Raw genomic sequence first — 46,171 nt, 5'->3', positions numbered from 1 at the left:
TCGCCACCGCCGCTGTTGGAGCGGCTGATCAAGGACGCACAGAAGATCCACAAGCAACGACCGATCTTACAAGAGACGCTCGCTACCGCTACGCAACCGAGGTGTGAGTCTTAACTAAAGACGAATGGTTTCAGGAGTGATCTACGTTTGAACGTCATCGATTCAATGAGAATCACTGGACAGCGGTCAACGTTGACGTGAACATGTATACGTCAACGCTGATTCATTCTGACGGCTAGTCTCCAGTGATGACGACAACAACAGACTTGCACTGGAAACGGATACTTGCAGGCGGGATCGCCCCGCATGCAATCTCGATTACCTTACTCATCGTCGTAATTATCGGCTACACGTTCCTGGTTTCGTTCGCCACAGGCGGCGAGCCGGATCCGGGATCAATGCAGCAGTTCAATACGGTCTCGGGAACCCAGCTTTTCCCCATTGTGACGATCCTCCTCACTGTACCTACTGCAGCGTGGGTCGTCAAGCGTGTCGACTCCCAGACAGCTGTACTCCATGGCCTTGCGGTAGGCATCCTTGCTGGACTCCTCGGACTCGGTTTCGGCGCGCTTGATCTCTTGATGGTGGCTCGCTTCGGGGCGACGGTCCTTGCGGGCGTCCTCGGGGCGAAGCTGGCTCCGGCTTTCTTTAGTGAGTAGGCCGGGCATCCACTCGGCAACATGTTCAGCTGAAGGCTGATAGTGCTATTCGGTCGCTATCCTGTATGAACTCGAAAAGCAAGACCGAATCAAAGCCCCGTCGACCCGCACCAAATCAAACCACAAGGCACAGATCATCGGCTGTGGCGTCGCCGGTCCGGTCGTGGCTCTCTACTTACAGCGGATCGGCATCAAGCCGATAATCTACGAGAGTCACCCCGAGCCACGGGACGACGAGGGTTTTTTCCTCAATCTCGCCGCGAACGGCACCACGGTTCTCGAACCGCTCGGCCTTCGGGAGGCGGTCCTCGAAGCGGGCCACCGCTCGAATCAGCTCGTGTTCCAGAACCACGCGAAAAAACAGCTCGCCGAAAATCCACAGGAGACCGTTCTTATCAAGCGAGGCCTTCTCACCAAGGTTCTCCGAGAAGCCGCCATCGACCACGGAATCACCGTCCAGTTCGGAAAGCGGCTGGTAGACATCGAGATCGCACACGACGAGATGCCAATAGCGCACTTCGACGACGGCACCGAGGTCCATAGCGATTTCCTCGTCGGCTGTGACGGGATACGCTCACAGACTCGTCGCTCGATTCTGCCGAACGCTCCCGACCCTGTGTATACCGGAATCATTGACTCCGGGGGGTTCACGCGAACCGACGCCATTCCGCCTTCCGAGGGCGTCATGCGGATGACCTTCGGCGTGAACGGTTTCTTCGGTTACCAGAAGGTCCCGACTGGCGAGATCTACTGGTTCGAGAACCACGAACGACAGACCGAACCAGGACATGAGGAGCTACAGAGGATCTCGACAGCCGAATGGAAAGCAAGACTCCTCGAACGCCACCGTCGGGATCACGACGAGAGTACCGAGATCATTGAGTCCACAGACGGCGAGATCGGAAAATGGCCGATCTACGACCTGCCATCGCTTCCGACGTGGCACCGAGGGCTGGTTTGTCTCATCGGGGATGCTGCTCACGCGACCTCGCCGCACGTGGGTCAGGGTGCCTCGCTGGCGATGGAGGACGCCATCGTCCTTGCAAAGTGCCTACGCGATGTCGACGAGGTCCCCGATGCGTTTGCGACCTTCGAGGCACTGCGACGCGAGCGTGTCGACGACATCGTCGAACTGTCACGGGAGACGGGCACTCAGAAGGCACCTTCAAACATATTCACGAGGAAGCTGCGTGATCTCGTGCTTCCGTTCTTTCTCAAACGTGGTGTCGACCGCTTCGAACAGATATATTCGTATCGCGTCGACTGGACTGAGCCGATTGGGTCAGTTGACTCGGTCGACCAACGAGCAGGGTGAATATGTTTACCTCCATGCTCATTGTCTCTTCTCTCAAAGGGAATGTATGCCACGTGTACGTCTCAAAGTCGGGCCGATGCCGGATATGGCTGCGATCGCCAACGAATTTCCGAATACGGTGATCCGTTTTCTCTCGAACTATCCCTCTGATGACGGTGTTACGAGCGTCTTGGAGATCCAGACGGAGAATCCTGATCGGTTCGTCGAAGAGACTGCCGACTGGTTTTCGGGTGCCTCGACCGTGCTTCACCAGGATGACGAGACGGTCGTCGTCATGCTTGAGGGCCAGCCACCGAACGGCTATTTTGTCTCCGAGGATATCGAATACCACCCTACTGCCCCCGTTGTGGCTCGCGATGGCTACCTCTTTATCGAGTTCGTGATGCCCGAATCGAAGCTCGCAACGCTTTGGGAATCGCTCGATCAGCGTAACGTCGACTATCAGATCCTTTCGATCACCGACGGCTACGACGTACTCGACTCGCTTACTGGTCGACAGAGAGAAATCCTTGCTGTCGCTGTCGAACGTGGGTATTACGACAGTCCACGCGGCTGTTCGCTGACCGACATCGCCGAAGGGTTCGATGTGAACAAATCAGCGGTCAGTGGTGTCTTACACAGAGCAGAGGGTGAAATCATCAAAAATGCTATCGGAGACCCTCGGGATTCTACGGAAAATCGCTAACACTGTACTGGGTCGTGGGTAAACCCTGTGTCGACCATTCGTCTCAGTAGCCTGGAGTTTCATTCTGTATTTGCGCTCGTTGCGCAATCGGAAATGGATAATCGGAGACCATGAACAGGATTCAATCCTAATTGAACTAATCCTAAGATACACTTTTTTGATGTCTAAATTAGCTAACGAATGTCACAACGTGAACGTCCAACATCAGTTCAGAATGCTTTCTCACTAGCGGAGAACCTTCCCGAACGAACTCAACAGAAGTTTCCACGAGCGTCTCCTCCCCGTAGAGGTGGCGTGTGAGCCCGCTGGCGGGCACACGGCCACGCTGGCTCGCGCTAGCCCGTGAAGAGGCCCGCGGACTGCTGACCGCAAAGGGGCCCTGGATTCTCGCCGGACTCCTCGTCGTGTGGGGCTACCGGCCGACCTACGTCGGCTGGCAGGGGCTCGGCCCGAACCAGACCGTTGGCTTCGTCCAGACCGTCGGCTCGTTTCTCCTCCCGCTGGGTGTACTTCTGTTGAGTTATCGGTCGGTCGTCGGTGAACGGACCTCGGGGAGTCTGAAGTTCGTCCTCGGCCTACCGCTGACCCGGAGCGACATCCTCGTCGGAAAAGTTCTGGGGCGGAGTGCTGGCCTCGCAGTCCCGGTTTCGGCCGCCGCGGTTGTCCTCGGGATAGTCGGCTTCGTCCGGTTCGGGATCTTCTCGCCGCTACTGTTCTGTGGTGTCCTACTAGCGACGCTGTTGTACGTCGTGACGCTCGTCTCGATCGCGACAGCCGTCTCCGCAGTCACGACAAACACCGTGCGGGCGGCTGGTGCCGTCTTTGGCGGCGTCTATCTCTTTTTCACAGTCTTCTGGACTCGGTTCGCTGAACTGATCTATACGTTCCTCGGTGGCCCGTCGACAGGCTCGTTCAGCGCGCCTGCCGACGGGCTGTTTTTCGCACTGCTTCGACTCTCGCCAGGGCGGGCCTACCGCGTCCTGACAAACTGGTTGCTCGGCGTCGGGAACTCCGGGGCGCCCTACGATGCCGTTATCACGAAACTCGAAACCCCGACGAGCATCACTATCTATACCGTCGAGAGCGCCTTCGGTGGACAGACACCGCCAGCCTATCTTCACGAGATTTCGGGGCTGGTCGTCCTTTTGGTTTGGCTGGTTGTGCCGCTCGGCATAGCTCGCTACCAGTTCCAGCGAGGTGATCTGGTATGACCAATCCAGCCATCGAAACCAATGGCCTGACCAAGCAGTACGGCGAGCTAACTGCCCTCGATGCCCTTAATCTAACCGTCGACCGGGGGGAGGTCTACGGCTTCCTCGGTCCAAATGGGGCCGGGAAGTCGACGACCATCGGTCTGCTGATGAACTACAACAAACCCACGAGTGGAACCGCACGCGTACTCGGGTTAGATCCGTGGACAGACGTAGTCGACTGCCACCAGCAGGTCGGCATCCTCCCCGACCGGTTCGATACCTATGACGACCGCTCGGCCCGGCGTCACATCCAACTCGTTGCCGATACCAAACGGGCTGACGACGATCCCGTTGGGCTACTTGAACGGGTCGGTCTGGGCGACGCCGTCGACCGGCCAGCGAGAGAGTTCTCACAAGGGATGGAACAGCGGCTCGCACTCGCGATGAGCCTTGTCGGCGATCCGGAGCTGTTGATTCTCGACGAGCCGTTCACCGGACTCGATCCCCACGGCGTGGCGCTGGTCCGGGACGTCGTCGAATCGGAGTCCGAACGCGGGACGACGGTCTTCTTTTTGAGTCACGTCCTCGGACAGGTCGAACTGGTCTGTGACCGGGTCGGCATCCTTCACCACGGCCAGCTCGTCGACGAGGGGACGCTGTCGGCGTTCCGCGAGCGACTCGATCTCGCAGCCGACGCCACCGTCGAGGACGTCTTCGTCCACCTGACCGATGGGGCAGTCGACAGAGAGGAGACACCACGATGAAGCGACGTCACTATCTGGGAGTCACGACGGCAACGCTGGGTGGTCTCGCTGGGTGTCTGGGCGATCCCGAGTACTCGATCGAGTCGGTGTCGCCGACCGAGACGGCGGGGGCGCTGGCCTTTGAAGTGGCGGCGGTCGACACCGCGATTACGGTCGACAGCCCTGGATCGCTGGATCTGACGCTCCGAAACGACGGCGAGGAGGCTGTCGAACTCAGAACGCCCGGTGTCTGGCCGTTCGGGATGGTCGCGCTGGTTCCAACCGACGGCAGCGAGTTCAGGACGCTCCTGCTTACCGATGGCTACGCCGAGACCGACCGCATCGAGGTGACCGCAAACAGTGCCCATCAGGACAACACCCCTATCGTTCGGGCACTGGCTGCCAGCGAGTCCGTTACGGAGCGATACGTCGTCGACGGCAAGCGCTTGCAGGGCGACGGGACGTACGTACTCGACGGCTACTTCGAGGACGGCCTGTGTTCCTACCGTACCGGTGACAGCGAGTGGTCCGAATTCCGCTCCCGGGTTTCGGTGACCGTCTCGGAGCGGGCGCTGCTGCCCTGATTGTCAAACGTCGAAACCGCGACCGACTCGCCGTCCGTTTCGGTTCTCGGACTCGTATATTCCTCTCGACCATTTTTATTACGTTCACACAATACAACAGAACGAAATGGATGATGCTGCTCGTTTTGGTACGGCTCTCACTCGTCGACGCACGCTCCATGCGGCCGGGGCAACAGCGTTTGCGACGCTTGCTGGCTGTCTGACCAATGATCGATCCGGCTCTCGATCAGCAGTCCAGGAGTACAGCCTCGATATCAATCGTATCGAACGCACTCCTGTCGAGTACGCACTCTACGAACCCGACGATAATCCCCTGTTCGGAGACCCCGCAGAAACCGCGCTTGCGAACGTTCTCCCGGACGGTCGACACACGACATATGGCTATCAACCGGTGCCGAACGACGGCTACATCAAGTACAAGGAGTCGTATTACCAGCTCAAATACGTCGTCACTGGTCGACAGCAGATGGAGCGCCAATTGGTCCGTGTTGATACCGTTCCACAAGAGCAGGTGTCTGACGACGCGATTCTGGTCGAGACACTCGAACGGCCAAGTGCTCGGATCATCAAACTACTGCACTCGTATACACAGAGTGGTGGGGGATCAAGCACTGCAGAGTTACTTCGGGACGATGGGTATGTGTTGCGGCGGCCGAGCGAACGCGAGAGCCGACTCGCAAGCGGTGAGTTAGATGGTCAGGTCATCACGATGACCGACAGCGGAGCCTGGGCCTATCGTGTCGACGTCACTACCGAACAACTCACGGAAACGGCCCATACCGCCTTCGCTGTCGAGGTCGCAGGCTCCCAAAGCGAGTTCCGCGAGGTCGTCTTCGGCTCTCGGATTGACGCTGAACTCGATCCGGACGAGCTGACTGCAGATGCCCGAGAGATCCTCGAAGGGGCGATTGCTGGCGAGCCTTACACGGAGGAGGTGCCATTAACTGCTTCGTTCGAGACACTGCTTGAGGCTCTCGGACTCAGTGCTGTCGACACGGCAGCGAACAGGAAGCTACTGTGGTATGACGACGAACTGTATCGCTATGACTTGTACATCAACACCATGTAGGTGCAGTCTGTGAGGCTACAGCAGATAGTTGTCTCGTACAACAGTTTCTGAAGCTATGAACAGGCGACCCGTCCGTAAACCACAATATCCCAACGTGGGAATCCTCTCCCTTCAGGGCGGGGAGGATGTCAAGGAGTATTCGCTGGCTGTGTATTCATCTGTTGCGCTGGTCACTCATCATCGGCTAACTGTGAGTAGGTCGATACGGTCCTCGGACTGGGACAGTATGCGGAGTCTGAAAATCGATTTCGGTTTTTATCACCCGTCGTCCGGTAGGTGTCGGTGATGGTTACTCGAACCAACAGATCGATTCTTGGAATCGGTATGGCAGTCCTGCTGCTTGTGACGGCGGGGTGTATGGGGCTTGCAACCGGCGATCCCGACCCCGAAAAGATCGCTTCGGAGATCGAAACCCGACACGAGAACATCGATTCGGTAGAGGGCGTACAGGTATCTGAGACGGAATTGGACGGCAAAACCGTCCGCACCACGACCGAAGTCGTCGAAATCCCCGGCGAGGTCTCGAAACGCGTCGTGACCGACTCGGACAGCGAGCGGATGGGAACCGAAGGGTTTGCCACAATAACGAAAGATGGTGTTACACGGACGTACAACCCCGATAAAAACACCGTCACCAAGTTCGAACACGACTCCGAGATCGGCGGCGGCCTCGCTGGGAGTGCGGTAGATGGCGACCAAATCGAACGTATCCTCAACGACAGCAACGTCTCCTACGAGGGGACGGATACGGTTGCGGATCGGGACGTCCACGTAATCCGGATCGACAGCGAGGACGGCCAACCGACTTCGACGGTCACGGCCTACGTCGACCAGGAGTACTGGTATCCGCTCCGGACCGAAACGACGTTCGAATCGTCAGACGGTGAGACAACGACCACCGTCTCCTACTTCGAGAGCGTCGAGTTCAACGGCGACGTGCGTGCAGATGACGTGACACTTGACGTTCCCGAGGATGCGACCGTCGAGGAGTTCGAGGGTCCCGACACCCACCAGTTCGACTCGGCAGCCGCAGTCAAGGAAGCCGCCCCGTTCACTATCGGTGATCCCGACCTCGGCGAGACTTACCAGTTCGAACGCGGGAGCTCGATCACCATGGACGGCCACGTGAGCTACACCCTTACCTACGAGTCGACCGATGCCACGATCCGCTACACCGTCAGCAATCAGAGCGACTACGAGTTGGACGGCGAGCGGATCGATCTGAACGGTACCGAGGGGTATCTCAACGAGTACGGAGAGTCGACGACCGTGCTGTGGGAACAAAACGAGCTCCGGCAGACGATCGGCGGCGATGCCGACCGAGAGATAATCATCGACGCGGCGACCGCTGTGGTCGACGAGTAGCGGACGCTGTCGCCGTCCACGCCCCATTTTTATACCTCCGAAACCAGTTTTCCGAGGCTGAAACTGACGGAGGGGCTTATGGATGTATGTGTCGGAAGGCCGGTATGAGCTTTCGACTCGGATCCGTAGTTACGGACGGATTGCGACTGACGTTTTCCCGCAACGGCGCGGTCTTTGTCGTTCTCACCTGTGTCGCCCAACTGCTGAGCCTCCTGCTCGTCGGTGCGGCGGTAACTCGGCACATCCCGGTGGCAGTCGGCGGGATCGAACCGGTCGAAGGCGTCCCCCTTGCCGGGTCGCTGCCGGCGGTGGCGACGGCCGTCGCAGTCGGGCTGACAACCCTGTTTTCGGCCGTCGTCACAATGCCGATCACGATTATCATGATTCGGACGTTCGTCGACGGGGTGACCGACCGGATACCGGCGGACCACCTGTTTGGACACCTCGGGCGAGCGACCACCCGCGGCATCGCCGTCAGCCTCGTCTCGGGGCTCGCGATCGTGGCGGCGATCATCGGCCCTCTGGCGGCCGAGATCGGCTTCATCATAGTGGTACACGACCTGCTCGGCTCCGGGTGGCTCGGAATTGCCGTGATAGTGGGATCCGGTCTCGTGGCCCTCGGCGTCACGATCGCTGCGACGGTGGTCGTGTGGCTCCATCTACTGTTCGTTCTCCACGAGGTGAGCGTCCGCGGTCGGACCGTCGTCGGCGCGCTCCGCGGCAGTTGGGCGGTCGTCCGTGGCCACCGAGTGCGGGTCGGCGTGCTGGGGGTGTTGCTTGTCGGCCTCCAGCAGACGGTCAGTTCGATCGCAACGCCGAGCCGGCCATTCGATCCGACCGCCGAGGTGACCGCCAGCGCGCTTCCCCAACTGCTCGCGCTGCCGATCGGCGTCGCCGCCGCGGCCTGTATGAGCGTGCTCTCGGCGGCGATCCTCGCGCAGGCCTACGCCGAACTCGTCGACGCCAGCGACGGCCGGAACACTGGGAGCGGTGACGCCACCGGTGGGACTGCCGCCCGCGAGGCTACCGAGACGGCCGACAGGTCGACCGGCACCGACGCCGAACCAGCGCCGTGACCGCCGGCAGTGCGCCATGTGCTGTCGTTTTCACGATGTGAAAACCGCAGTGGGGGTATACGATGCCACGGGAGCGTGAGTCAGTCGTGAGTGAGGAGCTCCCGGTCGAGGAACTGCTGTCGTTTCTCGACGACGAGTACGCCCGGCGGATCCTCATCGAGACGGCGACCGAACCGATGTCGGCAAACGAGCTCGCGGAGGCCTGCGATGCGTCCCTCCCGACGGTCTACCGACGCATCGACCGGCTCACCGAGTACGATCTCATCACCGAACACACCAACCTCGACGACGATGGACACCACTACGGCACGTATGCGGCCACGCTACGCGGAGTCGAAATCGAACTCACCGACGGGGGGCTCAACGTCGACGTCTCCCGGGAACCGAGCGACGCGGCCGACCGCTTCACTGAACTCTGGGAGGACCTCTAAGCATGCTCGGGCGTGAAACGACCCTCTATCTGGTGTTGCTGGCGTCGACGCTGCTAGCGCTGGCGCTAGGGCTGACCATCGTCTTTCAGGCCTACCGGGGCTACCGGCGCAACGACAGCACGCGAATGCTGTATCTGGCCGTCGGCCTCGGATTCGTCACCATCGCCCCGTTCGGCCTCTCGCTGGGGTTCGCGCTGCTGACCCCTTTTGTCCCCAACGCCACCGGGCTACGAGTGTCGGTGCTGCCACTGCTCCGTCGGCTGTTGGAGATCACCGGGCTCGGCCTGATCCTCTACTCGCTGTACAGCCCCCGGCTTGGTGGCTCCGTTTGAACTCCTCTCCCCCGGACGGGGCTCCCGGACCCTCCGGGCGTCGACTGGTTCGCTGGACAGAGACGTACTGACCATGGATGGGTTGGTCGTGGTGGAGGCGGTCGAGGAGAAGCGAGCGAACGTTCTGGTGTAGATCGTCAGCGTTGCGCTGGACATCCGAACAGAGTGTATAGAGATTGACCAGGTCAGAAGTTTCCATCGTCGGAGGTCGGTCGGCACATACCGTTCGAGCGCATCGATCAAGAGCAACGAATCCGAGTACAGTGAGAGATCAGGTTCCTCGCGAGTCGTTTCTTGCTCTTGGCTTTCGACAGTGAGTGGGGCGTCGACAAGCGAGGAAGGAGTCGGAGTATCGGTGTTCCTCAGCACGCCCTCGAGTTGGTCGATCTCGAAGCGTGGATGTACAGAGAGGGTACTTCGAGCGCATTGCTAACATTGTGTCAAGTATTATGTATTGAACGTCGAATATCCAAATATGTCCCTCGCAAGCAGCCGAACAGACGAGATCGAACGCTGGACCGGGAGACTTCTGGGGATCGCTGGTGTAGTACTCCTAGTTGAGTTTGCCAACGGAGTCTACAGAGAATTTCTGGGCGAGATCCCGTTTTCGTGGCTGCTCAGCTCGATTCCGTTCGGTATCGGGTTCGTCTTGATACCATTCGTGTTGTTCAGGTCCTACCAGTCTCTCGTCGACCGCACCCCGACGGCAGCTATCGTCGGCAGTAGTCTCGTGGCAGTACTTCCAGTCGGAGCCATCATCTTGGTAGCATGGGCCGTCTTGGCTCTCACCATTGATTTTGTCCCCGAAGTGAGCATGCTGCCGATTACAGTCAGTACGGTCTTTTTCGGGCTATTGGCCGTATTCGCCGTTGGCATTGCGATGTTCGGATTCACGTTCCTCAGGCACGAACAAACCCGGTTGCTGGGCGGGTCGCTGCTGATTTTTGCGGCGGGGTGGGCTCTCCCGTTGGCCGTCGCAAAACTTTCAGGAGTATATCCAGGATGGCTCGCGGATCTGCTCGTCGTTTCAGTGGCAACGAGTATGATAACGATCGGCTACTGCTTCCCACCGCTTAAACGCGAAAGTGGTTGGTGAAATCAATCGAGTCACAAAACGGTGAACCGCTTCGGGGCCAAGCACCGCGACTTCTGTCTTCCCGCAGTCTAATATAGAGTTCGTGGGGGCGAAGGAACCAAGGGACCGGAGCAACTGTTGACGGATCTATTCGCTAGTCGTGACGATCTCGTCGACGATATCTTCGTCCTGGATGGCCAGGTCGTTCGGGTTCTCGCTCGGCGAGTTCTGTGTCCGGCAGCCGCTCTGATGACTCCCGACTCGGGGGTTCGTACTGCTCCCACCTCTGGGACTTCTGGACGTCATATCGGCAGGCAATCGAGCAGTAGTCTGCGCGTAGTGACGGCGTCAATTGCCCGCACTTAGGACAGTGGCCGTTCGGGTGACCACACGCTCGTCGGTTAGCGAGATCGAATGGTCCCATCATAGACCACCCTCGAAGACAGGGAGCTGGTGTATTGCGCCGACACCGTGGCCGCGGCGGGTGAGTTCCGAGCGGATCTTGCCCAGTCGGTGACGTTTGCAAAGCCGAGCAGCTGTCGACCAATCTTGACTTCACGGAGAAGGTGAGCGTGGTGTTCGGTCCAAACGTCGTAGACGAGCGTGCCGCCGTCGACGTGGTCGTTTTCTCGGAGCATTAGCACTCCAACTCCCGAATCGGCCCCACACGAATGGAATTTGGCTCCTCAACCGCCTCCTGGATGCCTTGCGTTGTCCCGACTGTTTCACGCGACAGTCGATTGATGAGCGCGCTACGCACACGTCGACGACTGAGCAGCGTGTTGTGGCTGCCCAGTCGGTCGTCAGAATACCGCTTTTGGAACCGCTCGCCCGTATCGTCAACGGCGAAAAATCGTGTTCGCTTCTCGCCCCAGATCTCCGATGAAACGTATTCGGCAGCCACTAGTTCGTGGGTGAGCTCGACGAAGGAAGTAATCGAGATCGCGCTCCGATCGTTGGGCAGTCAGTTCGGGATCAGCCCACGGTAGATCGGTCGTATAATCGGTCTGGTTCGGATTCAGTTAATACTGCTGTGGGTTGTATTCAGTCGACATAGTTTGTAGAAGGCGGTTTTGTGCGTCCTCACCCCTCTGGGGTCGATAAAATGCGGAGTCGTAACGAGCACAAACACGGATAGCTCCATATATCGACCGAAGCGTTTGTATACAATGCAAACATAGTAAACACTATGGGGACGATTTCCGCACGAGTGCCAGATGAGTTAGAGACGGAACTCGAGACCTATCTCGAAGACGAGAATCTTGATCGAAGTACAGCAGTTCGGAAACTGCTTTCAGAGAGTCTCAAAGATTGGCGTCGACAACAGGCGCTCGAACAGCTTTCAGAGGGAACGGTGACATTCAGCAAGGCGGCCGAGCTCGCAGAGATGTCTGTCTGGGATTTTGCTCAGCTGGCCGAAGACCACGATATCACGTGGGTAGATGACGAGCATCTCGACGAGGACCTAGAGGCACTCTGAATGTGGGTATTCGATGTAACGCCACTCATCTATCTCGCGAAAGTCGACCAACTCACACTGATCTCACACCTCGACGAGCCGTGTGTCATTCCAGATCGGGTCTATACCGAAGTAGTCGACACAGGCATCGAACAAGGCTATCCGGATGCTCGGCGTATCGAACAAAGCGTCGAAGATGACATGCTCAGCGTGATTTCAGTAGACGACGATGAGTTCTTTTCACGAATTCAACGAAATCCCAAGCTAAGTGATGCTGATGTCGCTGTGTTGGCCTGTGCAGACACACACGACGGTGTGGCCGTGATGGACGAGACATATGGACGCGACATCGCATCGACCGAGGAAATCACGACACGAGGCACTGCGTACCTTGTGCTGTATCTTGCGAGCCAGAACGTCATCAGTGTTGAGAAAGCACGAACAGTGATCGATGCAATGGTAGAGGAGGGCTGGTACTGTTCACCCAACATGTACGCGAAAATCGTACAGAAAATTGATTTGTTTTCAGAGTGATTCGAAGGTTTGTTTGATAGCAAGGTTAGCAACTCGGTCCCAGTCGTCTATCACACATCGGCCTCAGTCGGTGTGGTTCACCAACTTGGATAACGGCCTTCGCAATCACAAGGCTGCGACGTGTCGACTGCCACGGTCCAACGTCACCCGGGTCGAGTTCGATAACGAGATTCTTGGGACTCTCAACATTGCAGAGATCTCGTGCGAACTTGGCGTCTCCGATCAATCAGATTCACCTGGGCTTTACTTAGAATATCAGTGAACTAACCCCTGAACGAGAGAACCGAGATATTCGCACGCATGTCTGCAACCTCCCTGGGAGGTGGTAAGTGTCGGGTACTGAATACAATCCATCTGCCGGGCACCATGCCTTGGGAGGGAAGATTAGCGCTCAGTCAGTGCAGGTACACGAACAGTAGGCCTAATACCGAGAGTACAGAGGCACAAGATGTGCTTGTAGACACAAGTCTCGCGGGCACCGTCTTATTGGGAATTCCCATATTGGGTGTTTACGGAGTTCTGCCCGGAGTAGCCGGTGGGGTCATCGCGACTGTGATAGGGGTGGCCGCGACGATCCGCGGAGTCGAAAACGTGAGAGACTGGTGGAGATTATCGACCACCGACTCAGTGCCACTTCGTGAGTCTGTTGCGACTGATGGGTTAGTTCGGGTCCACGGGACCGTTCGCCCGCCTCGGTCAGACGACACCCTCGTATCACCGATACGGGGAGAAGAGTGCGTAGCATACGAGTACAATATCTACCACCAAGTGCAGGGGACTGGGGACCCTACTATCGACGCTGGCATCGAATACAGTCCGTTCATCGTCTCTGACGAGACGGCGGAGATATATGTCAATCCTACGGAGGAGAATCTCTCACTGGAACACGAGACGGAGACAGTCATCGGTGAAGAGCTGCTGGAACAGGTCGACGAAGCGAGACTTGATTTGGAGCCGTCGACGAACACAGACTCCAGCCTGTTCAAGAACCGCATCGAACTAGTAGAGGGAACACTCAGTGTCGGCCAAAAAGTAAGCATCGTCGGGGAAGCACGCACAGCGCCAGAGAAAGGAGCCGGAGGTGCAGATGGAGTCATGACACCGGCAGAGGGGCATCTGATAGTGGCGAACGATGAACCGGAAAGTGCTGCGTTGAGAACGGGTGCTCGGGGACTCTTCCTGCTGGTTCTCGGGCTGGGACTCGATATATTCGGCATAGGCGCTCTCGTGGCCAATGCCGGTAGTTTGGTGGAGATGTTACAGCTTGCCGGTAGAGTTTGATGTTTTCTGTTCTTCGTGCTAAATCCATCCCCTGTATTTACCCAGTTAGGTCGAAATATCTCAATTACGGAGATTCCGACAGAGCCTCTTGACACACATTAACCTGAGTCTCCTCTTCTCATCATTCGTCGTGAACAGGTTCGAATACTGGCTCATCTATCTCCCCCATACCGGGGTACTGGTCGAGTCTTCAATCGGCTCTAGTTTTCGATCTGGGAAGCGAGTGGCTAGAATCCCCCGCTATTCATCAAATCGGAGACTACAACGTGATTTGAACACAGCTACAACATTATATATTCATTAGTTGATCACATCTACCATGGTACCACCATGCTAACCGTTAAGAAAGAATTGTACCCTATAACCTTCTTTGTCCTACAAAAATACGCCTAGTTTAGATGTCAGAGAACCACCTCAAAACGAAGTTTCTGACAGGTATCGCCGTGGTAATCCCACTCGCTGTGTCAGCGTGGGTAATGTTGTCACTATTTAATTTCGTTGGAGGAATACTCTCACCGATCAGTGAAATACTGTCTGAGAATGGCGTTGAATCGGGAAATATCGTGGTTATTATTCAGATATTGAGTGTGGTGCTCATTGCGATTGTGGTGTTGATTATCGGCACGATAGCACAGCAGCAGGTCGGCGAGAATATCATCAAAACGGTAGATAACTATGTGACACAGATTCCGGGCATTGGATCGGTTTATCAAACTACGCGGCAGATGAGCGATCTGGTGTTGGATCCTAGTGAGGATGGTGCACAGTTTCGAGAGGTGAAACTGGTTGAGTTTCCAGCTGAAAACGCATACACGCTGGCGTTTCTAACGTCTGAATCCCCACCTGAAAGCGTCACAACGGCCGCAAACCGTATTATAGGAGATGATTCGGCAGCGTATCAAACTGTGTTTCTACCGATGGCTCCCAATCCGGTAATGGGTGGGCATCTAACCCATGTCCCTGTCAGCAGGATCGAAGATGTCGATATGACTGTTGAACAGGCAGTTCAGTACATCCTCACGACCGGAATCGTGAATACGGATGCATCGGCAGAAAGTATGTGAGAGTGCGAACTCTTGATATGCTGAAGCCTCTCGTTCTGTTGAAGTTCCCTTCAAAATACTCGCGTTCTATTCAGTACTCGCCGTTGTAACAGCCATCAATTGACATCCTCCTGCGCCTGAAGACGCGGGAATCCCACGGCACCGCACCGCTGAGTTGGGATATTAGGGTTCGCGGTTCACGATCTGTTCTTGTGGGGTGAAACAGCCCTCACTACGGTCGAACAGGTGAACCGCTGGCTGTGCCAACCAGCCGTTATCCCTATCGCCGCCATCCGTGGCGAGACTCGGGAGTACCTTTTGCCGAATGTTCTCCGCACCGTTCACGTCGGCGTTCGCCACCGTATCGCACTCCTCACACACGTACAATCCACGTTCAACACGCTGGTTCTTGTCTGTATGGCTGCACGCCGAACACGATTTCGACGTGTCACGTTCCGACACCAGCTCAACGTCGATACCTTCGGCTTCTGCTTTGTAGTCGAGTAGCGTTGTGAATCGGTCGAACGCCCACCCGTGCAAGTCAAGATTGCCCTGGTCGCCCCAGTTGCGTGGTTCGCCGTTCTCGTCGTCTTCTCGGATGCCACCGAGGTCGCCAACGACAAGAGTACCAACACCTCGTTCGACACACTCCTCCACGATTGCGTTCGAGAGGGCGTGCAAGAAGTGCGTCCGACGACCCGTTCGCTTACGGTCAAGGCGAGTGGCTTCACGAGACGAGGAATCGTTGCACTTGGCTTTCTTCTTCGTGAAGTAGTATTCGTCCTCTTTGAGTGCGCCACCGGGATACAACACCGACTCACCGCCGAACGAGACGGCGGCAAAGTTACAAATCCCGAGGTCAACACCGGCCACCTCGTCGCCCGGCGGTTCCGGGTCGATGGTGATGCGACAGACGAATTGAAGCCGCCACTCGTCGCGTTTGTAGACGGCGCGAACCTGTTGAATGTCCCACTCGATCAGGTCAACATCCGGGCGAGTCTGGTACTCGCACAGGATGAAGTCCGAACGGTGTTCTTTGAGGTTGCGGCCTTTCGAGAGGCGAACACGGGTGAACTGTGCATCGTGCTTGAAGCCAGCCGCTTTGAATGACACAGTTGAACGTGGATGGGCGTCTCCGTTTTTGCGGTAGCCGGGCGGTCGGGCACGGTCGTCTCCGTTCCGACGCTTGCCGAACCAGCCGTTGAACGCTTCAGCGAGTTCTTCGAGAACGCGCTGACTGGATTGAGAATGTAAGTCCGTGTAGCGTTCATGACTTTTGAGTTCGGCTTTGAGTTCCCCGTCATCGGGGATCTCACCCGTTTCATCCCACTGTTCTTGTGCGTAGTAGCGACCGATGTTCCAGAGTTTTGAGGCGGCCCATCCGAGTTGGTCAAGGTCGTCACGAACCTGTTGCTGGTTCGTGATGGTGGCCTCGAAGGTTCGGACGGTTCGGCTCATTTCTGGCTCCATAACTGGTTATGAATGTCGTTTTATTAATAGTGTCGGTTGGCATGGAATATCCAGACTTGCCATTGACGGTGGATTGTGTGGGGATTGTCGGATTCATCCTGACCCTAAAGGGTCAGGTATTCTCCTCGTTTTGTATAAAAGAATCAGAACTAGTTGATTGTGATCTCCCTCCATCGAACAATCCAACCCAACTTGATTTTCGAAAATCAGTGAACGATACACGCCTTGTGTTCAGCAGTCGATTCCTACCACATCTCAGAGAGGTTGCAGACGTACAAGACTCACCCTCTAAGTAAAGCCGTTTCTCTCAGCGGAACCTTCTTAACCAACAACAAACGCCTTCCAACGACTTTGTAGGTTAAGCCGCGTCGTCCCTATTTTAGAACCAAGAGAGTACATTTCGTCTGCTCTGTTCCTACAAACTCGACTGGAACATCCAGGAGTCTATCGAGAAGCGGCTGCTATCGGGCTTTTCGCCGACTCGGTCGCTGAAGATTTAGCAGACCTCTGGCGAGGCCACTGGACAAAGACGTACTACCAAGGTGACATCCTCCCGGCGTGAAACTGGTGGTGAACATTTTTCAGCTAATAACCAGATCCGTAGGGTGATGCGACGTCCGCCCTCTCGTCGTCAGTTTCTTGCTGGAACAGGTGCTGCCTGTGCGGCCGCGCTTGCTGGGTCCCCCACAGCAGCCACCAGTGAGACCCCATTTGCGACAACGAACGAACAACTCGAATCTGATATCGAACAGCTCGTCGACGAGTTAGTAGAAACGAGTTTGGCCGAATACGATATTCCCGGTGCCAGCGTCGCCGTCGTCTCGGACGGCTCGCGATCCGTCACAAAAGGATATGGCGTTGCTGATCAGGATACTGAATCTCCAGTTGACCCGGATGAAACGCCGTTTCGGATCGGCTCTGTGTCCAAACCGGTCGTCGCAACCGCGTTGATGGAACTTGTCGAACGGGGCGAGATCGACCCCGAGGCCGATGTCAACCACTATCTCGATGTGCCAATAGATGACTATGGGAACGACCCAGTCACACTAACGGACCTCGTTACACATCGCGGTGGATTCGAGGCGACGAACCGTGGCATGTGGATCCCAGATGAAAATGATCTCCGATCGCTGGAATCGTATCTCCAGGATGATCCACAGCAACGTGTTCGAACGCCGGGACGGATCGGGTCATACTCCAATTTCGGCTACGCGCTTGCAGGACAGGTCCTGGCTGCACACGCCGAGAAACCGTTCTACCGGGCGGTCGATGAGTACCTCTTAGAGCCGGCCGGTATGGCCCAAAGCAGTTTCAGACAGCCCCTCCCAAGTTCACTCGCAAAAGCCCATGCAACCGGCCATGGGTCGACAGGCACGTATCGAAATGGCGAGTTCCCTCTTCTCGGATTGCGACCGGCAGGAGCCATGTCGGCTACGGCCAGCGATATGGGGCGCTTTCTCGAACTGCAGCTGAACGATGGTGTCCTAGACGGAGAGCAGATCCTCGAACAGGGAACGGTCGCCGCAATGCAAGACCAGTGGGAAACACACCATGACCGCCTCTCTGGAATGGCATTCGGGCTGGTCGAGAAGTTCCGCGGCGACGTCCGAACGCTCTGGCACGACGGGGGGACGCTCTCGTTTTATAGCTACCTCGTGCTCGTTCCGGAGTATGACTTCGGCCTATTCGTTTCGTTTAATGCTCCTGGTGGAAGTGCCGCAGCAACTGACGTGGTAGACGGGATCCTCGACGAACTACTCCCGAATCCCGAGGCGGAATCACTCACACCTGACGGAGCCCCAGCCCGTGCCGACGAGATCACGGGGACATATCGATCACTACGGCGATCGGAGACGTGGCACGACCGAGTCACCTCGACGCTGAATGCGCCCACCGTCGATGTGCGCATCGAGGATGACGGGACGCTTATCACTGAACAGGGTACCACGACTGATCGATGGGTCGAAATCGAACCACTCGTATTCGAACGAACCGACGGACGCCGACGGATCGCCTTCGGCGAGGAGAACAGTGAGATACAATATCTGTTCCGTGGCGGCAGTCCGACAGCGTTTGGTCGAGTTGAGGGGCTCGATCAACTCATCATTCACGGAGTGCTGGCAGTAATGGCCGTTCTGGGAACGGCATCAGCTATCATCGGTTGGCCGGCAGCTGGACTGTATCGGCAAATTCGGAGAGACACCGAAGGTGCGATACCGGGTTGGCAGACCGCCGTTGCACACGACATCGTTAGAGCGAAACTCCTTGCTGTCGGCTCAATTGGTGTTCTGTTCGCTTCGTTGGTCGTAATAATCGCGCACTTTCTCGTAACACCGCTCATGGTACTGTCTGATCCTCCGGCTACGTTCCAAGTGCTGTTCGTTGGAATGATTCTCAGTGCTGTGGGGACCATCGTGACTGCCGGAATCGCTGGATACAGCTGGATAAGCGAGGACTGGAACCTGCATGAGCGGATCCATTACACGGTCGTCACCGCGTCACTGATAGGGATCTGCTGGCTCCTCGGGTATTGGAATCTCTTGGTTCCTCCGGGGGTGGTTTAATCCACCAGACGGAACGCTGGCGTACTGGCGCTGATCAGATCCATTCTGCCGACCATTGTTTCGGCCAACTGTCGGCCTATTGCTGAAATTACACAAGCCACCAGTAGGATGAAGATCTCAGATGCGACTTTGACGTTAATCCGCGGCGAGCAGGAATTCAAAGAGATATACGATAGTTTGACCAGTAGCTAACTCAGATTAGTATGTCTGTGGAGGCTGTTCGAGGATCTCGAATATCTCCTTTGCGCGATATTCCTTGTTCCTCCCCTTCCCTGTGACTTCTTCGAGAATCCCGTCTTCCTCAAGGGCAGTGATTGCACGGTAGGCAGTCGACTGCTCAACATCGAGTGACATCCTCCTCGCCGTGAACGGCGAGGCTTCCCGACCGCAGTTGGGATATTTATGGTTTGCAGCTGCTCGCCTGTTGAGCGAACGTCCCCTGTCCACAGTTAGGGTCGTGTTCTCCACGACGGAACAGGTTGACTACTGGACGTGCCACACGCCCGCTACTCCTATCCTCGGATGACCGAGGACTCAGAGTTACCTTTTCTGCTTGGTCTAACCGACGCCGAATGTTCTCCGCACCATTTGAGTCGGCGTTCATTACGGCCTCACACCCACGACAGACGTACAAGCCGCGCTCAACGCGGTTGGCGTCTCGCTTCTGCCCACAACACGAACACGTCTTCGATGTGTTTCGTTCGCTCACTACAACCACGGCAATACCTTCGGCTTTCGCCTTGTGGGTGAGCAAGTTTGTGAATCGGTCAAACGCCCACCCGTGTAAGCCTTCGTTGCCACGGTCGCCCCAGTTCCGGGCTTCGCCAGTCTCGTCGTCTTCACGGATACCTTCGAGGTTGCCGACAGCAATTGTTCCGACACCTCGTTCAACACATTCGGATACGATGTGTTTCGTGACGGCGTGCAAGTAGTGCGACCGACGCTCAGAACGTTTCCTGCGGAGTCTGAGTGCTTTGTTCGACCGAGATGAGTTGCACTTCGCTATCTCCTTGGCGAAGTACCGTTCGTCGGTCTTGAGAGCATTCCCCGGATACAACTCGTGGTCGCCCGTGGAATACGAGACGGCGGCGAAGTTCGAGATACCGAGGTCAACACCGGCAGTTTCGTCGCCGGGAGACTCGGCCTCAATCTCGTGCTTGCAGACGATATGAAGTTCCCATTCGTCTCCGTTCCAGACTGCTTTCACTTGGCGAACGTTCTCAATGGTCACATCTGGCCGAGTTCCGATTTCGCAGAGGATGAAATCGGACCAGTGTTCTTTCAGGTTGCGGCCTTTCGAGAGGCGAATCCGATTGTTCTTGCTATCGTGTTTAAACCCGTCTTCTTTGAACGTGACAGTCGACCGTGGGTGGTCGTCACCGTTCTTTCGATACTTCGGTGGGTTTGCGCGGTCGTCCCCGTTTCGGCGTTTGGCATACCAACCATGGAACGCTTCAGCGAGTTCTTCAATGACTCGCTGACTCGATTGAGAATTAAGATCGGCGTAGCGGTCGTGGTTCTTCAAGTATGCCTTGAGCGGGCCATCCTCGGGGATTGTCCCTGTTTCACTCCAGATGCGGTCACACGTCCAGCGTGCGATATTCCAGAGCTTTGAGGCGGCAAGCCCAAGCGAGTCCAAGTCACCCTTGACCTGTTGCTGGTTCCGTATGGATGCAACATAGGTCCGAGTAACTTGAATCGCCATACATAGAGTATGTAGACAAACCTACTTAATGGTGTGTTTTGGCGTTGAATATCCGGCCTGCTATCGACGGTGGACTGTGGAGGGATTGTCGGATTCACGCCCGTCGTGAACGACGGGATTCTCTCCTTGAATAAGATAGATTCTCACAGTCTGGGTCGTGAGATAGGGCTGTTCGAAGAGGCTGCAGACGAGTTTGTGTTTGGTATACGAGATGCCGCCATAGTCTTCTTCGTACTGTCGTCGAAACTCATCAAGTGCGAGCGTTCTATTGACGGATTCTTCGGCTTGTTGGGCAATCCCACGGATGAAAAACGAGAGCCACGACTCCCACTGTCCGTCGGATCGAACGCTATCCATTCGAACTACGTACTCGGATTTGTTTCGGTTGAAATACTCACTGAGATAGAGGTTCGGATGCTGAAGGTAGCCCGCATCGTACAACTGGAGTGTGATGAGCAGTCGACCGAGTCGACCAGTTCCATCCCCGTATGGATGGATAGTCTCGAACTGATAGTGGAACAGGGCAATATCAACAAGTGGATGGTAGCTTCCCCCAGTTCGATAATAGGTTATCAGAGCCTCCATGAGACCCTCGACAGCTCCTGGAACAGGTGGGAGAAAATCCCCGAGGTGATTTGTGATATTCTGGCTCTGTTGAAATCCACAGAGAGTTACATTTTTCGTCCTATAATTCCACGAGATGAAGGCCCTCCCGAAGTCACAGATTCTCCGTTTTACTGAGAAAGCGATCCATCTGGCACGCCGAGCGGTCTCTCGATATTCCTCGAAGTTCTCCAAACACCGCTATACACTTCCGCAGCGCGTTGTTCTGCTGTGTCTCAAAGTGCGAAAGAACACGACCTATCGTGGCCTGCTCGACGAATTAACTGGAATTAGGCGCTAAGTCCCCTTCCTCAAGGAGCAACGCAGGGAGCGAGGCGACTGAGTAGCGCAGTAGGGAGGGGATACAGCGCCGCACAGTTTTCATACACGTTCGACGCTCGATCCACAGGCCACCATTACCCTTATGTCTATACAAAGTCTATACTATGTCGATGAATAAGTTTGAAATCAAAGGCGAAGAAGTCCTCGACGGAACCGCAAAACCGTCGGGGAATAGCGCCCACGTCATCGTCCCCAAACGCTGGCGCGGAGCCGATGTGAAAGTTGTCCGCGTCTCCGAACCCAACTCAGACGAGTAGGCTATGCACTACAACTACAAGTATCGACTCGACCCGCCAGAAGACATCGCTGAGACGCTTCTGCACCACGTCAATATTTGTAGGCAACTGTACAACCACATCCTCTACTTGGTCAACGAGGCAGACGACATTCCCGCCCGCTATGAGGTTCAGGGGCAGCTCCCCGACCTCAAAACGTGGTGGGACGACCTCGGTGACGTTCACTCGAAAGTATTGCAGATGGTCGTCAAGCGCGTCTACGACAACCTCTCCACGCTCAAAGCACAGAAGGAGAACGGACGCGCCGTGGGAATGCTCAAATGGAAACCGCCCCGCGAGTACCGATCTGTCACCTACAACCAGTCCGGCTTCGAACTCAAGAATACGAGTGGTCGGCCTGTCCTGTGGTTGAGCAAAATCGGTGAGATTCCGATTCACCTCCACCGAGATATTCCCGAGAAAGCGACCGTCAAACAGGTCACGATCAAGCGAGAACCGACGGGCGAGTGGTATGCCACGTTCGGCATTGACATGGACGAATCCACGCCCGAGAAACCTGAGAACCCCGAGCGGTGCATCGGTATCGACGTGGGGATCCTCAAGTACGCACACGACACCGATGGGTACGCCATCGAGAGTCCCGACTTCAGCGACGAACGCGAACGACTCGAACGCGCACAACGCGACCTCTCACGGAAGGAACACGGGTCGAACAACTGGGAGAAACAGCGCCGAGTTGTGGCCGAACGACACGCCGACCTCAAGCGAAAGCGACGAGACTTTCTCCACAAGTTGTCGAATCACTACGCCTGCGAGTACGACCTTGTAGCGGTCGAGGACTTGGACGCGAAGGGACTGATCGAACTGCCGGGCAACTCTCGGTACCGAGCGGGAGCGGCGTGGGGGGCGTTCCTGCGGATGCTCGAATACAAGTGTGAGCGCGAAGGAGCGTACTTTGTCGCGGTGAATCCAAGAGGGACGACCAAGGAGTGCGCGTCTTGCGGTGTCAAGATCGATAAACCGTTGTGGGTGCGCGAACACTCCTGTCCCGCCTGCGGGTTTGAGGCGGATAGGGACGCAAACGCGGCGTGGAATATTCTTTCTCGTGGTCTTGAAAAAGTAGGAGTGGTTCACTCCGAATCAACGCCTGTGGAGACTACACTCCCTGTGGATACCTCGGTATCTGCAAAGCGCGTCGTGGAAACAGGAAGCCCCACCCTCAAGCGCGAGGGCGTCAGCCCGAGCGGTAGGGTGGGGTAGTTCACTTGATGCAGACGCGATTGGCTATCTCATACGCTATCCGGTCGCAGAACGGAGATCGACAGGTTCTCAACCCCAAGTCCATCGCGCATCAAGCACATAGCGGTACAACCCACTGACGAAGATCGCAATCGCGTTGGCGATCAGATACATACTGTTGGCCCACTCGACGAGTCCGAACAAGACGGCCAACTGAATAGGAATCGCTGTCCCGCGGACGAGATTCGTTTTTACCATGCCAACCAGATACGCGGCGAGACCGGTGTTTTGACTCGCCTGAAACGTCCACGCGTTGTTGAGAACGTACGAGAGAATGATCGTGAGTTCGATGGCGATCACTGCCCCAAGGAGATAGTTCAGTCCAACCGAGTCGACGAACAGCCAGAGCAACACAGTCTGGACCCCTGCGGTGAACACACCCACTGCAACGAACCGGCGGAGCCGACGGGCGAGCGGTCCCTCCACGAGCAGTCGAAGGTATCTCTGGACCACCATCAGAATACCACCTCTCGGCTACTGAACCTTCGAGTAACGGCATCAACTGGTGATGGTCGACGTTCCACTGGGAATCCGTTTCGGTCGAGAAGGCTTATTACTTACTAACTAATTAGTTACTGTATGGGCCAGTCGAACACACACAAGCGGCCGTGGCTCGCTGCGCTGTTATCGGCAATCGCAATGGGGCTCGGACAGCTGTATCTCCGTCGCTGGCGGCGGGCCATCGGATGGCTCATCGTTCTGCTTGGTGTCAACGTCATATTCGTCGATCAGACAGCCGTGACTGGGGCTCAAAACGGGGAACTCATGGCAATACTCTCGCTACTTCCGGTTCCGATCGTCGGAGCCCTCTGTGTGCTTGATGCGTATGTGCTCGCCCATGCCACGAACACCGTCAGAGAGCACTCGGCTCCAGTGACGACGGAACACCCGCCGTGTCCCAACTGTGGAAAAGAACTCGACCCGGAGCTCACGTTCTGTCACTGGTGTACCACCGAAATAGAATGGGGCCGAGAGACGGAGTTTGACCAGAGCCCTGAAAAACAAGGCTCACCGTAACGATACTCAGCTATCTGTCGATTCCTCGACCGCGCGGATGGTCGAGATGTACTCGTCAGCCATCCGTCTGGCGGTTGGAAACGCCTCCGTATCGTCGAGCACGACCGCTCGGGTACGCGCACCGTCGATGATGGTCATGAGTGTTCGTGCGGCATGAGTGGCGTCGACGTCGCCGAACACGCCTTCGTCGATGCCGTGGTTGATTACTGCTTTGAGTGTGTAACGGACATACTCGTCGTGCTGCTGAAACCGCTCACGGAACGACTGCTTGTAGGGTGCTTGGGCCCCCATCTCCAGCATCGAGACGACAAGATCCGGATACTCATTAGGTTTGACCAGCAGCTTATCGAGTAGTAACTCTAGTCGTGCCTCGGGATCTGTCGTCTCAATATCCTTGATCGTCGCAACGAACCGATCGAGTAAATAGTCGAGATAAGCCGCCAGCAGGTCCTCTTTGGTGTCGTAGTGGTAGTGAATTGCGGCCGTTGACTTCCCGTACTCGGCGGCGATCCGTTTGATCGTGAGGTCGGCGTACCCGTGTTCGCAAAGCGCACGGTAGGTCGCATGCATGATCTCTTCGTTGTGATCCGAGGCGGTGCGTTCCGGCAGATCAGCCATTATATGACTGTTCAGTGGCGCTCGGATAACAGTTATGACCGGGCCAACCTACCGACTTGAGCGATACAGTAGGTACCGATACACGATTTCCCAACATTTTTGACTAATTAGTTAGTAAGTAGTCGTGCATAACAGTATGGATGAAACGCCACCAACCGAGATTTTGGATGCGACCCATCGGTCGCTCTGTACCCACGGGTATGCGAATCTCACACTCGAAAAAATCGCCGCCGAGACCGAGACCAGCAAATCCCTCATCTACTACCACTATGAGACGAAACAGGAGCTGTTTTCGGCGTTTCTCGATTACCTCTTCGACCAGTATACCACCCGGCTATCGAACGTAGACGGTCAGACACCGCCTCACGAACTCGATATCCTGCTTAAAACCGTCCTCTCTCCAGATGACAGTGAAACCAGTCTTCAGCGGGCGCTCATTGAACTTACCATCCAATCCCAACACGACGACCACATACAGTCCAAACTTACCGACTTCGAGACGGCTCTCGTCGACAGACTCCAGGAGATCATCGAGGCTGGTGTCGAATCGGGTGTGTTCGACCCCGAGATGGAGCCGGATGTCACCGCGGAGTTCCTCGCGACGGCGATCATGGGCGCTCATACGCGCCAGACTGCGAGCGATTGCTCGGCTGACCAACTCTATGGCACGCTGGTCGACTACATCGAGAGCCACCTTGTGGTCGCTGAGGCGGTGGAGGCCTGATGGGCCTCCGTAGTCGACTGGCCGCACTGTTCAAAGGCCGCGAAGAGTTCGATCTTACCTCCGGTGGCATCGCCAAACCGTTGTTTTTCCTCTCGATGCCGATCGTTGTCACGAATCTCTTTCAGACGGCCTACAACCTCGCCGATACGTTCTGGCTCGGCCAGTACAGCACCGACGCCCTTGCGGCGATCAGCTTCGCGTTCCCGATGGTCTTCCTGCTTATTTCACTGGGGATGGGAATCTCGGTCGCCGGGAGCGTATTGGTCGCACAGTATATCGGTGCGGACGAGGAACGCAAAGCCGAGTACGCCGCCTCCCAGACGATGACGTTTGCTGTGCTTGCATCTGTCCTCTTGGGCGGTGTCGGCTACTTCTTCGTCGAGGATTTCCTCTCGGTGATGGGGGCGTCTGCAGATGTCCTACCGCTGGCCTCGAGCTACATGGAAGTCGTCGCGCTCGGCTTGATGTTCATGTTCGGTTTCGCCGTGTTCATCGCGCTGATGCGCGGGTACGGAGACACGATCACGCCGATGCTGGTAATGTTCGGGTCGGTTGTGTTGAATATCGTCATCGACCCGTTTCTCATCTTCGGCTGGTGGGTATTCCCCGAGATGGGCATCCAGGGCGCTGCAGTCGCAACCGTCTTCTCCCGGGGGCTCGCGCTCGTGGTCGGCCTCGCCATTATGTTCCGTGGCCACCGTGGCGTTGAAATCCACCTTCGCGACATGATCCCGGATTTCTCCTACCTGCGTCGCCTTGCTCGTATTGGCCTCCCCGCTTCTATCGAAGGGACCGGACGTGCGCTCTCGATGAACCTCCTGTTGTTCATCGTCGCGACGTTCTCCGATCCGGTCGTCGCGGCCTACGGGATCGGAACACGCGTCTTCTCGGTCGTCTTCCTGCCCGCTATCGCGGTTGCTCGCGGGGTCGAGACGATGACCGGCCAGAACATCGGCGCCAGCAAACCCGACCGGGCCGAACAGGCAGCTACTCTCGCAGCGAAAGTCCTGTTCGGTATCCTGACGCTTGCTGGAATCATCGTGTTCGTGTTCCCCGAACCGATCGTCTCAGTGTTTGTCGGCGCAGACCAAGCCGACGCTGCGCAGGTGGTCGAAGCCGGTACCCAGTTCCTTCGATACGTCGCACTCACCTTCGGGTTTATCGGCATTATGCGCGCCTACACCGGGAGCTTCCGCGGTGCTGGCAAGACGCTTACTGCCGCTGCAATTTCGGTGCTGACACTCGGCGTCATCCGCTTCCCCATTGCGTGGGTCGCTTCCGGCCCGCTTGCAGAGACCGGCATCTGGCTGTCGTTTGCCATCTCGAACGTTATCGGTGCCATAATCGCCTACGCGTGGTTCCAGCGTGGCACATGGCGTAACGCTGACCTCACCGAATCGAACGTGGACATCGAGGACCCTGCGGTCGACATGCCCGCAACTGACGACTAACAGCTCATGGCTCGAGTAACACCCATCGCAGAACGCCACACCGGAATCGACCGCTACCTCGAAACCGGAGTGAAACGTGCCGCCGACCGTTCATTGGTCCGAGAGACCTCAACCGTAGATAGACGTCCAGACCGGTGGGGCAGCTGGCAGGCGGCACTCTCAGAGAATTCGATCACGGAGACATCGGTCTCGCTCATTTTGGTCAGGACAACGGATTTTTAACTTATAAAGATGATATCTGAATATACATGAAGGTCTTTTCTTCGCGTGAGGATCGGTGGCGCGCGATCTTAATATCCATCCTGGGTGTAGCTGGCCTGGCCGCCCTCTATCTAGCTGTTCGTCGGTTTGCTCCATTCGTGTTTGATGTCTCTACACTTCGAGCATGGATCGGGCAATTTGGTGTTTTCGCACCGCTCGTTTTTATTCTGATTCAGGCCGTCCAAGTCGTTGTCGCCCCAATTCCGGGGCAAGTTGTCGCGCTTGCCTCAGGCTATCTTTTCGGATCAGTCCTTGGGACCGTTTACAGTCTCACTGGGGTCCTCATCGGGAGTGCGGTCGCGTTTAGTCTTGCAAAGCGCTACGGACGAACGTTTGTTGAAGGAATACTCCACGATGACGTACTATCGAGATTTGATGGGTTTGTTAAACGAGTTGGGCTTCCAGGACTGCTCACGTTTGTACTCATTCCTGGTCTTCCGGATGACGTAATCTGCTTTCTTGCCGGACTTACGACCTGGCGTCTCCGGACGTTCCTCGTCGTCATTTGTATTGGGCGTCTCCCAGCATACGTTCTCACAGTCTTTGCGGGCGGGGAATTCGCGGACGGCCAACTAACGAGTGGACTACTGCTTGTGGGCGTAGTTGTCGCGCTCTCACTGATTGGCTACCGTAATCAAGATGCTATCCAGGATCTGGTTCAACAATTCGAAGCACGCCGTCCATTCTGAGATTCTCAAATACTCTCATGACACCGACGGGATGGAGATCGGTCGTTTACCTCTCCGACGAGCGTGAACCCTTGGAGCGGGAGCAACGGAACCTCTTGGGGAAGCAACATGGATCAAACGACTACGAGACGCAATGCGTCGACTCAGATAGTGTCACACAGACCTCCAACGAAAGCGCTACAACTTCGTGTACAAACTCTCGAACCACCTTATTCATCCAGCCCTGAACGGCCATCTACCCACTGGTAGAGGCGACCGCTGCCAACCGGCTGTACTCCTCATTCGAGAGCGAAATGGAGGAGGCAGCGACGTTCTCTTTGAGATGTTCTAAGCTTGCAGTGCCTGGGATCGGCAGCGTCACATACCTCTTGGATAGCCTCAATTCTAGAGACCGACCCAGCAGCGATCGAAAAGTAGGGAATGAAGCCGATGCCGTACTCCTCACAGGCTTGGATGACATCCTCGTGGTCGCGGTTTACTAGGTTTGAGTAGTGAACAGCATCCGTTGTGATCGACAGTCACTTTTTCCAGTCGACCTCATCGTCATCAAGGTCCAGTTCATCGTCATTTGAATCCTCCACCATATCCATCATATCTCCCATGACGGCTTCCATGTCCGGTTGGTCTTGTTGGGCTGATGGGTCCTGCATCATGCCACCCATCGGCCCGAACATATTATTTTGCATCTCCTGGAGTTTCCGCTTCACGAACCAGATACTGCCACCGATACCAACGACAGCACCGATGACGATGCCGATTCCGAGAGACAGCGGATCAATCATTAGCTACCTCCATCTGTTTTGAGCATACATCTTGGATGGCCGGTTCTCGTAGACAATCCTCGTGTCCAGTATGCAAATTTCGCCATAGGATTTGTCAACGACTGAGGCTGAAGTCGCTTGCGTCTGTACATCACAAAGGTCGGCTCTGGCGACCGGGTCGAGGCTATCGGTTCTGGGAGAAGCCAAAGAGTTCCGCCTATCGCAGGAGGTTGAAACGACGTCACAGTTCGAAGGGTATGCGTATGTTCCCGTTGGAGTATGGCCACGGCAATTTGCTGGGCGTCGATTCGCATTTCTGATGCTTTGTGGTTGCAACGATCGGCCGACAGTACCGTGTCTTCGTTCTCAACCGCGATCCGGGACGACGACAATCCTACTCGTTCGAAGTGCAAACCCACTACTCACAGTAGTAGTTCGTGGCTACCGGTCAGTTAGTCGTCGTAGGCAGTCTCTACTGCGTGCTGACGCACAGTAGTCGACGTGTACTGAAAGCCACCCCTGTGCGTCTCGACTGTATGGTCAGTACCGAATTCCTTGAATCAAAGCTTGATGGGTTAGCAGATACGCCTACCGCCACCGATCTTGGGTACGAAGACAGCGAGCTTTGTACAGCACTCAGTACGCAGGGATTTGTAGAGTTCAGGCCTGACGAGTCGGCCGAGTCGGCCGAGTCGGCCGAGACATGGCTTCGAAGTGACACCGAGAGCTTCATTTTTAGTCTTGAGGAGTGGCGCTGACGTTTGCTGTCTCTGGCCAGCCAACAAGTTCGTCAGGGAGTTGAAGAGGACCGATCTGTCGAAGTGTCCAATGCAACTGTGTGAGCCTGTCAGATTGGGCCATCGAGAGCGTGTCACCTTCGTCGCTGGCAACGGTGCCGCAAACGTCGCGGCGAGTGACGGCACCGATATCGAGATTGAACTCAATTGTCTCTTGAGTATACGATCCAGAGTGTAGGATCTCAATGTACAAAGCCGAGTATTCTCAGCCGTCTAGTGCTGCCAACCGGCTGTACTCCTCGTTCGAGAGCGAGATTGAGGAGGCAGCGACGTTCTCTTTGAGATGTTCTAAGCTTGCAGTGCCTGGGATTGGCAGCGTCACATCCGAGTGTTCGAGCAGCCACGCGAGCGCAATCTGGGAAACTGTGGCCTCATGTGCATCAGCAACCTCCTGGATGGCGTCGATGTCCGAGATCGACCCGGCAGCAATCGGGAAATACGGGATGAAGCCGATACCGTACTCCTCACAAGCTTGAAGGACGTCCTCGTGGTCGCGGTTCAACACATTGTACTCGTTTTGGACCGTCGCGATCTCGACGTGATCCCTGGCCGTTTCGAGCTGGTCGACGCTGACGTTCGAGAGCCCAATGTGATCGATGAACCCCTCGTCTTTGAGTTCGGCGAACGCAGTGATACTGTCTTCGAACGGTGTGTCCGGATCGGGGCTGTGGAGCTGGTAGAGATCGATCGAGTCCACACCAAGACGGTCACGGCTGACAAGCACCTGATTGCGGATGTGGTCGGGATCGGCGTGGCTGAGCCACTCGCCGTCGCTGTTTCGGAGCAGTCCGGCCTTCGTGGCGATCGTCACCTCGTCGGTATCGATCGCTTCACGGAGCAGGCGTTCGCTGACGCCCGGGCCGTAGGAGTCTGCGGTGTCGATGAAGTCGATGCCGAGGTCGACGGCCTCCTGGACGACGTCTTTGGCATCTTGTTCATCCTCGGGTGGACCGATAATCTCCTCGCCACAGAGGCGCATCGCGCCGAACCCCAGTCGGGTCACTGTTAATTCTCCATCGAGATCGAACGTGCTGCTGTCGTTTGTGGGTGCCATAGAACAGTTCGGGTCCGGAGACGAATTAAATGTCTGGTGGTCGGTGTACTGGATTTCGTTACCAATGCCAACGGATGTCTTTCGAAAGGCCGTCTGACGCTGGGAAACAACATCCAAAACCAACACCGCTACTCTATACTACCAATCCGACAGTGGATATGAGACGATCGACGTCAGGGGGTCTCACGGTAGTAACGTATGTTTAGCGGTCAGTTGGTCGTAGTAGCCGGTCGATGGGGCAGTTTACTTGCTACCGACCTTCGTCGTTACCCGGAACGTTTCGGGCGGAGCGAGGATACCTGCAACGGTCCCCATCGAATGAACGACCGTCACCACTGGGGCAAGCGGCAGGGCCAATGCCCAGTACCCGTAGTCACCGCCGTAGTAGACGACACCCAAGAGGAACCAGGCGAGCGTACACAGCACCAGCCATCGACGCCGCGAAGAACAGCCCGCCGTAGGCGACCGTCACGCTCAATAGCGACAGCGGGACGACGATCAGGGTGAAGATCGGCGAGAGCGCCCAGGCGGCGTTACGGACTCGGGTGAGGACCTCGTACCGAAATGGAAGTATCTCCGAGGCTTGGAGGTTTCCGGCGGCCCACCGGCGGCATTGCTGGGTGATCTCGTACAGCGAGGGCGGAGCCTCGTTACGGCAGACTGCGTCCGCCAGCCCGAAGATCACGTCGTGCTCTTGGAACGCTGCCCAAACGAGCGCGGTATCCTCGACCAGAGGCTCTTGCGGTCCCAGGTCGTCGCATCTTCAATCTCAGATCGGACCGCAATGCCGCCACCCCAGGCGAACAGTGGGATCGACAGTCGCGCGAACGCGCGCTGTTCTAACTGGCCACCCATCCGATCGATGTCTGCTAGAAAACTCAGATTCGATCCTGTCCGCCGAGGCTTCTCGCGGAGCTGGACGATGTCGGCATCCGGCAGGCCCTTGAAGGACTCGACGATGCTGTCCTCGTCGAGATAAAGCACGAACTCCTTGTGGCAGTCCAGCGTTCGCCGGGCCCACTCCTGTGCACGCCCCTTTCTGACGGCTCGACAGTCGAAGTCGTCGGGCACGACATGGACCGACGCTCCAGTCACGTCAATGGACGATTCGGCGATTGCGTGGACGTCATCGAGACTTTCAGGCAGGGAGTCGACCATCTCCTGGGCCACCGCAGCAGCGTCGGTGGGTGGGAGTCATTGGTCACCCTCTGTCTCTGGATCGAGTGCGAGCAGTCCAAACGGTCCTGAGGCAAAGATCCGTCCGGCTGCGACTACTGGAGAAGCGTACTCAACAGCATGGACTTCAGAAAACACCCACCGCGTTCGATCACCGCTGAGTATGCCATCGGTGCTCCGCCGAAACGCACGGACATCACCCGAGACCACGAGTACACTCTCGTCTGTAACAACAGGCGCAGCTGTCCCCTCACTCGGGAGGTGTGCTTGCCACTTCGTCTCTCCAGTGTCTGCTGTAAGACAATGGAGATCACTCGAAATTACATATATTTCGTCATCACTGGTGGCTGCTGCCGCACGACTATGGAGGTCTCGTCGCCACCGAACGTCCCCAGACAGTGTTATCCCAACGATCTCTTGCCACCCGGTCTGGATGATACCGCCGTCGTCGACTGTGGGTGCCGCATAGGGAGTGTCGACCGAGATACGAAACTGTTCGTCGCCACTCTCGCGGTCGAGTTTCACGATCGCATTGTGATCTGGGATATAGACGCCATCCCCGTCGACTGCGGGGACGATCTGTGTCGCTGTTGAATCACCAAGATTGTACTCATCATAGACGAGCGGATCAAGCGGCTGTCGCCAGCGTTTGGTTCCATCGGCGGCCAGTCTGAGACAGGCTGAGTCACTCCTGACGAAGATATCGCCGTCGACAATAGTCGCACCGTATGTTTTCTCAGTGCCGACCTGATATGTATCGAGCAGTTCTCCCTCTGAAAGCGAAAACACACTCAACGTGGCACGTTGTGAGACATCGTCAGCCGATCCGGTAATCTGAGTGGGGACATAGAGCCGTCGACGATCCGGATCGAGACAAGGCACACCGGAGATTTCGTGTTCTAACTGGTGGTCCCATTGTTGGTTACCTGCTGTATCGAGTGCAACGATTTCTCGGTCGGTAGTGAAGTAGACGATACCGTCGTGTACTACTGGTGGGGTGTAGGTCCATCCAGCCGATGTGAGTACCTCGTAGCGCTGTGGTTTGGGTGTGCCGCCTGAGACGAGATTCGTGTTTCGAGGACCGTTCCCGAATGAGTGCCAATTGCCGGTATGCAGTGGGGTCGTCGACCCGTTCTGACCGATTGAACTACAACCAGCTAGTGTGCTAGCCATTGTACTGCCGGCGAGAGCAAGGAGTCGTCGACGATCAAGACGACTCGTCGATGACTCAGGAAGAAGTCCGTTAGCATCGGTTGACGATGAGTGCTGAGGCGGCTGGTCAGCAGGAGTCACAATTTGGGTTGCACTACCTGTCGTAAGTATATGGTGTTAGGTGAAATAAAACTTGCACCCACTTATTTCTCCACCCATCTATTCCGACATATAACACTACAGAACGTGAAAAGGTGGAAGTCGCCCTCATCATCGAATAGCGTCGCAACTGGATGCCATGCCGACGGGTCGATAGTCTTTCCACAGGTAGCGCACTCTGTCGGATCAACTACCTCCTGGTCGGGGTTCTCCGAGGCCATCTTCAGACATTGATCCATTCGGTCCCCAGTTGCGAGTGATTCATTATCCGGTGTTCCGAATCACCTTAATCGAGTGACTCCGAAACGTCAGTCGCGGTATCTATCGTACTAGGCGGGCTTACCGTATCCGGTTCCTCAGGTTGAGTAGAAACGTCGACTGAGCCATCTGCGTTAACGATGACTTGACAACCCGCCATTGAGAACTGGACGTGTCCACCACACTGACTGGGCGTGCTTTTATTGTTTTCAAAGATGCTATTGAGACAATCTGGGTCGACGCAGTAGTAGAGTGGTTCCAACTCAAGCGGATCTGTCCCTGTGACGTCGGCAACCCGGTTGATGACGCGCTTACTGACAGTGTCCTCTTCATCTGTATCGAACGGTAGTGTCATTGAAATCCCTCACTCTCTGTAGCAGCCGTTTCGGGTTAGTGCTTTTCAGTATCCACCTGCGTCGCGAAAGACCAACGCCGTATACTGATACACTTACCGTGAGCCAACGTCTCCAAACAGCATTGAGAACAGGCTCTCTTCACTGGACCGGATGTGTCGGCTTACTGTTGGTTGAGAGACGTCCAGCATGTCAGCAATATCGCGCGCGGAGTTCGCACGAGGTTGTTCGAAAAATCCGGCGAAAAATGCGGTTCTGAGTACCTCCTCTTGGCGTTGAGTCAGTCGATCGAGATACGCCTGTTCGAATTCCTCAGTCGTCCGTACCGGGTCAGCGATCTCACGACGAGCGACGAGCTCAACGTCACCAAATCGGTTTTCGAACAGCTCGACAAATTCACGCACCGATGCAGTTTTCGAAATCCGAATCGTCACTCGCCCTTCGCCAGGAGTACCTCGGAGCGTTGTTGGCACAGCCCCTCGGTCAAGGAGACTCCGAATAAATGTACCCGACGGAAGCGGTATTTCAACGATTGTTTCCCCATCCTGCTCTCGGATAAGGGTTATATCATCAACTATCGGCTGTTCTGCAATAAAATCCTGAATCGTTTCGAATGGAACATTTTCGAAGGTCCCAAACGCACTGACATCGTTCCCGTGTCGCGTGGCGATATTTTCGAGTGAGAACTTCCCGTTGTACTCGCTCAGAAACGCCATTAAGGGGTTTTCCGAATCCTGAATCACGAACTCTAACTCAACGGACTCCTCAGAGACAAGTGCATTATATCGCTCCCTTGAATTAAGAGCGAATCCGATCATCTCACCCAATTCAGACAATACGGCTTCCTCCATATCGCTGAAAACCTCAGGTTCATTCGTATACAGGTTGAGAAGTCCGTATACGGTGTCATTGTAGACGACTGGGACGGCAATACTTGCTCGATACCCACGTTGCATCGCTTCCTGCCGCCAGGGTTCGAACGGGGGGTCCGACTGCAGGTTATTCTGAATCTGCGGTTCGTGTGTCCGTATCGCACGTCCAGCCGGTCCCTGCCCGGTTTCACTCATATCAGCAGTAACTGTTACCGTCTCGAGATAGCCTTCTTCGACGCCCGCCCAAGCCACAGGAACAATCTCGTCGGTGGCAAAATCACGCTCACCGAACCAGACGAAGCGATACGGCTCACTCTCGGCTAATCGATCACAGACGAACTGCTTGATCTCGTCACTTGATTCCGCGTCCATCAAGGATCGAGTGATATCCCGTATTTCTTGGTTCACCCGCTGAAGACGTTGTAGTTGCTCGTTTTTCGATTCCAGTTCGGATTTCTGGTCCCTCAATGAGAGCTCACGGTCAAGGCGATCGAATGCCGACGCTACGTTTTGTACAAGAATCTTTGCAAGAGAGATCACCGATTCGTCGAAACTGTTCGGCTCGGTCGCCCCGCTAATGAGAACACCGTGCCCGCCAATTGGTAAAATAAGGACGCTTGAAAATGGCGTATGGGTCGCTTCGACATCCGTTGCCTGTTCGAGATTCGAATACACGCGTGGTTCATTCTCAACGAAAGCCTGCCACGGAAGACCACGTTCTGACTCAAATAATGGATCCTCTCCAACGAGTTCGTCTACACGAGACATACGCGCACAGGGTTCCAGTGCCCCTGTCTCGGCGTCATATAACTCAATGGTTGTAATAGAATGGCTGAGAATGTCGTGGGCGGCAGCCACAGCTTGGTTACACCCCTCCTGAAACGATTCAGTGTCAGAAAGATCTTGGCCGAGTTCATTCAGCCGCGCGAGTTGGTCGGCTCGGCGTTTCTGCGCTGTAATGTCTTGAAACGCGAAGACTGTTGAGGCGATGTAGTCTTTCTCCTGTTCAAGGGGCGTCCCGTTGACAGAGAGCCAACGCAGATCTCCATTAGGAAACTCAATCTGAATCTCACGCGCCACGTCTTCGCCCGTTCGGAGTATATATCCATACGGGAGTTCCGACTCGTGAAGTGGTTCACCCTCACTATCCAGTATATGAAAAGCAAGTTCTTCATACGGAGGATATGCCCCATTCTCGTCTTCCTCTATCCGTAAAATCGCCTCTGCTTGCTCATTCACATAGACGAACTCGCCATCCGCGTTAATCACGACAATCCCGATGGGCGTTGTCTCTAAGATATTTGTAACAAGATTTCGTTCTTGGCGGAGTGAGTCTTGGGCTTGTTGGCGAGAGAGAACGAGCCCGAGATTCGCGGCGACCGTGCGCGTTACCTCAGCCATCTGCTTGTCGACAGACCGCTCTTCAGGTGTGAAAAAGACCATCACAGCGTTCACAACACCATCGACCAACACTGGCACCGCAAGTGCTGCTTTGAGGTCAGCTGCTTTTGCTGCTTCTGAGCGCTCGAACACGGATTGCTCAACCGTCGAGACGTCGGGGATCCACTCATACTCACCAGTCTCCCAAACCCTCCCGATAAGACCTTCACCCGGCTCAAATACCGTTTCAGAGGATTCCTCCCGAAACACCTCAAGTGACGTTTCGTCTTCTCCCCACGCGGTTTTCCATTCGATGAGATCCACGTCTTCTGTCGGTAGCCACGCTTCCCCATACACCCAACGCATCGATTTACCGATGAGTTCCAGACTGTGTGTCAGTCCCTGATAGAATGTCTCCGTTTCCAGAATCCGTTCTCTTGTTGTATACAAGAGTTCACGTCCGGCTTCGAGTGTCTTTCTTTCAGAGATATCCCGTAAAACCCCAGTAAAGTAGCGTTCTCCGTTGAGTGTGAACTCACTGAACGAGATCTGAAGAGGTACTTCGTAACCATCCTTGTGCTGGCCTGGCAATTCGATATGGTTCCAATCAACGTGCCGTTCTCCGGTTTCCAGGTATCTGTCCACGGCCTCTAGATGCCGGTCTGCGAGGTGACTAGGCATGAGTTCCGTGAGTGATCTCCCCCGTAATTCTTCGGGCGTATAGCCAAAAATCTCTTCAATTGATGGGTTAGCGTACTGGATGCGGCTATGTGAGTTAATAGTTATGAAAGCGTCTGGCGTTGTCTCTGCGAGTGCCTGGAGGTGGGCAGCTGCGTTGGGGTACTTAGGATTCATTTTGTGGATAGTGGAGGCTTAAACACCGATCACAAAGCTCAGAGGGCAGAAATTAGCCTACTGTCACCTGCATATCGACACTGGAACTCAGGGTTTTGGACTTGATATGATTCGCAGCCTAGTAAGGGGAAGGCCTAATTACGTAGGTGTTATAGCGATCGAGTTCCAACACCGACAAACCAACCAATCACTAAGTTTGATTAGATCCAAGCTCTCCCTAGTAGATTTTCATTTTTTTAGCCAGAAACTGAATAATCAGAATATCGGCTGCCTCCGCGGGAAAACCCTAGGGGGCAAATTCGACAAGCGATAATCTATGCTCGTGGCCAAGCAGGAGGCCTACGCGATCACTGGGTCGAACTCGGATACGTTAGCTGGGCATACGAGGACGTATTGGCTACTTTCAGCAGACCGAATACAACGAACGTGGCCCCTCAAAGTATCACGGAACTGGCGGGCCGTGGAACGTGATCAACCAACAATCGCCCAACGGAATTCAGCGAGGCATACATTGAAGCGGGACGGGCAGTCGGATTGCTACACAACGAGGCTTTCAACGCCGTCAATGGTATCGGACGTCGTGGTGGTCTCAGTTGTCTCGTGTTGGGTTCTTCGGGTGTCGCAGGCTCGTCGACGGGACTGCCAGTACACCAGTGAAGGCGACCAACAGGACGACGCCAACGAGGGCCACCAAATCGGGTTCGTCGCATACGTGGGTATCGGAAGTCGACGGGATCAATCAGTCGGTTGAGTCGACGATGAAACTAAGATATTAACCAACACGGGAGAGGTCTACCACCAGTTGTTGGTTAACACAATCCCGGAAAATGCGGCGATTCAAGGGGTTTTCTCACACTCACATTCCAACAGCGAGCCAACCAAACAGGTTGGAAAGGGTCTCGTAGGGGATCGTCTTCGTCTCGCTGTCAGCCGGTACACTGCTAGTGCTAGAAGCTATTGTTTCAAAGGAGTGGTGGTGGGTCGACGGTGACAACGCCGTTAGCCGGTCTGCTCGACACGCCAGGTGGTCGCACCCGTGTACGACCAGCGTTCGATCGACAGGTCGTCGACCGAGTCCTGGAGCTTGATGATCAGCGCGCCGATCTCCTTCGACGAGAGGCTGACATCCTCGGCGATGAACTTGCTTTTGAAATACAGCTCACCATCTTCGACACGGGAACGAAGATAGTCCGCAAGCCGCTCATCTTTCGGTTTGGAATCGCTGGTCGAGGCGTCAGGCTGTGTTGAGGCACTCATTGGTTGGTATGGGTGTGGTTGTGTCCGACGAACAGTGCGATCAGATGCAGTGCGATCAGGGCGATAACGATCAAGCCAGTCTGTGAGCCCAAGTCACCCGAGAGGAGTGGCAGGTAGACCAGCGGCAGGAGGATTGCTGCCCAGAAACTCATGCCTCGGACGGTTGCTTTGAGCGCGATCGTTCCCTGCTGTGCGACATCTGCAGCCCAGTTCGTCACTGCGCTCGTGTTCTGTTCGTGATTTGACGTAGCGTTCGACATCAGGTGGTCACCGTCTGATTTGCATCAACAAGCCGTATCTCAATATAATACGACGAGCATTAGGACATATTCAGACTCTTCAGGCATGAAATGAGTCCCCTCTTGATATTTTATGAAGTCTTTAGCTACCCTTAGATGCTTTATAATCTGCTTTCAATTGATTTCTACAACGTGGGAATAATATGGCTGGAAATCTGAATTTGTGGGTAGGATCACCAATATGCGGCCATTCCTCTGGCCCATAGCCGCACTGACCACACTCGCGCGCACTCGCTGCTCAGTGGAACAGGGGTCGATTGCCAATTAAATACTGTCGATCGATCAGGCCCCGGGAGCCGGTCAGAAGTAGACAATTTCGTCATGTGTGCAGAGATGTACCGACACTATCGAATTAACAAGGTGGCCTACCACCGGTGATGGACGTACTCGCGCACAAACTTCTCATAGACTGCTTCGACTGCCTCGTGGGCGTCGGCACCAAGCGGGTCGACATCGGAGACTCCGGCATTCGCACCGATATCCCGGGCGTCATCGATCCTGGAATAACCGTCGAGACGGCCTCGTGATCGAGAATCCATCGGAGCAAGAGCTGTGCCAACGAAAGGTCTGCCGGGACGTACTCGGTCAGTGCGTCGACAGCATCGAGACCGATCTCGCGTCCGAGAGACACTCAAAACAGCAATTGAGACAGATACCCTTTGCAGCGAGGAGTTCCGGGTGAGAGATGGCGAGTTGATGAGGTGGGTGGAAGCCTACGGAGAAGTCCAGCTCGACGAAAACGGGATGCCAACACAGATGATCGGTATCGCCAGAGACATCACCGAAACCAAGGAGCAAGCCCGCCGTTATGAGGCGATTTTTAATCAGATCTATCAGTTTACGGGGCTGCTTGAGCCGGATGGAACGCTTATCGAAGCGAACGATACCGCCTTAGAGTTCGGTGGGATCAGCCGAGAGGACGTCCTCGGCAAGAAGGTCTGGAATGCACACTGGTTCCGAATCCCGGACGAAACCCAACAGCAGACGAAAGCAGACGTACAATGGGCAGCCAAAGGCGAATTTGTACGTCGTGAACTAGAAGTACAGGGTGCAAACAGTACCAGTATTATCGATTTCTCGATCCGACCGATCACAGACGAGGACGATACCGTCGTTCTACTGATCCCTGAGGGTCAAGATATCACCCACCGTAAAGAACGAGAGCAACAGATCAAAGGACTTAATCACGCGATTGAAGACCTATTAGCCGCAGACACGAAGCAAGAGGTCGCCGAGATCGGAGTCGGCGCAGCTCGAACGATTCTCGGCTTGAAGGCCAACGCAATTCACCTCTTTGATGACGAATCTGATGCACTCGTTCCAGTTGCGAAGACCCCTGCCGTCGACGAGCTCGTTGGTGACCTCCCGACCTTTGTCGACAATGACAGCATCGTGTGGCGCGTCTTCACCAAGGGGACCGCAACAGCGATCGATGATCTTCGAGATGATCCTGAGGTCTACAATCAGGAGACACCGATCCTGAGCGAACTGCATTTACCGCTCGGGGAGTATGGTATACTGATCGCTGGCTCCACGACACCATCGGAGTTCGACGACCAAGACGTGGTTGTGGGGGAACTACTTGCTGCACATATCGTTTTGGTACTCGACGAACTCACACACGACCAACAGTTACGCGAACGAGAAGAAGAGTTACGACAGCAAAACGAGCGTCTCAACCAATTTGCCAGCATGGTTTCGCATGATCTTCGAAGCCCGCTCTCGATTGCTCTGGGTTACCTTGAGCAGTATCAGGAAACAGGTGCTGAATCGAACCTCGAAACAGTCGACGAAGCGCTCGTTCGAATGCAGGAACTGCTGGCGGATTTAACCGGACTCGCTCGACACGATGTACCGAACGAGATCGATACCCACGTTTTTCTCAACGATGTTTCCCAAGCGGCATGGAAGATGGTCACGACCCGCTCTGCGAGTTTATCGGTAGTAGATTACACTGTCGCTGCTGATCGAAGCCAACTGCAAGCTTTGCTTGAGAACCTGTTTCGAAACGCAGTGAACCACGGCGGGGAAGACGTTTCGGTGAGAGCTGGCCCACTTAAAAACGGGTTTTACGTCGAGGATACAAGTGATGAGATTCTTCCAACAGACCGTGAGAATATGTTCGATCATGGCTATACAACAGGCGACGATGGGAGTGGTATCGGACTCACAGTAGTAAGCCAAATCGCGGAGGCACACAACTGGAGTATCACTATCACAGAAAATACGGAAGGTGGTGTACGGTTTGAATTCTACGAGCCGAATTGAAATTCATAGCAGTTCAATACAATATATAATACAAAACGAGTTGAGAGGATCGATGTCCCCACATTGTCTTCTCTAGTTCACACTGTAGCGAAATACTTCGCCAAACTTGGCGTCGTCATCTTCGTCACGACGAAGCTTTGGGACAGGACACGGGCTACGAAGCCCCGTTAGATGCGTTCGAACGGTCACTGGACCGGTTGGGGCTTGACTACATAGACCAGTATCTGATCCACCAGCCGTTCGGGGATGTCCACGGCTCGTAGCAGGCTATGGAGGACCTTTACGAGGAAGGTACGGTCAGGGCGATCGGGGTCAGCAACTTCGAATGCTACTGTCTGATCTGGGTCTTTACCAAACACCACAGGTATGTTGACTGGTTCATAGATTACGATCTGCTCGTGTAGCTTGAAGAGTTGAGAAAGCCTATTGTGATCTTCCTCAGGAGTTGAGTGAGTTTGTTGTTGTAAATTACGAACCATAGTATCTCATTGTTACCTGTGAAAATAGCAGCACAATATCTATCTGAGACATATCTTGACCAAGTGGTCTATGACTTGTTTAGAGGTCCCAGAACAGTTCGCCACCTATCTCAAACGACGGAGCACCGGCGAGGTTTTGGAGTGACTCGACCGCTTTCTCACGGTGGACACCATAGATATCCATTACTTCAGGGGTGGCCACAGGACCATGCTCACTAACGAAGTCTTCCAAGTCCTGGGGTTCCTGCTCATCTATACCTTGGAACGTGAACTGCGTACTAAAGTCGGTATACCGGATACGTCCAGTCCACAACGCCACATCCCGAGGCATGTCATTGCGGCCGGGTTCCCAACGGACGCTCTCACCCCACGGATTGACGCGACCGGTGATGTTCGCCACCGCGTTAATATCTGTTGTAACTCTAATACGTGGCAGTCATCGTATGGACACACAAATTCTGCCTGTTGATCTCGCCGACCAAGGCGACCGTGGGCATGGCAGGTTTGGGACGGGTACACCGCGTTGACGTACTCGACGCGAATCCCTGTCTCGGTCGCCTTGTCTTCGATTCGACCCTGTAGCCGAGCAAACGCCCATGCGTGTCGGCGGCGGTTCATCCACTTCTCGTAGTCCAACGACTCACGAATAGTCGACGGAGTGTGGTAAACATCTTTTTGTGGAAGTGTCGCGCGCGATTTCTCCGTAAAATCGTCGGGTGTATCCCGTTTACAACATCAAACAGTACGTGATCTACTAATTCTAACGCCATATAACGGTTTAATAGAGCCAAAAATTGGATTTGTCTGTTCATAGAGAGAAGATATATTCTTGAATTGCAGTAAAATATCTTTAAAATTGAGAATAGAATTTCAAATATGCCTTCGATATTTCTCTATTTGAGTTAATATCCAAATAATCCGCAGATTTGGTTATATATTAACCTACCTATTATAGAAACTACTTCGATACCCAACATAATAGGCCACAACGAACCGATCGATGTCACTGAAAAGGTTCGCGTCGGGGTGACTGAACGATGAGTGAATGGCTATCCGCTGGCTCGGAGAGTATCATTTATAATGCAGCCATTAGTGGGTCCTGTATGGAGCTGAGTGCTATCCTTGAAGACAGTTGTGTGCGTGATTGGCAGACGGTCGACCCGGCAGCCGTCGAGCCGGTTCGGTTCGCGGTGATCGGACTCGGCTGGTTTACGAAAGGCAGAGCACTGCCAGCGATGGAGCGAAGCGACCTCTGTACGCCCGCGGTGCTGGTCAGTGGGGCGGCCGAAAAGGCCGATCGTATCGCCGCTGAAACCGATGGTGCGACCCACGGAATCACCTACGACGAGTTCCACGACGGTGTCGGGACCGATGCCTACGATGCAGTCTACATCGTCACCCCGAACGCGCTCCATCTCGACTACGTCGAGACGGCGGCGGCGTTCGGCAAGGACATTCTCTGTGAGAAGCCAATGGAGCGGGACAGCGACCGGGCCGCCGAACTCCATGCGACGGCCGCCGACGCTGGCGTCGACCTCATGATCGCCTACCGGATGCACACCGAACCGGCAGTCCGGCGGGCACGGGAGCTCATCGCTGCTGGCTACATCGGTGAGCCGATGTCAGTCACTGGCAATATGTCGCAGCGATTGCTCGACCGCATCGACCCCAACCCCGATCAGTGGCGGCTCGACGAGTGGCTCGCCGGCGGTGGAGCACTGTTCGATATCGGCATCTATCCGCTGAACACCGCCCGATTCCTGCTGGATGCGGACCCGGTTGCGGTCACCGGCAACACCGCCAGCACACACGACGCCTTCGACGACGTCGACGAGACGGTCTCGTTCTCCGTCGAATTCCCCGGAGATGTGTACGCCCAGTGTTATGCAAGCCACAATGCCCGCCAGTCGTCGGGGATCACCGTCACCGGAACCGAGGGTCAGGTCCGGATCGAGCCAGCGTTCTTCCAGGATCAGACCCGAGAGCTACACGTCTCCCGGGGCGACGGACGGGCCTCGGTGACACTCAACAAAGTCGACCAGATGCACGAAGAGGTCGACTACTTCGCGGATCGGGTTCGGGGCGACGAGCCGATCTACCCCGACGGTGACCACGGGCTCGTGGATATGCACGCGATGGAGGCGATCTACGAGGCCGCCGAGACCGACCGGTGGATCACCCTCGACTGACTCTCCCGATGCGAGACGGTCCCATTCCCCGATCTGCAACGATCGAATCAGGAGTCCGCTGCGGGCAATCTCAGGCCGCTCCACGAGATTCCGTCCTTCGAGACCCCTTCTCGCTCGTCGTGATCGTCCACAGTCCAGCGACGACTACACCCACTGCGAGCAGTCCGGCGACGAGCCCGTATGAGACGCCCCAATCGAAATTGTCGGCCAGCGTTCCGGTGACGACGCCGCCGAGGGAGCCGAGGAACATATACACCGTTCGAACCGTGCCGAACCCCGAGACGCGGTCGACGCGGTCGAACCGAGCCATGAACAACGACTGGACGGCACCGCCGTAGCTCATGCCGACCCCGAGACAGCCGATCCCCGCGAGGAGCGCCGGAACCCGGTCGACGGTGACGAGGATCGTGAATCCACAACACAGCAGCACGAGACAGAGCGTGATCGCCCACTGATTGCCGACCCGATCACCGAGTCGGCCGACCGCAGGCATCGCCACGGCGCTGAGGACGAACACGGTCGAGAACAGCGTCGCCGCGAGCCCCTCCGAGAGGAGCCAGTGTTGGACCAGAAAAGTCGGGAGAAACGAGATGACCGCCTGCCAGGCGAATGCGGCGATAACGACGATCCCGAGCGGGAGCGCCAGCCCTGGCGTGCGGAGGATCCCGAGCGGCCTGCGGGGATGCAACGCGGCGACGAGGTCGACGTCGGGTTTGACCGGTGGCTCCGGGCGCGTCAGGTAGACGAAAGCGGCGAGGACGACCAGCACGAACAGCGACGAGGCGGCGATAGAGTGGCGCCACGTGAAGCGGTCAGCGATCATGACGGCCACCACCGGGACGAAGAACCCTGCAACCGCGCCGCCGCTCGAATGGACGCCGAGTGCCTGGCCGGTGTTCCCGGAGAAACGGTCGGCAACGAACCCGGTCGCCACGACGAAGTAGAGCCCCGCCCCAGATCCCAACAGCAGCATGGCCATGCCGAACAGCGGGAACGTCGGGGCGACGGCGAGGAGCCCGCTGGCGAGGCAGGTGGCCGCGAGTGCGACCACGAGTACCGTGCGCGATCCCACCCGTTCGGCGATGACGCCGCTGGGGTAATGCATGAGCGCGAACAGCGCCCACATCCCGGTTAGCAGCCCGCCGATGACGGTCCGAGAGACGGTGAAATCAGTCAACAGACGCGGGACGAGAGGACCGATGACCATCCGGGTTGCGACCTGTGCGAGGTTCGCTGCCGCGGCCACAAGCAGTATCGTGTACTCGGAGCGCCAGTTCATTCGACGGTCCGCTCCCGGTGAAAGTCACTAGATTCGTCCATAGAGACCGTTATCGTGTGCTGAAGTAGTCGTTTCCGGTTACTAGTGTTTTGCGTTACTGGTCAGTAGTGGAGAGACACAGTCGACCAGTGCGAAAGGAGTGGATGAAGAGGAGTGGGGTGAATCGGGGCGGGTCGCAGTGGGAACCGAAGGACGGCTCCCGACTGCAGACCCGGTTAGGCGTTGAATCCCTGATGGAACCCGACGAGTTTCTCCCGCGAGAAGTGTTCGATGGCGTACTTGATGCCCTCCTTGCCGACGCCGGAGTCCTTGAACCCGCCATACGGCATGTGGTCGGCGCGGAACCCGCTTACCGTGTTGATGTTGACGCCGCCAGCGTCGATCTCGTCGGCCGCACGCTTGGCGCGGTCGATGTCTTGTGTGAACAGTCCGGCTTCGAGGCCGTAGTTGGTGTTGTTGGCCTCCGCGATCGCCTCGTCGAAATCAGCCACGGTGATGACCGGCACCAGCGGCCCGAACGTCTCCTCGGCTGCCGCGGGCATCTCGGGGTCGACGTCCGTCAGGACCGTCGGTTCGAACGTTCGGGGACCGAGGTCGCCGCCGTAGTTGCCGCCGCACTCGACGGTCGCGCCAGCCTCGACGGTCGACTCGAAGAGGTCCACGAGATCCTCGAACTGGCTGTCGTCGACCATCGAGGCGACGTTGGTTTCCTCCTCGAAGGGGTCGCCGACGACCAGATTCTGACAGGCCTCAACCAGTGCATCGACGAACTCGTCTTCGATGTGTTCGGGGACGATGACGCGCTCGACGCTGTTACAGACCTGCCCGGCGTTCGAACAAGCGCCGCCGATGACCTGCACGGCAGCCTCCTGGAGGTCAGTATCGTCCCAGACGATCGTCGGGTCGTTCCCGCCGAGTTCCAGCGTCACTTCCGTCATCCCGCTGTTGTTGGCGATGTACTTCCCGACGCCAGTCGACCCGGTAAAGGAGATCGCCTCGACGGCCTCGTGGTCGAGAATCACATCGCCGACAGACGATCCGGAGCCGGTGACCACGTTGAACAGACCGTCCGGGACGTCGGCGTCGATCGCCGCAGCGGCGTCGTCGAGACACTCGAACAGCGCGATGGAGGTCAGTGGCGTGTTGGTCGCCGGTTTGCCGACGACGGCGTTGCCAGCGGCCAGCGCCGGGCCGACCTTGTGCACCATCAGGTTCAGCGGGAAGTTGAACGGGGTGATCGCCGCCACGACACCGAGGGGTTCACGCTGGGTGAAACAGTGGTCGCGGGCGAACCCTTTCTGGGCGTCCATCGGAATGTACTCGCCGGTCATTCGCTTCGCCTGCTCGGCGGAGAGCTCCAGCGTCTGGACGGCGCGGTCGACCTCACCACGTGCTTCCGAGAGTGGTTTGCCCTGCTCGCTGGTGAGGATGTGTGCAATGTCGTCGAGGCGCTCTTCGACTAGGCGGGCGGTCTCCGAGAGCAGTTCGTACCGCTCGTAGGCCGAGAGCGACGACGCCTCGACCGCGGCGTCGGCGGCGTCGATCGCCTCGACGACCTGTTGGTCGCTGACCATCGGGACCGAACCGACGAGTTCCCCGTCATACGGGTGGATGACGTCGGTTCGGTCGGCTGCGTCGACCCACTCGCCGTTGATAAGGACATGCTTGTCGAGCCCTGTGGCTGCTTTTTGACTCATAATACAGTCGTCGGAATTTAGAATTATAAGTGTTACGCAGCGGTCGGCGGCTGCGGTGGGATC

General features: G+C 56.0%; 49 protein-coding genes and 6 pseudogenes. 31 read left to right on the top strand and 24 right to left on the bottom strand.

From position 1 onward, the window contains the following. Positions 1–248 precede the first annotated feature (248 nt). From NO877_RS17440 to NO877_RS17390, 11 genes are all read left to right on the top strand, one after another. The gene (locus NO877_RS17440; RefSeq protein ID WP_256397634.1) at positions 249–659 is read left to right on the top strand and encodes a hypothetical protein; all 411 of its coding nucleotides are present in this window, start codon (positions 249–251) and stop codon (positions 657–659) included. Positions 660–717: 58 nt separating this feature from the next. Further along, positions 718–1,974 (top strand): FAD-dependent oxidoreductase, encoded by a 1,257-nt coding sequence (locus NO877_RS17435; protein ID WP_321169432.1) that lies wholly within the window; start codon positions 718–720, stop codon positions 1,972–1,974. A 46-nt stretch (positions 1,975–2,020) separates the two neighbouring features. Further along, positions 2,021–2,659, top strand: a complete 639-nt coding sequence (locus tag NO877_RS17430) for a helix-turn-helix domain-containing protein (protein ID WP_256397633.1) — start codon at positions 2,021–2,023, stop codon at positions 2,657–2,659. A 296-nt stretch (positions 2,660–2,955) separates the two neighbouring features. Continuing rightward, entirely contained in the window at positions 2,956–3,870 is a 915-nt protein-coding gene (locus NO877_RS17425) for an ABC transporter permease subunit (protein WP_256397632.1), read from the top strand. Further along, on the top strand, positions 3,867–4,616 hold the full coding sequence (locus tag NO877_RS17420) for an ABC transporter ATP-binding protein (RefSeq protein ID WP_256397631.1): 750 nt from the start codon (positions 3,867–3,869) through the stop codon (positions 4,614–4,616). The genes NO877_RS17425 and NO877_RS17420 overlap by 4 nt, the downstream gene beginning before the upstream one ends. Beyond that, positions 4,613–5,179: a DUF8130 domain-containing protein gene (locus NO877_RS17415; RefSeq protein ID WP_256397630.1), complete on the top strand. Its 567-nt coding sequence runs from the start codon at positions 4,613–4,615 to the stop codon at positions 5,177–5,179. Before NO877_RS17420 ends, NO877_RS17415 begins: the two co-directional genes overlap by 4 nt. 106 nt (positions 5,180–5,285) lie before the next feature. After that, positions 5,286–6,248, top strand: coding sequence for a hypothetical protein (locus NO877_RS17410; protein WP_256397629.1), 963 nt, complete (start codon positions 5,286–5,288; stop codon positions 6,246–6,248). A gap of 324 nt (positions 6,249–6,572) precedes the next feature. Beyond that, positions 6,573–7,613 carry a LolA family protein gene (locus NO877_RS17405; RefSeq protein ID WP_256397628.1) on the top strand — a complete coding sequence of 347 codons (1,041 nt, stop codon included), beginning with the start codon at positions 6,573–6,575 and terminating at the stop codon, positions 7,611–7,613. Between the two features lie 104 nt (positions 7,614–7,717). Further along, positions 7,718–8,689, top strand: a complete 972-nt coding sequence (locus tag NO877_RS17400) for a DUF7847 domain-containing protein (RefSeq protein WP_256397627.1) — start codon at positions 7,718–7,720, stop codon at positions 8,687–8,689. 86 nt (positions 8,690–8,775) lie between these two features. Beyond that, positions 8,776–9,120, top strand: coding sequence for an ArsR/SmtB family transcription factor (locus tag NO877_RS17395; RefSeq protein ID WP_379827591.1), 345 nt, complete (start codon positions 8,776–8,778; stop codon positions 9,118–9,120). Positions 9,121–9,122: 2 nt separating this feature from the next. Continuing rightward, positions 9,123–9,452: a DUF7521 family protein gene (locus NO877_RS17390; protein WP_256397625.1), complete on the top strand. Its 330-nt coding sequence runs from the start codon at positions 9,123–9,125 to the stop codon at positions 9,450–9,452. Positions 9,453–9,489: 37 nt separating this feature from the next. On the opposite strand, the pseudogene NO877_RS17385 reads toward NO877_RS17390, so the two are convergent. Next, positions 9,490–9,869, bottom strand: a pseudogene (locus NO877_RS17385) (DUF7983 family protein); the annotation flags it as partial. 58 nt (positions 9,870–9,927) lie between these two features. On the opposite strand from NO877_RS17385, the gene NO877_RS17380 reads away from it, so the two are divergent. Further along, positions 9,928–10,548, top strand: a complete 621-nt coding sequence (locus tag NO877_RS17380) for a hypothetical protein (protein ID WP_256397624.1) — start codon at positions 9,928–9,930, stop codon at positions 10,546–10,548. Positions 10,549–10,928: 380 nt separating this feature from the next. On the opposite strand, the gene NO877_RS17375 is transcribed toward NO877_RS17380, so the two are convergent. Then, positions 10,929–11,165, bottom strand: a complete 237-nt coding sequence (locus NO877_RS17375; protein ID WP_256397623.1) for a hypothetical protein — start codon at positions 11,163–11,165, stop codon at positions 10,929–10,931. Beyond that, positions 11,165–11,431, bottom strand: a complete 267-nt coding sequence (locus tag NO877_RS17370; protein WP_256397622.1) for a DUF8030 family protein — start codon at positions 11,429–11,431, stop codon at positions 11,165–11,167. The genes NO877_RS17375 and NO877_RS17370 overlap by 1 nt, the downstream gene beginning before the upstream one ends. A gap of 285 nt (positions 11,432–11,716) precedes the next feature. On the opposite strand from NO877_RS17370, the gene NO877_RS17365 reads away from it, so the two are divergent. From NO877_RS17365 to NO877_RS17350, 4 genes are all read left to right on the top strand, one after another. Then, positions 11,717–12,007, top strand: a complete 291-nt coding sequence (locus NO877_RS17365; RefSeq protein ID WP_256397621.1) for a UPF0175 family protein — start codon at positions 11,717–11,719, stop codon at positions 12,005–12,007. Further along, a complete protein-coding gene (locus NO877_RS17360; protein ID WP_256397620.1) occupies positions 12,008–12,520 on the top strand; it encodes a PIN domain-containing protein in 513 nt (170 codons plus the stop codon). A gap of 450 nt (positions 12,521–12,970) precedes the next feature. Next, complete coding sequence (locus NO877_RS17355; RefSeq protein WP_256397619.1) at positions 12,971–13,801, top strand: hypothetical protein; 831 nt, start codon at positions 12,971–12,973, stop codon at positions 13,799–13,801. Positions 13,802–14,199: 398 nt separating this feature from the next. Further along, on the top strand, positions 14,200–14,865 hold the full coding sequence (locus NO877_RS17350) for a DUF502 domain-containing protein (protein ID WP_256397618.1): 666 nt from the start codon (positions 14,200–14,202) through the stop codon (positions 14,863–14,865). A gap of 162 nt (positions 14,866–15,027) precedes the next feature. On the opposite strand, the gene NO877_RS17345 is transcribed toward NO877_RS17350, so the two are convergent. Next, entirely contained in the window at positions 15,028–16,302 is a 1,275-nt protein-coding gene (locus NO877_RS17345) for an RNA-guided endonuclease InsQ/TnpB family protein (RefSeq protein WP_256397617.1), read from the bottom strand. A 445-nt stretch (positions 16,303–16,747) separates the two neighbouring features. On the opposite strand from NO877_RS17345, the pseudogene NO877_RS20035 reads away from it, so the two are divergent. Further along, positions 16,748–16,873 (top strand): annotated as a pseudogene (locus NO877_RS20035) (DUF8154 family protein); the annotation flags it as partial. A 49-nt stretch (positions 16,874–16,922) separates the two neighbouring features. Continuing rightward, on the top strand, positions 16,923–18,878 hold the full coding sequence (locus tag NO877_RS17340) for a serine hydrolase domain-containing protein (RefSeq protein ID WP_256397616.1): 1,956 nt from the start codon (positions 16,923–16,925) through the stop codon (positions 18,876–18,878). A gap of 198 nt (positions 18,879–19,076) precedes the next feature. On the opposite strand, the pseudogene NO877_RS17335 reads toward NO877_RS17340, so the two are convergent. The 3 genes and pseudogenes from NO877_RS17335 to NO877_RS17325 form a co-directional block, all read right to left on the bottom strand. Continuing rightward, positions 19,077–19,226 (bottom strand): annotated as a pseudogene (locus NO877_RS17335) (Fic family protein); the annotation flags it as partial. A 52-nt stretch (positions 19,227–19,278) separates the two neighbouring features. Further along, positions 19,279–20,583 carry an RNA-guided endonuclease InsQ/TnpB family protein gene (locus NO877_RS17330; RefSeq protein ID WP_256397614.1) on the bottom strand — a complete coding sequence of 435 codons (1,305 nt, stop codon included), beginning with the start codon at positions 20,581–20,583 and terminating at the stop codon, positions 19,279–19,281. 60 nt (positions 20,584–20,643) lie between these two features. Further along, complete coding sequence (locus NO877_RS17325) at positions 20,644–21,381, bottom strand: Fic family protein (RefSeq protein WP_256397613.1); 738 nt, start codon at positions 21,379–21,381, stop codon at positions 20,644–20,646. On the opposite strand from NO877_RS17325, the pseudogene NO877_RS17320 reads away from it, so the two are divergent. From NO877_RS17320 to NO877_RS17310, 3 genes and pseudogenes are all read left to right on the top strand, one after another. After that, positions 21,284–21,484: pseudogene (locus NO877_RS17320) on the top strand (IS5/IS1182 family transposase); the annotation flags it as partial. The gene NO877_RS17325 and the pseudogene NO877_RS17320 sit on opposite strands and share 98 nt — an antisense overlap. Positions 21,485–21,638: 154 nt before the next feature. After that, positions 21,639–21,785 (top strand): DUF2080 family transposase-associated protein, encoded by a 147-nt coding sequence (locus NO877_RS17315; protein WP_256397612.1) that lies wholly within the window; start codon positions 21,639–21,641, stop codon positions 21,783–21,785. A 3-nt stretch (positions 21,786–21,788) separates the two neighbouring features. After that, positions 21,789–23,024, top strand: coding sequence for an RNA-guided endonuclease InsQ/TnpB family protein (locus tag NO877_RS17310; RefSeq protein WP_256397611.1), 1,236 nt, complete (start codon positions 21,789–21,791; stop codon positions 23,022–23,024). A gap of 69 nt (positions 23,025–23,093) precedes the next feature. On the opposite strand, the gene NO877_RS17305 is transcribed toward NO877_RS17310, so the two are convergent. Further along, a complete protein-coding gene (locus tag NO877_RS17305; RefSeq protein ID WP_303647018.1) occupies positions 23,094–23,519 on the bottom strand; it encodes a GtrA family protein in 426 nt (141 codons plus the stop codon). A gap of 123 nt (positions 23,520–23,642) precedes the next feature. Between NO877_RS17305 and NO877_RS17300 the strand changes: the two genes are divergently transcribed. Then, positions 23,643–24,080: a zinc ribbon domain-containing protein gene (locus NO877_RS17300; protein ID WP_256397610.1), complete on the top strand. Its 438-nt coding sequence runs from the start codon at positions 23,643–23,645 to the stop codon at positions 24,078–24,080. A gap of 6 nt (positions 24,081–24,086) precedes the next feature. On the opposite strand, the gene NO877_RS17295 is transcribed toward NO877_RS17300, so the two are convergent. Then, on the bottom strand, positions 24,087–24,698 hold the full coding sequence (locus NO877_RS17295) for a TetR/AcrR family transcriptional regulator (RefSeq protein ID WP_256397609.1): 612 nt from the start codon (positions 24,696–24,698) through the stop codon (positions 24,087–24,089). Between the two features lie 136 nt (positions 24,699–24,834). Here NO877_RS17295 and NO877_RS17290 point away from each other — a divergent pair, with 136 nt between their 5' ends. The 4 genes and pseudogenes from NO877_RS17290 to NO877_RS17275 all read left to right on the top strand — a co-directional run. Next, the gene (locus NO877_RS17290; protein ID WP_256397608.1) at positions 24,835–25,422 is read left to right on the top strand and encodes a TetR/AcrR family transcriptional regulator; all 588 of its coding nucleotides are present in this window, start codon (positions 24,835–24,837) and stop codon (positions 25,420–25,422) included. After that, entirely contained in the window at positions 25,422–26,873 is a 1,452-nt protein-coding gene (locus NO877_RS17285) for an MATE family efflux transporter (protein ID WP_256397607.1), read from the top strand. Before NO877_RS17290 ends, NO877_RS17285 begins: the two co-directional genes overlap by 1 nt. Before the next feature lie 248 nt (positions 26,874–27,121). Further along, positions 27,122–27,823 carry a TVP38/TMEM64 family protein gene (locus tag NO877_RS17280; RefSeq protein ID WP_256397606.1) on the top strand — a complete coding sequence of 234 codons (702 nt, stop codon included), beginning with the start codon at positions 27,122–27,124 and terminating at the stop codon, positions 27,821–27,823. A gap of 1 nt (position 27,824) precedes the next feature. Beyond that, positions 27,825–28,031 (top strand): annotated as a pseudogene (locus tag NO877_RS17275) (RNA-guided endonuclease TnpB family protein); the annotation flags it as partial. Between the two features lie 70 nt (positions 28,032–28,101). Here the strand turns inward: NO877_RS17275 and NO877_RS19960 are convergent. Together NO877_RS19960 and NO877_RS17270 are read right to left on the bottom strand one after the other, a co-directional pair. After that, positions 28,102–28,278, bottom strand: a complete 177-nt coding sequence (locus NO877_RS19960; RefSeq protein WP_379827589.1) for a hypothetical protein — start codon at positions 28,276–28,278, stop codon at positions 28,102–28,104. Positions 28,279–28,341: 63 nt separating this feature from the next. Beyond that, on the bottom strand, positions 28,342–28,605 hold the full coding sequence (locus NO877_RS17270; protein WP_256397605.1) for a hypothetical protein: 264 nt from the start codon (positions 28,603–28,605) through the stop codon (positions 28,342–28,344). Positions 28,606–29,120: 515 nt separating this feature from the next. Between NO877_RS17270 and NO877_RS17265 the strand changes: the two genes are divergently transcribed. Beyond that, entirely contained in the window at positions 29,121–29,342 is a 222-nt protein-coding gene (locus NO877_RS17265; RefSeq protein WP_256397604.1) for a hypothetical protein, read from the top strand. Between the two features lie 244 nt (positions 29,343–29,586). On the opposite strand, the gene NO877_RS17260 is transcribed toward NO877_RS17265, so the two are convergent. The 7 genes from NO877_RS17260 to NO877_RS17240 all read right to left on the bottom strand — a co-directional run bounded on the left by NO877_RS17260 (position 29,587) and on the right by NO877_RS17240 (position 36,640). Beyond that, positions 29,587–30,435 (bottom strand): aldo/keto reductase, encoded by an 849-nt coding sequence (locus tag NO877_RS17260; protein WP_256397603.1) that lies wholly within the window; start codon positions 30,433–30,435, stop codon positions 29,587–29,589. A gap of 373 nt (positions 30,436–30,808) precedes the next feature. Beyond that, complete coding sequence (locus NO877_RS17255) at positions 30,809–31,120, bottom strand: glycosyltransferase family 2 protein (protein WP_256397602.1); 312 nt, start codon at positions 31,118–31,120, stop codon at positions 30,809–30,811. After that, the gene (locus NO877_RS17250; protein ID WP_256397601.1) at positions 31,117–31,593 is read right to left on the bottom strand and encodes a hypothetical protein; all 477 of its coding nucleotides are present in this window, start codon (positions 31,591–31,593) and stop codon (positions 31,117–31,119) included. Before NO877_RS17250 ends, NO877_RS17255 begins: the two co-directional genes overlap by 4 nt. A 36-nt stretch (positions 31,594–31,629) precedes the next feature. Further along, a complete protein-coding gene (locus tag NO877_RS17245) occupies positions 31,630–32,400 on the bottom strand; it encodes an outer membrane protein assembly factor BamB family protein (RefSeq protein ID WP_256397600.1) in 771 nt (256 codons plus the stop codon). A 566-nt stretch (positions 32,401–32,966) separates the two neighbouring features. Beyond that, positions 32,967–33,143, bottom strand: coding sequence for a DUF7576 family protein (locus NO877_RS19955; RefSeq protein WP_425492963.1), 177 nt, complete (start codon positions 33,141–33,143; stop codon positions 32,967–32,969). Positions 33,144–33,208: 65 nt separating this feature from the next. Next, positions 33,209–33,535: a HalOD1 output domain-containing protein gene (locus tag NO877_RS19950; protein WP_379827575.1), complete on the bottom strand. Its 327-nt coding sequence runs from the start codon at positions 33,533–33,535 to the stop codon at positions 33,209–33,211. A gap of 93 nt (positions 33,536–33,628) precedes the next feature. Further along, positions 33,629–36,640, bottom strand: a complete 3,012-nt coding sequence (locus tag NO877_RS17240) for a GAF domain-containing protein (protein WP_256397599.1) — start codon at positions 36,638–36,640, stop codon at positions 33,629–33,631. A gap of 565 nt (positions 36,641–37,205) precedes the next feature. Between NO877_RS17240 and NO877_RS17235 the strand changes: the two genes are divergently transcribed. Further along, a complete protein-coding gene (locus tag NO877_RS17235; protein ID WP_256397598.1) occupies positions 37,206–37,391 on the top strand; it encodes a hypothetical protein in 186 nt (61 codons plus the stop codon). Positions 37,392–37,639: 248 nt separating this feature from the next. Here NO877_RS17235 and NO877_RS17230 read toward each other — a convergent pair whose 3' ends face one another. Both NO877_RS17230 and NO877_RS17225 read right to left on the bottom strand, forming a co-directional pair. Next, positions 37,640–37,897 (bottom strand): DUF7123 family protein, encoded by a 258-nt coding sequence (locus NO877_RS17230; protein WP_256397597.1) that lies wholly within the window; start codon positions 37,895–37,897, stop codon positions 37,640–37,642. Beyond that, complete coding sequence (locus NO877_RS17225) at positions 37,894–38,157, bottom strand: DUF8028 family protein (protein ID WP_256397596.1); 264 nt, start codon at positions 38,155–38,157, stop codon at positions 37,894–37,896. Before NO877_RS17225 ends, NO877_RS17230 begins: the two co-directional genes overlap by 4 nt. 416 nt (positions 38,158–38,573) lie before the next feature. Here NO877_RS17225 and NO877_RS17220 point away from each other — a divergent pair, with 416 nt between their 5' ends. Together NO877_RS17220 and NO877_RS17215 are read left to right on the top strand one after the other, a co-directional pair. Next, positions 38,574–38,723, top strand: coding sequence for a hypothetical protein (locus NO877_RS17220; RefSeq protein ID WP_256397595.1), 150 nt, complete (start codon positions 38,574–38,576; stop codon positions 38,721–38,723). Between the two features lie 25 nt (positions 38,724–38,748). Then, positions 38,749–40,464: a sensor histidine kinase gene (locus tag NO877_RS17215; protein WP_321169431.1), complete on the top strand. Its 1,716-nt coding sequence runs from the start codon at positions 38,749–38,751 to the stop codon at positions 40,462–40,464. Positions 40,465–40,649: 185 nt separating this feature from the next. Here the strand turns inward: NO877_RS17215 and NO877_RS17210 are convergent, their stop codons facing one another. Further along, positions 40,650–40,943, bottom strand: coding sequence for a hypothetical protein (locus NO877_RS17210; RefSeq protein ID WP_256397593.1), 294 nt, complete (start codon positions 40,941–40,943; stop codon positions 40,650–40,652). A gap of 319 nt (positions 40,944–41,262) precedes the next feature. After that, a pseudogene (locus NO877_RS17205) lies at positions 41,263–41,597 on the bottom strand (zinc ribbon domain-containing protein); the annotation flags it as partial. A gap of 449 nt (positions 41,598–42,046) precedes the next feature. Between NO877_RS17205 and gfo6 the strand changes: the two are divergent. After that, complete coding sequence (gene gfo6, locus NO877_RS17200; protein ID WP_256397592.1) at positions 42,047–43,132, top strand: D-xylose 1-dehydrogenase Gfo6; 1,086 nt, start codon at positions 42,047–42,049, stop codon at positions 43,130–43,132. Positions 43,133–43,202: 70 nt separating this feature from the next. Here gfo6 and NO877_RS17195 read toward each other — a convergent pair whose 3' ends face one another. Together NO877_RS17195 and NO877_RS17190 are read right to left on the bottom strand one after the other, a co-directional pair. Next, positions 43,203–44,411 (bottom strand): MFS transporter, encoded by a 1,209-nt coding sequence (locus NO877_RS17195; protein WP_256397591.1) that lies wholly within the window; start codon positions 44,409–44,411, stop codon positions 43,203–43,205. A gap of 215 nt (positions 44,412–44,626) precedes the next feature. Beyond that, entirely contained in the window at positions 44,627–46,108 is a 1,482-nt protein-coding gene (locus NO877_RS17190; RefSeq protein WP_256397590.1) for an aldehyde dehydrogenase family protein, read from the bottom strand. Positions 46,109–46,171: the final 63 nt, after the last annotated feature.

Origin of the sequence: Halohasta litorea, assembly GCF_024494645.1 — an archaeon.
Lineage (GTDB): Archaea > Halobacteriota > Halobacteria > Halobacteriales > Haloferacaceae > Halohasta > Halohasta litorea.
The sequence above is the reverse complement of the archived record's forward strand: the minus strand, read 5'-3'. Positions and strand labels throughout refer to the sequence as shown.

What these genes read in the sequence shown, in the direction of transcription:
- NO877_RS17440 (WP_256397634.1), top strand. Translation starts at nt 249, where the DNA reads ATGACGACAACAACAGACTTGCACTGGAAACGGATACTTGCAGGCGGG.
- NO877_RS17430 (WP_256397633.1), top strand. Translation starts at nt 2,021, where the DNA reads ATGCCACGTGTACGTCTCAAAGTCGGGCCGATGCCGGATATGGCTGCG.
- NO877_RS17420 (WP_256397631.1), top strand. Translation starts at nt 3,867, where the DNA reads ATGACCAATCCAGCCATCGAAACCAATGGCCTGACCAAGCAGTACGGC.
- NO877_RS17415 (WP_256397630.1), top strand. Translation starts at nt 4,613, where the DNA reads ATGAAGCGACGTCACTATCTGGGAGTCACGACGGCAACGCTGGGTGGT.
- NO877_RS17410 (WP_256397629.1), top strand. Translation starts at nt 5,286, where the DNA reads ATGGATGATGCTGCTCGTTTTGGTACGGCTCTCACTCGTCGACGCACG.
- NO877_RS17405 (WP_256397628.1), top strand. Translation starts at nt 6,573, where the DNA reads ATGGCAGTCCTGCTGCTTGTGACGGCGGGGTGTATGGGGCTTGCAACC.
- NO877_RS17400 (WP_256397627.1), top strand. Translation starts at nt 7,718, where the DNA reads ATGAGCTTTCGACTCGGATCCGTAGTTACGGACGGATTGCGACTGACG.
- NO877_RS17390 (WP_256397625.1), top strand. Translation starts at nt 9,123, where the DNA reads ATGCTCGGGCGTGAAACGACCCTCTATCTGGTGTTGCTGGCGTCGACG.
- NO877_RS17380 (WP_256397624.1), top strand. Translation starts at nt 9,928, where the DNA reads ATGTCCCTCGCAAGCAGCCGAACAGACGAGATCGAACGCTGGACCGGG.
- NO877_RS17375 (WP_256397623.1), bottom strand. Translation starts at nt 11,165, where the DNA reads ATGCTCCGAGAAAACGACCACGTCGACGGCGGCACGCTCGTCTACGAC.
- NO877_RS17365 (WP_256397621.1), top strand. Translation starts at nt 11,717, where the DNA reads ATGGGGACGATTTCCGCACGAGTGCCAGATGAGTTAGAGACGGAACTC.
- NO877_RS17360 (WP_256397620.1), top strand. Translation starts at nt 12,008, where the DNA reads ATGTGGGTATTCGATGTAACGCCACTCATCTATCTCGCGAAAGTCGAC.
- NO877_RS17350 (WP_256397618.1), top strand. Translation starts at nt 14,200, where the DNA reads ATGTCAGAGAACCACCTCAAAACGAAGTTTCTGACAGGTATCGCCGTG.
- NO877_RS17345 (WP_256397617.1), bottom strand. Translation starts at nt 16,302, where the DNA reads ATGAGCCGAACCGTCCGAACCTTCGAGGCCACCATCACGAACCAGCAA.
- NO877_RS17340 (WP_256397616.1), top strand. Translation starts at nt 16,923, where the DNA reads ATGCGACGTCCGCCCTCTCGTCGTCAGTTTCTTGCTGGAACAGGTGCT.
- NO877_RS17330 (WP_256397614.1), bottom strand. Translation starts at nt 20,583, where the DNA reads ATGGCGATTCAAGTTACTCGGACCTATGTTGCATCCATACGGAACCAG.
- NO877_RS17315 (WP_256397612.1), top strand. Translation starts at nt 21,639, where the DNA reads ATGAATAAGTTTGAAATCAAAGGCGAAGAAGTCCTCGACGGAACCGCA.
- NO877_RS17310 (WP_256397611.1), top strand. Translation starts at nt 21,789, where the DNA reads ATGCACTACAACTACAAGTATCGACTCGACCCGCCAGAAGACATCGCT.
- NO877_RS17305 (WP_303647018.1), bottom strand. Translation starts at nt 23,519, where the DNA reads ATGGTGGTCCAGAGATACCTTCGACTGCTCGTGGAGGGACCGCTCGCC.
- NO877_RS17300 (WP_256397610.1), top strand. Translation starts at nt 23,643, where the DNA reads ATGGGCCAGTCGAACACACACAAGCGGCCGTGGCTCGCTGCGCTGTTA.
- NO877_RS17295 (WP_256397609.1), bottom strand. Translation starts at nt 24,698, where the DNA reads ATGGCTGATCTGCCGGAACGCACCGCCTCGGATCACAACGAAGAGATC.
- NO877_RS17290 (WP_256397608.1), top strand. Translation starts at nt 24,835, where the DNA reads ATGGATGAAACGCCACCAACCGAGATTTTGGATGCGACCCATCGGTCG.
- NO877_RS17285 (WP_256397607.1), top strand. Translation starts at nt 25,422, where the DNA reads ATGGGCCTCCGTAGTCGACTGGCCGCACTGTTCAAAGGCCGCGAAGAG.
- NO877_RS17280 (WP_256397606.1), top strand. Translation starts at nt 27,122, where the DNA reads ATGAAGGTCTTTTCTTCGCGTGAGGATCGGTGGCGCGCGATCTTAATA.
- NO877_RS17270 (WP_256397605.1), bottom strand. Translation starts at nt 28,605, where the DNA reads ATGATTGATCCGCTGTCTCTCGGAATCGGCATCGTCATCGGTGCTGTC.
- NO877_RS17265 (WP_256397604.1), top strand. Translation starts at nt 29,121, where the DNA reads ATGGTCAGTACCGAATTCCTTGAATCAAAGCTTGATGGGTTAGCAGAT.
- NO877_RS17260 (WP_256397603.1), bottom strand. Translation starts at nt 30,435, where the DNA reads ATGGCACCCACAAACGACAGCAGCACGTTCGATCTCGATGGAGAATTA.
- NO877_RS17250 (WP_256397601.1), bottom strand. Translation starts at nt 31,593, where the DNA reads ATGGTCGACTCCCTGCCTGAAAGTCTCGATGACGTCCACGCAATCGCC.
- NO877_RS19955 (WP_425492963.1), bottom strand. Translation starts at nt 33,143, where the DNA reads ATGGCCTCGGAGAACCCCGACCAGGAGGTAGTTGATCCGACAGAGTGC.
- NO877_RS19950 (WP_379827575.1), bottom strand. Translation starts at nt 33,535, where the DNA reads ATGACACTACCGTTCGATACAGATGAAGAGGACACTGTCAGTAAGCGC.
- NO877_RS17240 (WP_256397599.1), bottom strand. Translation starts at nt 36,640, where the DNA reads ATGAATCCTAAGTACCCCAACGCAGCTGCCCACCTCCAGGCACTCGCA.
- NO877_RS17235 (WP_256397598.1), top strand. Translation starts at nt 37,206, where the DNA reads ATGGTATCGGACGTCGTGGTGGTCTCAGTTGTCTCGTGTTGGGTTCTT.
- NO877_RS17230 (WP_256397597.1), bottom strand. Translation starts at nt 37,897, where the DNA reads ATGAGTGCCTCAACACAGCCTGACGCCTCGACCAGCGATTCCAAACCG.
- NO877_RS17225 (WP_256397596.1), bottom strand. Translation starts at nt 38,157, where the DNA reads ATGTCGAACGCTACGTCAAATCACGAACAGAACACGAGCGCAGTGACG.
- NO877_RS17220 (WP_256397595.1), top strand. Translation starts at nt 38,574, where the DNA reads ATGGACGTACTCGCGCACAAACTTCTCATAGACTGCTTCGACTGCCTC.
- NO877_RS17210 (WP_256397593.1), bottom strand. Translation starts at nt 40,943, where the DNA reads ATGGTTCGTAATTTACAACAACAAACTCACTCAACTCCTGAGGAAGAT.
- gfo6 (WP_256397592.1), top strand. Translation starts at nt 42,047, where the DNA reads ATGGAGCTGAGTGCTATCCTTGAAGACAGTTGTGTGCGTGATTGGCAG.
- NO877_RS17195 (WP_256397591.1), bottom strand. Translation starts at nt 44,411, where the DNA reads ATGAACTGGCGCTCCGAGTACACGATACTGCTTGTGGCCGCGGCAGCG.
- NO877_RS17190 (WP_256397590.1), bottom strand. Translation starts at nt 46,108, where the DNA reads ATGAGTCAAAAAGCAGCCACAGGGCTCGACAAGCATGTCCTTATCAAC.